Genomic DNA, 56,469 nt, shown 5'->3' with positions numbered 1-56,469 from the left:
GTACGGCGGTACGGGCCTCGGGCTGTCGATCTCGCGGGAGATCGCGCAGCTGCTCGGCGGTGAGATCCACGCGCAGAGCGAGCCGGGCCGCGGCTCCACGTTCACGCTCTACCTGCCGCTGCACCCCAGTGAGCTGCCGCCGCAGGGCTACCAGCAGTCCGTGCCCCAGCTGGAGGCCGGGGACCTGGTCGCCTCGCAGCACCGCGTCCTGGAGCTGTCCGGTGTGGAGATCGAGACGCCGGCCGAGGTGAAGTCGTACCAGGAGACCCAGAACGGCGCCGCCGCGCTCTTCCGGCGCCGGCGCCGGGGGGCTCCGGTGGCCGAGCCGTGGCCGGTGCTGGCCGAGCAGGCGGTGACGTCTGTGCAGCCGCGCCGGGGCATGCGGTTCGGCGGCGAGAAGGTGCTGATCGTCGACGACGACATCCGCAACGTCTTCGCGCTCACCAGCGTCCTGGAGCAGCACGGTCTGTCGGTGCTGTACGCCGAGAACGGCCGGGAGGGCATCGAGGTCCTGGAGCAGCACGACGATGTCGCGGTCGTCCTGATGGACATCATGATGCCCGAGATGGACGGCTATGCGACGACGAGTGCGATCCGTCGGATGCCGCAGTTCGCCGGGCTGCCGATCATCGCGCTCACCGCGAAGGCGATGAAGGGCGACCGGGAGAAGGCCATCGAGTCGGGCGCTTCGGACTACGTCACCAAGCCGGTCGACCCCGATCATCTTCTGGCGGTGATGGAGCAGTGGATGCGCGAGGAGTGACCGGAACGGTCAGGTGTGATGTGAACGTTACGGGAACGTTCCGTGTGCACCGGGAGTTGCTGACTCAGGGTGGCGGAACCCGTGTAGAAGTGCGGGATTGGGGGAACCTTCTGGTCCCCGGCTGCGTTTCTGCTACGTGCACAGTGACATCGCGGTGACAGGGTGTGGCGACAGGCGGGGTGCGGCTACCATGACCGGCACAAGGACGGGCGGCGAAAGGGAGTCGTCCCCTGGGGCGGCGCCCGGTGCACATCCGGGGCGAGGAGGGCGGGCCATGGTGCAGAAGGCCAAGATCCTCCTGGTCGATGACCGGCCGGAGAATCTGCTGGCGCTGGAGGCCATCCTCTCTGCGCTCGATCAGACACTGGTGCGGGCATCGTCCGGGGAGGAAGCGCTCAAGGCACTGCTCACGGACGACTTCGCGGTGATTCTGCTGGACGTCCAGATGCCGGGCATGGATGGTTTCGAGACCGCGGCGCACATTAAGCGACGGGAGCGGACCCGGGACATCCCGATCATCTTCCTGACGGCGATCAACCACGGGCCCCACCACACCTTCCGGGGCTACGCCGCGGGCGCGGTCGACTACATCTCCAAGCCCTTCGACCCATGGGTGCTGCGCGCCAAGGTCTCGGTGTTCGTCGAGCTGTACATGAAGAACTGCCAGCTGCGCGAGCAGGCGGCGCTGCTGCGGCTCCAGTTGGAGGGCGGCGGCAAGGGCGCGGTCGCCGGCAAGGAGTCCGCGGGGCTGCTCGCCGAGCTCTCCGCCCGGCTCGCGGCCGTCGAGGAGCAGGCCGAGGCGCTGTCCAAGCAGCTGGACGACGAGTCCGCGGACGCGGCCGCGGTGGCCACCGCGGCCCACCTGGAGCGCAAACTCACCGGCCTGCGCCGGGCGCTGGACGCCCTCGAACCGGGCACGGGCGGCGCCACGCCGTCGCTCCCGTCGCAGAACTGACCGCGACCGCGGACACCGTTGCCCATGAGCTTCCGTCAGTTCTGCGCCCCGGGAAGGGCGACACGAACGGGTGAAGCTGTGGGCACACGTGTCCCCTGTCGCATCCCCCGGTAACCTCGCACCCATGGCCTCACGTCCCTCGGCAGCCAAGAAGCAGCCCGCGAAGAAGGCCGCTGCCTCGAAGGCTCCGGCGAAGAAGGCCGCCGCGAAGAACGCCCCGGCCAAGAAGGCGGCAGCCAAGAGGACCGCGGCGAAGAAGTCCGCCCCGGCGCCCAGGCCGGCGCCCAGCCCCACCGGGGGCGTCTACCGCCTGGTGCGCGCCCTCTGGCTGGGGGTCGCGCACGCCGTCGGCGCCGTCTTCCGCGGCATAGGACAGGGAGCCAGGAACCTGGACCCCGCGCACCGCAAGGACGGCGTCGCCCTGCTGCTGCTCGGCGCCGCCCTGATCGTCGCCGCCGGCACCTGGGCCGACCTGCGCGGCCCGGTCGGCGACCTGGTCGAGATCCTCGTCACCGGCGCCTTCGGCCGCCTCGACCTGCTGGTGCCGATACTGCTCGCGGTGATCGCCGTACGGTTCATGCGCCACCCCGAGCAGCAGGACGCCAACGGGCGGATCGTGATCGGCCTGTCCGCGTTGGTCATCGGCGTGCTCGGCCAGGTCCACATCGCCTGCGGCTCGCCCGCCCGCAGTGCCGGCATGCAGGGCATAAGGGACGCCGGCGGCCTCATCGGCTGGGCGGCGGCGACCCCGCTGACGTACACCATGACCGAGGTCCTCGCCGTACCCCTGCTGGTGCTGCTCACGGTCTTCGGGCTGCTCGTCGTCACCGCGACCCCGGTGAACGCCGTCCCGCAGCGGCTGCGGGCGCTCGGCGTGCGCCTCGGGCTGCTGCACGACCCCGAGCCCGACGAGTACCCGGAGTACGGCGAGGACGACGAGCGCTACGACGATCAGTGGCGCCAGGCCCTGCCCGCGCGCTCCCGCAGGCGCTCCACCGCCCCCCAGGACTACGACCCCGACAGCGCCGAGCAGGAGGCCCTCGCCAAGCGCCGGGGCCGCCCCCGGCGCTCCGCCGTGCCGCAGCCCGAGCTGGGCCGCCAGATGGACGCCGTGGACGTCGCGGCGGCCGCCGCGGCCGCGCTCGACGGCGCCGTCCTGCACGGCATGCCGCCCTCCCCGCTCGTTGCCGACCTCACCCAGGGCGTCAGCGTCGGCGACCGCGAGGACACCACGCCGACGCCCGTGCCGGCGCCGAGCCCGAGTCCGGTCCCGGCCGCGCGGCCCAAGCAGGAGAAGCTCAAGGTCGAGTCCGTCGTCGCGGACCTGACCAAACCGGCGCCCGAGCAGCCCCGGGACCTGCCCCCGCGCGCCGAGCAGCTCCAGCTCTCCGGCGACATCACCTACTCGCTGCCGTCGCTCGACCTGCTCACCCGCGGCGGCCCCGGCAAGGCGCGCAGCGAGGCCAACGACCGGGTGGTCGCCTCGCTCACCACCGTCTTCTCGGAGTTCAAGGTCGACGCGGCCGTCACCGGTTTCACCCGCGGGCCGACGGTCACCCGCTACGAGGTCGAGCTCGGCCCCGCCGTGAAGGTCGAGCGGATCACCGCGCTCACCAAGAACATCGCGTACGCCGTCGCCAGCCCGGACGTGCGGATCATCAGCCCGATCCCCGGCAAGTCCGCGGTCGGCATCGAGATCCCCAACACCGACCGCGAGATGGTCAACCTCGGAGACGTACTGCGGCTCGCCGAGTCAGCCGAGGACGACGACCCGATGCTGGTCGCGTTCGGCAAGGACGTCGAGGGCGGCTACGTCATGCACTCGCTGGCCAAGATGCCGCACATGCTGGTCGCCGGCGCCACCGGCTCCGGCAAGTCGTCCTGCATCAACTGCCTGATCACCTCGGTCATGATGCGGGCGACCCCGGAGGACGTGCGGATGGTCCTGGTCGACCCCAAGCGCGTCGAGCTGACCGCCTACGAGGGCATCCCGCACCTGATCACCCCGATCATCACCAACCCGAAGCGGGCCGCCGAGGCGCTCCAGTGGGTCGTCCGCGAGATGGACCTGCGCTACGACGACCTGGCCGCGTTCGGCTACCGGCACATCGACGACTTCAACAAGGCCGTCCGCGACGGCAAGCTCAAGACGCCCGAGGGCAGTGAGCGCGAGCTCCAGGCGTACCCGTACCTGCTGGTGATCGTCGACGAGCTCGCCGACCTGATGATGGTCGCCCCGCGCGACGTCGAGGACTCGATCGTGCGCATCACGCAGCTCGCGCGGGCGGCCGGCATCCACCTGGTGCTCGCCACCCAGCGGCCGTCGGTCGACGTGGTCACCGGCCTCATCAAGGCGAACGTGCCCTCCCGGCTCGCCTTCGCCACCTCCTCGCTCGCCGACAGCCGCGTCATCCTCGACCAGCCCGGCGCCGAGAAACTCATCGGCAAGGGCGACGGGCTCTTCCTGCCGATGGGGGCGAACAAGCCGACCCGTATGCAGGGCGCGTTCGTCACCGAGGAGGAGGTCGCGACGATCGTCCAGCACTGCAAGGACCAGATGACGCCGGTCTTCCGGGACGACGTCGTGGTGGGCACCAAGCAGAAGAAGGAGATCGACGAGGACATCGGCGACGACCTCGACCTGCTGTGCCAGGCGGCCGAGCTGGTCGTCTCCACCCAGTTCGGCTCCACGTCCATGCTCCAGCGCAAGCTGCGCGTCGGCTTCGCCAAGGCCGGCCGGCTCATGGACCTCATGGAGTCGCGCGGCGTGGTCGGGCCGAGCGAGGGGTCCAAGGCGCGCGACGTTCTGGTGAAACCCGATGAGCTGGATGGAGTGCTTGCTGTGATCCGTGGGGAGTCCGCGGGGTAGGTGTCCCTCATGGGCACGGGCGCCGGTAGATCGGGTGGAGTCAATGTCGTGATCCACCCGTTAGGGATCGTCGGGCAACCGTTTCCCTTTGACGCACGTCAAGTTGAGCGAGAGGAAAGGTGTGTACTCCATCCTGGGGCGCACACCTGACCCGTCATCGGGATGTCCGGCCATACCGATGGCGTACAAAGTCGTACCGCCCGGTTGCCTCACCCTTTCGCACCCCCCCTAGACTGAACCTCCAGCACAGGTGGCTACACGCTCGAAAGGCGCCCCCGTGTCCATCGGCAGCAACTCCCCTGAAGACGAGCGTCCGTTCCCAGACGTGTCCGAGGAAAACCGCCCCTCCGTAGGCCGAGCCCTCAAACAGGCCCGCATCGCCGCCGGGCTGACCGTCGACGAGATCAGCGGGAGCACCCGGGTCCGTATCGCCATCGTGCACGCCATCGAGGCCGACGACTTCGCCCCCTGCGGCGGCGACGTCTACGCCCGCGGGCACATCCGGACCCTGGCCAAGGCCGTCGGCCTCGACCCCGAACCGCTGCTCGCGCAGTTCGCGGCCGAGCACGGCGGTGGGCGGCCCGCGCCGACGCCCGCCGCACCGCTGTTCGAGGCGGAACGTATCCGCCCCGAGCGGCGCGGACCCAACTGGACGGCGGCCATGGTCGCCGCGATCGTCGTCGTGGTCGGTTTCGTCGGCTTCACCGCCTTCAAGGGCGGCGACGGCGACGACGCCAAGCAGTCGGTCGCCGAGGGCGCCGCCCCCACGACCAGCAAGCCCGCCTCGCCGACCCCGAAGGAAAGCAAGCCCGACAAGACCCCCGCGCCCTCCGACAGCGCGATCGCCGCCGCGCCCCAGGACAAGGTCACCGTCCAGGTCAGCGCGGTCAACGGACGCAGCTGGATCTCGGCCAAGGACCACAACGGCCGGATGCTCTTCGACGGGCTCCTGAAGAAGGGCGACTCCAAGACCTTCCAGGACAGTTCCAAGATCAACCTGATCCTCGGCGACGCCGGAGCCATCCAGCTCTACGTCAACGGCAAGAAGATCGAGGACCAGTTCCGGCCCGGCGCGGTGGAGCGCCTGACCTACACCAAGGGCGACCCGGAAGTCGGATAATCATCGGACAATCGTTCGGATCGAGTACGTACCCAAGGGGTTGGCCATGATCGGCCAGCCCCTTCGACGTGGGCTGTCGGTGAGACAAAGTAGTCTTGAGCCCATGCCTGAACGCCGTACCGTCGCACTCGTCACTCTCGGCTGCGCCCGTAACGAGGTGGACTCGGAGGAGCTCGCAGGCCGTTTGGAGGCGGACGGCTGGCAGCTCGTAGAGGACGCATCGGACGCGGATGTCGCCGTCGTCAACACCTGTGGATTCGTCGAGGCCGCCAAGAAGGACTCGGTCGACGCCCTCCTGGAGGCCAACGACCTCAAGGGGCACGGCAGAACCCAGGCCGTCGTGGCGGTGGGCTGCATGGCCGAGCGGTACGGCAAGGAGCTCGCCGAGGCGCTGCCCGAGGCGGACGGCGTGCTCGGCTTCGACGACTACTCCGACATCTCCGACCGCCTCCAGACCATCCTCAACGGCGGCATCCACGCCTCGCACACCCCGCGCGACCGGCGCAAGCTGCTGCCGATCAGCCCGGCCGAGCGGCAGGAGTCGGCCGCCGCGGTGGCTCTCCCGGGGCACGGCCCGGCCGACCTCCCCGACGGCGTCGCGCCCGCCTCCGGCCCGCGTGCGCCCCTGCGCCGCCGCCTGGACGGCGCCCCGGTCGCCTCGGTCAAGCTCGCCTCCGGCTGCGACCGCCGCTGCTCCTTCTGCGCCATCCCGTCCTTCCGCGGCTCCTTCATCTCCCGCCGCCCCAGCGACGTGCTGAACGAGACCCGCTGGCTGGCCGAGCAGGGCGTGAAGGAGATCATGCTGGTCTCCGAGAACAACACCTCCTACGGCAAGGACCTCGGCGACATCCGGCTCCTTGAGTCCCTGCTGCCGGAGCTGGCCGAGGTCGACGGCGTCGAGCGGGTGCGTGTCAGCTACCTCCAGCCCGCCGAGATGCGCCCCGGCCTGATCGACGTACTGACCTCGACCCCGAAGGTCGTCCCGTACTTCGACCTGTCCTTCCAGCACTCCGCGCCCGGCGTGCTGCGCGCGATGCGCCGCTTCGGTGACACCGACCGCTTCCTGGAGCTCCTCGACACCATCCGCTCCAAGGCCCCGCAGGCCGGCGTGCGCTCCAACTTCATCGTCGGCTTCCCCGGCGAGTCCGAGTCCGACCTGGCCGAGCTGGAACGCTTCCTGAACGGCGCGCGGCTCGACGCCATCGGCGTCTTCGGGTACTCCGACGAGGAGGGCACCGAGGCGGCGACGTACGAGAACAAGCTCGCCGAGGAGGTCGTCGCCGAGCGCCTCGCGCACATCTCCCGGCTCGCCGAGGAGCTGGTCTCGCAGCGGGCCGAGGAGCGCCTCGGCGAGACCGTGCACGTCCTCGTGGAGTCCGTGGACGACGAGGACGGCGTCTACGGCCGGGCGGCCCACCAGGCGCCCGAGACGGACGGACAGGTGCTGCTCACCAGCGGCGCGGAACTGCGCGTGGGCCGTATGGTCGAGGCGAAGGTGGTCGGTACGGAAGGTGTCGACCTGGTGGCCGAGCCGTTGCACGGCTCGCCCGCGTGTAGTGAGGAGGCCGGCAGATGACCGGAGTCCCGGCGTCCGCCGCGGGCGGCTCCTCCGGCGCGCACGGCGCCCCGGGCTCCGCCGCCACCTCCGGTGCCGCCCCGGATTCCGGTCCCCGCGATTCCGGTTCCCACGACTCGGGTTCCCACGACTCCGGCTCCCACGGTGACGATCGGCCCGCGCGCGGTGCGAAGATCGCCGCTGCCGCCGTCAACCAGGCCAGCCTGTGGAACGTCGCCAATCTGCTGACCATGCTCCGGCTGGTCCTGGTGCCCGGCTTCGTCGCCCTGATGCTGGCCGGCGGCGGATACGACCCTGCGTGGCGCTCGCTCGCCTGGGCGGCCTTCGCCATCGCCATGATCACCGACCTGTTCGACGGGCACCTGGCGCGCACCTACAACCTGGTCACCGACTTCGGGAAGATCGCCGACCCCATCGCCGACAAGGCGATCATGGGGGCGGCGCTGATCTGTCTGTCCGCGCTGGGCGATCTGCCCTGGTGGGTGACGATCGTCATCCTCGCCCGGGAACTCGGCATCACGCTCATGCGTTTCGTGGTCATCCGCTACGGCGTGATCCCGGCCAGCCGCGGCGGCAAGCTCAAGACCCTCACCCAGGGCGTGGCCGTGGGGATGTACGTGCTGGCACTGACGGGGTGGCTGGCGACCCTGAGGTTCTGGGTGATGGCCGCGGCAGTCGTCCTGACCGTCGTCACCGGCCTCGACTATGTGAGACAGGCCATTGTGCTGCGCAGGCAGGGAATCGCCGAGCGCGCGGCAGCGTTGGAGGAGTCGGAAGCGTGAATTCCACGGCCGCCGAACTGGTGCGACTACTGACGGTGAGAGGACAGACCCTCGCTGTCGCCGAGTCGCTGACCGGCGGCCTGGTTGCGGCCGAGATCACAACGGTGCCTGGGGCCTCCAAGACGTTCCGGGGTTCCGTCACCGCCTACGCCACCGAGTTGAAGCACGAGCTGCTGGGTGTCGACGCCACCCTGCTGGCCCAGCGCGGGGCGGTGGATCCGCAGGTCGCGGCCCAGATGGCCGCCGGAGTGCGCAAGGCGCTGGGTGCCGACTGGGGTCTCGCGACCACCGGAGTCGCCGGCCCGGAACCGCAGGACGGCCGGCCGGTCGGGACGGTTTTCGTGGCCGTGGACGGACCGTTCGGCTCTGGTTCCGGTTCTGCCGCTGGCGGAAAAGTAGAGGCCCTGCGGTTGAACGGCGACCGCGCGGAAATTCGTAGAGAGAGTGTACGGAGCGTACTCGCACTGCTTCTGAGGGAGCTTGCGAGCGAACAGACCGGGAATGAGCGGACACAGGATACGGAACAGAACGGGGGGTTTTGATGTTTGCAGCCCTGAGTGAACACGACATCGCTCCCCGCACGGCCGCGGCGCTAGGCGGTACGGTGGGGCGTGAAGGATGCGGCTACGCGGTCCGAGGAGGGAGCCACCGATGATTCTGCTCCGTCGCCTGCTGGGTGACGTGCTGCGTCGGCAGCGCCAGCGCCAGGGCCGTACTCTGCGCGAAGTCTCCTCGTCCGCCCGAGTCTCACTCGGCTATCTCTCCGAGGTGGAGCGGGGGCAGAAGGAGGCTTCCTCCGAGCTGCTTTCCGCCATCTGCGACGCGCTGGACGTACGGATGTCCGAGCTCATGCGGGAAGTGAGCGACGAGCTCGCCCTCGCCGAGCTGGCCCAGTCCGCCAGGGCCACCGAGCCTGTGCCCACGTCGGTTCGCCCGATGCTGGGTACCGTCTCGGTGACCGGTGTGCCACCGGAACGGGTGACCATCAAGGCCCCCGCCGAGGCGGTGGACGTGGTCGCCGCGTGACGCCTGCGCGGATGTGACCGACGCGGCGCCGACCCGGCGTCGAAGAGAAGTGTGCGAAGCCCCGGCCGGGGCCTTCCCAGGGCGACCTGGGACGGTGCGGCCGGGGCTTTCGCGTACCCGCGGACTGCGTGCGTCCATTTGCCGGTGTCCGGTGGTCCGGTCATGGTGGAGGGACGTGACAGGGGGCCGACGACCGGAGAGAACGCATGTACGTCGTGAAGAGCCCGCTGTCCGACGCGGACCTGAAGACCGTGGCAGAGGCGTTGCAGGGCGCCCTCGTCGACCTGGTGGATCTGGCACTGGCGGCCAAGCAGATCCACTGGAACGTGGTCGGGCCCCGCTTCCGGACCGTCCACCTCCAGCTCGACGAGGTCGTGGACACGGTCCGGGTGCACTCCGACACGGTCGCGGAGCGGGCGTCGGCGCTGGGCGTCTCACCGGACGGGCGCGCGGCCACCGTGGCCGCCGGCAGCGGCATCGGGTCGGTGCCCGGGGGCTGGGTCAAGGACTCGGACGCGGTGGCGGCCCTGGTGGACGCGCTGAGCGCGGTGATCACCCGGATGCGGGAGCGGGTCACGGCGACCGCGGAGGCCGATCCGGTGACCCAGGACATCTTCATCGGGATCACGGCTGATCTGGAGAAGCATCACTGGATGTTCCAGGCGGAGAACGCGTAGCAGAGGCCGATGTCGGTCCGCGGCCGTTGCATCCGTGAGCCCTCGGTGCGCCTCCCCGGTGGGCCGGGCGGCGTTCTAGCGTCCGGCTGGAGGTGTCGGCCATGGTGGGGCGGATAGTGCGCTGGGGGGTTGCCCTGGGACTCGCGGCGGTGTGGTGGTGGGCCGTGCTGCGGATCACCTTCGCCGACGGTGCCGGGGCGCTGGAGGGGACGGTGGCCGCCGGCGGGTGGGGACTGAGCCTGCTGCCGGTGAACTGCGTGCCGCGGGCCCGGGCGGCGGGAGCCCTGGGGCCGGCGCGGTGGCGGACGGCCTGGCGGACGGGGACGGGGGCTACCAGGGCATCGCCACCCCTCCGTTCGGGCGCAGGATCTGGCCCGTCGTGAACGAGGAGGCGTCCGACGCCAGATAGAGCACGGCGTGCGCGATGTCCGTCGCCTCGCCGACCCGGCCCAGCGGCGACATCCGGGCCATCCGGGCCTCCGTTCGCTCCTGCTCCGCGCTGTCGTCGCGGTCGGTCATGGGGGTGCGGGTCCAGCCCGGGGCGACCGCGTTGACGCGGATGCCCTGCCGGCCGACCTCGTTGGCGAGCGTCCTGGTCAGCTGGACCACGGCCGCCTTGGCCGCGCCGTAGCAGAGCAGCCCGGGGCCGCCGGTGTCGATCGCGCCGGAGGCCATGGTGATGATGCTGCCCCCGGTCCGCCCGGCCAGCATCAGCCGCGCCGCTTCCTGGCAGGCGTACAGCACACCCTTGAAGTTGACGCCGAGCACCCGGTCGAGGTCCTCGTCCCTGGTCTCCAGGACCGGGCTGCGGTGCATGATCCCGGCGATCGCCGCCATGACGTCCAGCCGCCCGCAGGACCGCACGGCCTGTCCGAGCTGTGCCCGGTCGGTGACGTCGAGGGTGTGGGTGCGGGCGGTGCCGCCCCGGTCCTTGACCAGCGTCGCCGTCTCGTGAAGGCCGTCCGCGTCCCGGTCGGCACAGTGCACGGTCGCGCCCGCCTCGGCGAGCAGTACGGCGGACGCCCGGCCGATGCCGCCGGCGGCGCCCGTGACGAATGCGGTGCGTCCGGTGAGGTCGTACGCCTTGAGGGGCATGTAGGGACGGTACGAGCGTTTCTGACGGATCGTCAATTGGTCGTACGGGGGCGGGTTCCAGGGGCGCGCCGGGAACCCGGGGCGGGGGCCGGGCCGGCCTGGCAGGCGGGGCACCAGTAGGTGGGGCGCTCGCGGGAGCCGTCGCCCTGGTCGGCGAGGCGGATCGGGGTGCGGCAGCGCAGGCAGGGGCGAGGCGCGCGCCCGTAGACGAAGAGGTCGTGGTCGCGCAGACCGGTGGTCCGGCGTACCGGGCGGTCGCGGTTGGCCGCCAGGAGGCGCTGGGCGAGGCCGGGGAGCTTCGCGGCGCGGTCGGCGGGGAGCACACCGACCGGGAGCCAGGGGGTCGCGCCGATCAGGAAGCAGAGCTCGCTCTTGTAGATGTTGCCGATCCCGGCGAGGTTGCGCTGGTCGAGGAGGGCCTCGCCGAGCGGGCGGGCCGGGTCCGCGAGGAGGTTGGCGAGGGCGCGGTCGGGGTTCCAGTCGGGGCCCAGCAGGTCGGGGCCGAGGTGGCCCACGGCGCGCTCCTCCTCGTCGGTGCGCAGGAACTCCAGGACCTGGAGGCGGTACCCGACGGCCGTGCGGTCGACGGTGCCCAGAATCGCCCGGATCTGGTGCGCGGGACCGCCCTTCCAGCGCTCGGCACTGCCGTAGACCTTCCACGCGCCCTCCATCCGCAGGTGCGTGTGCAGGGTCAGGCCGCCCTCGAAGCGGGTGAGCAGGTGCTTGCCGCGCGGGGTGGTGCCGAGGACGGTACGGCCGGTGAGGTCGACCGTGGCGTACTTGGGCACCCGGAAGTCGCTGCGGGTCAGCACCTGGCCGGCGAGCGCGTCGTGCAGGCGTCTCGCGGCCTGCCAGACCGTGTCACCTTCGGGCATGGCTCAAGGGTGGCACGAGGAGGGCGAGGGGTGAGGTGCGCACCGTGCTTCACGCCCGCAGGCGCAGACCGCGCGGGGTCGCGATGAAGCCCGCTGCCTCCAGGAGGCTCCCCAGGGGGGAGGTCAGGGCCGAGGCGCCGTTGACCCGCTCCACCGTCACCGTGCCGAGGGTGCCCGCGCGGGCGGACGACGCGAGGGCCTCCGCCGCCGTACGCAGCCGGGTGTCGTCGGCGGTGTCCGTGTCCGGGGCGGTGGGCCAGGCCAGCAGGGTCTTCCCGCCGCGCTCCATGTAGAGCGTCAGCTCGCCGTCCACCAGGACCACCAGCGAGCCCGCCTTGCGGCCCGGTTTGTGCCCGGCTCCGGTCGGGGGTTCGGGCCAGCCGAGGGCGGCGCCGTAGGCGTTCGCCGGGTCGGCGGCGGCGAGGACCACGGCTCTGGGGTCGGGGGCGGCGGGGGTGCGGGTGTGGCGGTTGCCGTAGGTGTAGGGGTTCGGGCTGTACGGGTTCGCGGGGCTGCCGCTTCGGGGGCCGCCGTAGCCCGGGGCGGCGAACGGGTCGGCGGGGGCGAGGTCCTTGGGGGAGACGTAGTCGCCGGGGGCGGTGGGCTGTTCGGGCGGCCAGGTGAAGTCGCCGTCCAGGTCGGGGAAGCCGGCCGCGTCGAAGGGGCCGAGGGGGTCCAGGTGGTCCGGGTGGCCGACGGGCGCGGGGGTGCTGTGGCCGCCGTTCGGGCCGGTGAACGCGGGGGCGCCGGCGGCTCCGGTGCTCCCGAAGCCGGTCCCCGGCAGGGTCTCGCCCCGCTCGCGGGCGTTGGACACCGCCCGCAGCCGGTCGACCGCGCCGTCCATCGCGAACTGGGCCGCGCCCAGGCCCTCGACGACGTAACCCCGGCGTGCCTGGCCGCTCTCCTCGAACGCCGACAGGATCCGGTACACCGCCGAGAAGCCGCCCTCGACGCCCTCCGCCGCGACCGCGCCCCGGGTCACCACACCGTGCCGGTCGAGGAGGGTGCGGGCCAGCGCGTGGGCGCGCACGGTGGGGTCCGGCTCGCGCTGCGGAAGCAGCGACCAGCGCCCGGCCACGGTCGGCGGCCCGGTACGGGAGGCGGGGCGGGCGGCGGCCGTCAGCGAGCCGTAACGGCCGCGCGGGACGGCGCGCTTGGCACGGTGGGCGGTGGAGCCCGCGGTACGGCCCGAGCCCAGCAGGGACCGCATCGGGGCCAGTGTGTCGTTGGTGAGCCGCCCGGACCAGGCCAGGTCCCAGACGGTGTCGGCCAGTTGCGGATCGGTGGCGTCGGGGTGGGTGGTGGCGCGGACCTGGTCGGCGATCTGGCGGAAGAACAGGCCGTAGCCCCCGGAGAGGGCGTCGAGGACGGACTGGTGCAGGGCGGTGAGCTCCAGCGGGTGCGGCGGCGGGAGGAGCACGGGGGCCGCGTCCGCCAGATACAGGGAGACCCAGCCGTCCTTGCCCGGCAGGGCGCCCGCGCCGGCCCACACGATCTCGCCGGCGGCGGTGAGTTCGTCGAGCATCGCGGGCGAGTAGTTCGCCACCCGGGACGGCAGGACCAGCTTCTCCAGGGCCGAGGCCGGCACCGACGCGCCCTGCAACTGCTCCACGGCGCGCACCAGCCCGTCCACGCCGCGCAGCCCATGCCCCTTGCCGATGTGCTGCCACTGCGGCAGGAACTGGGCGAGCGCGGCCGGTGCCACCGGTTCCAGCTCGTGCCTCAGCGCGGCCAGGGAACGACGGCGCAGCCTGCGCAGCACCGCCGCGTCGCACCACTCCTGCCCGATCCCCGCCGGATGGAACTCGCCCTGTACGACCCGCCCGCCCGCGGCGAGCCGCTGCAACGCGCCCTCCGTGACCGCCACTCCGAGCCCGAAGCGGGCGGCCGCGGTGGTCGACGTGAACGGCCCGTGGGTGCGTGCGTACCGCGCCAGGAGGTCGCCGAGCGGGTCCTTCACCGGCTCGGTGAAGGCCTCGGGGACGCCGACGGGCAGCGCCGTGCCGAGGGCGTCGCGCAGCCGCCCCGCGTCCTCGACCGCCGCCCAGTGCTCGGCGCCGGCGATCCGGACCCTGATGGCCCGCCGGGCGCCCGCCAGCTCCGCGGCCCACTGCGGCTCGGCGCCCCGCTCGGCCAACTCGGCGTCGGTGAGCGGCCCGAGCAGCCGCAGCACGTCGGCCACGCCCTCGGGGTCCTTGATCCGGCGGTCCTCGGCCAGCCACTGGAGCTCGCGCTCCAACTCGGTCAGCACCTCCGCGTCGAGCAGCTCGCGCAGCTCCGCCTGGCCCAGCAGCTCGGCCAGCAGCCGGGAGTCCAGGGAGAGCGCGGCCGCACGGCGCTCGGCGAGCGGGGAGTCGCCCTCGTACAGGAACTGGGCGACATAGCCGAAGAGGAGGGAGCGGGCGAACGGGGACGGCTCCGGGGTGGTGACCTCGACCAGTCGGACCTTGCGGGATTCCAGGTCGCCCATCAGCTCGACCAGCCCGGGGACGTCGAAGACGTCCTGGAGGCACTCGCGGACCGCCTCCAGGACGATCGGGAACGACCCGAACTCGCTCGCCACCTGGAGCAGCTGCGCGGCGCGCTGGCGCTGCTGCCACAGCGGGGTGCGCTTGCCGGGGTTGCGACGCGGCAGCAGCAGCGCGCGGGCGGCGCACTCGCGGAAGCGGGCGGCGAACAGGGCCGAGCCGCCGACCTGGTCGGTGACGATCTGGTCGACCTCGCCCTTGTCGAAGGCGACGTCCGCCGCACCGACCGGCGCCTGCTCGGTGTCGTACTCGGTGCCCGCCTTCATGGGTGCCTGGTCGAGCAGGTCAAGCCCCATCAGGTCGGCGTCGGGCAGCCGCAGCACGATGCCGTCGTCGGCGTGCATGACCTGGGCGTCCATGCCGTACCGCTCGGACAGCCGGGCGCCGAGGGCGAGCGCCCAGGGGGCGTGCACCTGGGCACCGAAGGGGGAGTGGACGACCACTCGCCAGTCGCCGAGCTCGTCGCGGAAGCGCTCCACGACGATCGTCCGGTCGTCCGGGACATGACCGCAGGCCTCGCGCTGTTCGTCCAGGTACGACAGCACGTTGTCCGCCGCCCAGGCGTCCAGGCCGGCCGCCAGCAGGCGCAGCCGGGCGTCGTCCTTGGGGAGCGAGCCGACCTCGCGCAGGAACGCGCCGACCGCGCGGCCCAGTTCGAGCGGGCGGCCCAGCTGGTCGCCCTTCCAGAAGGGCAGGCGGCCCGGGACACCGGGGGCGGGGGAGACGAGGACGCGGTCGCGGGTGATGTCCTCGATGCGCCAGGAACTGGTGCCCAGGGTGAAGACATCGCCCACCCGCGACTCGTACACCATCTCCTCGTCCAGCTCGCCGACCCGGCCGCCGCCCTTCTTCGGGTCGGCGCCCGCCAGGAAGACGCCGAAGAGGCCACGGTCGGGGATGGTGCCGCCGGAGGTGACGGCGAGCCGCTGGGCGCCCGGGCGGCCGGTGACCGTCCCCGCGACCCGGTCCCAGACCACCCGCGGGCGCAGCTCCGCGAACGCGTCCGACGGGTAGCGGCCCGCGAGCATGTCCAGGACCGCGGTGAACGCCGACTCCGGGAGCGAGGCGAAGGGCGCCGCGCGGCGGACGGTGGCGAGCAGGTCGTCGACCTGCCAGGTGTCCAGCGAGGTCATCGCGACCAGCTGCTGGGCGAGCACGTCGAGGGGGTTGGAGGGAACCTTCAGGGACTCGATGGAGCCGGTGCGCATCCGCTCGGTGACCACGGCGGCCTGCACCAGGTCGCCCCGGTACTTGGGGAAGACCACGCCGGTGGAGACCGCGCCGACCTGGTGTCCCGCGCGGCCGACGCGCTGGAGCCCGGAGGCGACCGACGGCGGGGACTCGACCTGGACGACCAGGTCCACCGCGCCCATGTCGATGCCCAGTTCGAGACTGGAGGTGGCCACCACGGCGGGCAGCCGGCCGGCCTTCAGGTCCTCCTCGACCAGGGCGCGCTGCTCCTTGGAGACCGAGCCGTGGTGCGCGCGGGCGAGGACCGGCGGGGCGCCCTGGGCCGCGCCCGAGCCGCCCATCAGCTCGGCCGGGGAGTGGTGCTCGTCCAGGGGCTCGCCGGTCGCCCGCTCGTAGGCGATCTCGTTCAGCCGGTTGCACAGCCGCTCCGCCAGGCGGCGCGAGTTCGCGAACACGATCGTGGAGCGGTGGGCCTGCACCAGGTCGGCGATCCGCTCCTCCACATGCGGCCAGATCGACGGCTTCTCCGCGCCCTCACTGCCGTCGGTGGCCGGGGAGCCGCCCAGCTCTCCCATGTCCTCCACCGGGACGACGACGGAGAGGTCGAACTCCTTGCCGGACTTCGGCTGGACGATCTCCACCTTGCGGTGCGGCGAGAGATAGCGGGCCACCTCGTCGACCGGGCGGACGGTCGCCGACAGGCCGATCCGGCGGGCCGGCCTGGGCAGCAGCTCGTCCAGCCGCTCCAGGGAGAGCGCGAGGTGCGCGCCGCGCTTGGTGCCGGCGACCGCGTGCACCTCGTCCAGGATCACCGTCTCGATGCCGGTCAGCGCGTCGCGGGTGGCCGACGTCAGCATCAGGAACAGGGACTCCGGGGTGGTGATCAGGATGTCCGGCGGGCGGGTGGACAGGGCGCGGCGCTCGGCGGCCGGAGTGTCGCCGGAGCGGATGCCCACCTTGACCTCCGGCTCGGGCAGGCCCAGGCGCACGGACTCCTGGCGGATGCCGGTCAGCGGACTGCGCAGGTTCCGCTCGACGTCGACCGCGAGGGCCTTGAGCGGTGACACGTACAGCACACGGCAGCGCTTCTTCGGGTCGGCCGGGGGCGGGGTGGAGGCCAGCTGGTCCAGGGCGGCGAGGAAGGCGGCCAGCGTCTTGCCGGAGCCGGTCGGGGCGACCACCAGCACGTCCGAGCCGGCGCCGATGGCCTGCCACGCGCCTGCCTGGGCCGCGGTGGGCGCGGAAAACGCCCCCGTGAACCAGCCGCGGGTCGCGGGGGAGAAGCCGTCGAGGGCCCGGTGCCCGGATTTCGCCATGGGTCCATCCTGCACCCGGCCACTGACAACTGGGGCTGACCTGCGGAGATGTGGGCGGCCGTGGCCTCGGCTTCGCCTTCGGCCTTGGTGTTCCCATCCGCACCACCCGTGACGGTTTCGTTGTCGGGCGCGGGTGGCCCCTGTGGGGCGGATTCGCCGTCGGCTGCTGCTGCTGGAAGGGCCGGGCGGGGGGAGCGGGCGGTGGCTGCGTGGGGCGGTCGGGCGGGAAGCGGAGGCGGGGGCAGCGGCTGCCGGCGGCTGGGTGGGACGCGGGAGCAGCGGGGCGTGGATGAAGGCGGGCGGACGGGAGGCGGGAGCAGGAGCAGTGGCCGAGGGCGGTCGGGTGGGGCCGGGCGGTCGACAATGGGCGTATGAGCGGAGCGGACGAGCGGGCGCGGCACTGGCGGTACGAGGCGTTGCCCGGTGTCGATCTGCTGCGTGCCCGGTACATCCACAAGACGTTCGTCCGGCACACCCACGAGCACTTCGTGATCGCCGCCATCGCGGACGGCGTCGATGTCTTCCACCACCGGGGCTCCGACGTGTCCGCCGGCGCGGGGGCGCTCGCGCTGGTCAACCCCGACACCCCGCACACCGGGCGGGCCGGGGTGCCCGAGGGCTGGCGTTACGGGGCGGTCTACCCGACGCCGGACCTCGTGGCGGGGATCGCTGCCGAGACCACCGCGATCCGGGGCACCCCCGGCTTCGTCAGTCCCGTGCTCGAGGACCCGTACGGCGTCGCCCTCGTGCACCGGGTGCTGCGCGCCGTCGACGAGGGCAACGCGCTCGCCGCCGACACCTTGCTGCGCGTCGCGGTCACGAGGCTGCTGCGGCTGAACGGCGGCCCGCTGCCGCAGCGGCAGGTCCGCACCGCCGGCGCCCGGCTCGCCGCACGCGCGCGTGCCGTGCTGGAGGAACGGATGGCCGAGCCGCCGACCCTGGAGCGGCTCGCCACCGACCTCGGCACCAGCCCCTTCGCGCTGCTGCGGGCGTTCCGAGATGTCTACGGCATGCCGCCGCACACCTGGCTGACCGATGCCCGGGTGCGCCGCGCCCGGCTGCTGCTGGACGCGGGCACGACGCCCGCCGAGGCGGCCGTCACGGTCGGCTTCACCGACCAGCCGCACCTCAACCGTCACTTCGCCCGGATCGTCGGCGTCCCGCCGGGCGCTTACCAGCGCGAGCGCAAGAACGTACAAGACGCGCGGGACGGCCGCCCGTAGCGTCCTGGGCGTGGCACAACAGACAGCACTCGCAGACATACGCGGCGAAGACGGGCCGAAGCCGGACTCCGCCGTCGTCCGGGACGCCCTCGGGGTCGGGGTCGCCGTAGGACTGTCCGGGTTCGCCTTCGGGGTGACCTCGGCTGGCAGCGGGCTCGGCCTGCTCCAGACCTGCGCGCTCAGCCTCCTGGTGTTCACCGGGGCCTCCCAGTTCGCCCTGGTGGGCGCGCTCGCGGCCGGCGGCAACCCGCTCACCGCGGCGGCCGGCGCCTTCTTCCTGGGCGTGCGCAACGCGTTCTACGGGCTGCGCCTCTCACAGGTGCTGGCCCTCCCGCGCGCGGTGCGGCCGTTCGCCGCCCAGTGGGTGATCGACGAGACCACCGCGGTCACCCTGGCCCAGCCGACGCGGCGCGCCGCCCGGCTCGGCTTCACCGTCACCGGGCTCAGCCTGTACGTGCTGTGGAACCTCACCACCCTGCTCGGCGCGCTCGGCGCCAAGGCCGTCGGGGACACCGACGCCTGGGGTCTGGACGCGGCCGGACCCGCCGTCTTCCTGGCCCTGCTCGCCCCCATGCTGAAGACCACGACCGACCGCGCGGTCGCCGCCCTCGCGGTGCTGCTGGGACTCGGCCTGCTGCCCGTGCTGCCGGCCGGGGTGCCGGTCCTGGTGGCCGCGCTGGCGGCACCGGCCGCCCTGTTCGTCTCCGGCCGCCGGTCAGGCCGCCGGGCCGACCGCGACCGTACCCCCGACGAGGCACCCGAGGAGACCCGGTGAACTTCTGGATCGCGATCGGCGCGACCGCCCTCGGCTGCTACGCCGTCAAGCTCGCCGGACTGCTGGTGCCCGCCGGGGTGCTGGAGCGGCCGGTGGTGCGACGGCTGGCCGCCCTGCTGCCCGTGGCCCTGCTCGCGGCCCTCACGGCCCAGCAGACGTTCGCCGACGGGCACGCGCTCGTGCTGGACGCCCGGGCCGCGGGGCTCGGGGCGGCCGCCGTGGCACTGGTGCTGCGCGCGCCCTTCCTGGTCGTCGTCGCAGTCGCCGTGGCGGTCACGGCGGGGCTGCGCGCCGTCACCGGCTGACACTGCCGCTACCCGACTGCCGCTACCCGACTTCCGATTTCCGGCATCCGATCTCCGTCACCCCACGAAGCGGCCGTACGCCCTGAGCGTGTGCAGGGCCTCGATCGTCACCACGGGACGCGCCTCCAGGGCGGCGGCCGGCGCCCACTGGCGCCAGCGGATCGGCCAGCCGCCGTCCGCCTCCTGCTCGGCGGTGAGGAAGTCGAGCGAGCGGCTCATCTCCTCGTCGGTGAACCACGCGCGCGCGAGCGAGTCCGGAGACCTCGCGAAGTCGTGCGGGAAGTGGTGCTCGCGCGGGGCGTAGCCGGGTGCGACCGGGTAGGCGTCGAGGCGCTCCGGGTCCAGCGCGGCCAGTCGCTGCTCGCGCACCAGGCGGCCCAGCCGGTCGGCGGTCGCCTCCGCGCGCGAGCGGTCGGGCACCGTGTCCAGGAAGGCGACCGCGGCCTCGATCTCGTAGGGGTGCGACTTCTCCAGGTACTCGATCGCCTGCCAGCAGAAGTCGGTGGCCCGGAACAGCCACGCGTGCCAGACCTCGTTGCGGTGCAGCAGGCCCACCACCGGACCGGTGGCGAGGAGCTCGCTGGGAGGGTTGTCGACGACCGGGACGAACGGTGCCGCGGGATAGCCGCGCTGGCTCGGACGGACCGCCGGCAGTGCCCCGTCCGCCGTGGAGACGGCCGTCAGGTAGCGGCACACCCGCTCCACCCGCTGCCCGCCGCACCGCTCGACGGCGTCCAGGACCCGCAGGGCCCGCCCGGTGTGCAGCGGCTGGCTCACCGGGCCACGCAGATCGGGTTCCAGCGCGTGTCCGTAGCCGCCGTCCTCGTTGCGGTAGGCGTCCAGTGCCGTCTCCACCGGATCGGGGCCGCCGTTCAGGAAGTGGTACGAGAAGAGACGCTGTTCCAGCACGCGCGCGGTGAGCCACACGAACTGTTCGGCGCGGGAGAGCGGGGAGTGCGCCGGGGGCGTAGGGGGGAGTGGGGAAGCTCCGGTTTCGGCCATGCGAAAGACCGTAGGGCGGAAAGCGGTCTCGGCAAGCGCTCCCGGGCAGGGCCCACTCTCAGGGGCGGGATACTGGTGTCATGCGGTTGACGGTCTTCTGGCAGCGGATGGCGGAGCACTTCGGTTCCGGGTACGCCGACACCTTCGCGCGCGATCATGTGATGACGGAGCTCGGCGGGCTGACGGTGCACGAGGCGCTGGACTCCGGCTGGGAGGCCAAGGACGTGTGGCGTGTGGTCTGCACGGCCATGAACGTTCCGGGGGAGAGGCGCTGACCGTGCACGAAGACCGGACACCGGCCACGTGTTGTCAGTGGCGTGGGCGAGACTTGCACCGTGGCACTCACTGACGACGACGGGCGGACCGCCCAGGACGCATCCCCGGTCGACACGGTCGACACGACGCCGCGCGCCGGATCCCCGGCCGCCGGCGCCGCGGCACCGGGTGCCCGCATGCCGCGCTGGCTGCCGCGCGCCATGGTGCTGGCGCTCGCCCTCGTCGCCGCCTTCCAGCTGGGCAGCTGGGCCTTCCACCAGCTCACCGGGCTGCTGATCAACGTCCTCATCGCGTTCTTCCTGGCGCTGGCCATCGAGCCCGCGGTGAGCTGGATGGCCTCCCGCGGCATGCGCCGCGGCTTCGCGACCTTCCTGGTCTTCCTCGGCCTGGCGATCGCGGTCGCGGGCTTCGTCACCCTGCTCGGCTCGATGCTGGCCGGGCAGATCAACAAGATCGTCGAAGACTTCCCGGACTACCTGGACTCGGTCATCAACTGGGTCAACGAGACCTTCCACAGCCACGTGAGACGGGTCGACGTCCAGGAGGGCCTGCTGCACTCCGACTGGCTGCGCAAGTACGCGCAGAACAGTGCGGCCGGCGTGCTCGACGTCTCCGGACAGGTGCTCGGCGGCCTGTTCCAGCTGCTGACGATCACCCTGTTCGCCTTCTACTTCGCCGCCGACGGCCCCCGGCTGCGCCGCACCCTGTGCTCCGTACTGCCGCCCGCCCGCCAGGCCGAGGTGCTGCGCGCCTGGGAGATCGCCGTCGACAAGACCGGCGGCTATCTCTACTCGCGCGGTGTGATGGCGCTGATCTCCGGCATCGCCCACTACATCCTGCTGGAGGCCCTGGGTGTGCCGTACGCGCCCGTGCTGGGCGTCTGGGTGGGGCTGGTCTCGCAGTTCATCCCCACCATCGGCACCTATCTCGCGGGCGCGCTGCCGATGCTGATCGCGTTCACCGTCAACCCCCTGTACGCGGTGTGGGTGCTGGTGTTCGTCGTGATCTACCAGCAGTTCGAGAACTACATGCTCCAGCCCAAACTGACCTCCAAGTCGGTCGACATCCACCCGGCGGTCGCCTTCGGCTCGGTCATCGCGGGCACCGCGCTGCTCGGCGCGGTCGGCGCGCTGATCGCCATCCCGGCGGTCGCCACCCTCCAGGCGTTCCTGAGCGCCTATGTGAAGCGCTACGACGTCACGGACGACCCGCGGGTGCACGGGCATCGCCGGCGCGGTGCGGGCGGCCCCGGGCTGCTCACGCGCGCGCGGCGGCTGATATGGCAGCGGCCCGCCGAGGGGCCCGGGGAGGGCTCGGCCTGACGGCCGCCGTGATCAATGACGGTCACGGCCGCCGCTACCGGTAGGCGAGGACCGCCCATGCCCCGGCCACGGCCACCGCGGCCGCGTAGCAGCCCACGGCCACGGCCACGACCCGCCACCGGACCTGTCCGCTCCAGGAGGTGCGGGACAGCAGCCAGGCCAGTGCCGGCAGGACCAGCACCGCGTGCAGGCTGACCCCGTGCAGCGGCTTGAGCGGGGCCGTCGAGTCGTACGCCGCCTCCTGGTGCCCGGTCCGGACGAGCACCACCCCGCGCGCGATCATCGCGGCCCCCGAGGCCAGCGCCACCAGCAGGATCGCGAACCCGGAGCGCACCGCGAGCGCCATGCCCACGGGACCGGCCGGCCGGCTGCGGAAGGACGCCACCGCGAAAACGGTGAGCAGCACCACCAGGACCCCGCCGCCCACCGCGAGCGACATGGAGACCGCCGTGTCGAAGGGCGTCTCCATGTCGAGGTGTGAGGGCACCCGCCGCCACGCCTGGAGGGTGATCCCGCCCACCTCGACCACACAGTCGGCGGCGAACACGAGCAGCAGTACGGTCCGCAGCCGCTCCCCGATCTTCAGATACGAGGTGACCCAGGTGACCGCGATCAGCGTCAGCCCGAAGGAGAGCCCGAACGTGACGGGCTTGCGCCAGGACACCGGCCCGTACCAGGGGCCGCCGTCGACCGCGAACACCACCAGATGCGCCAGACCGGAGAGGACGAGCAGCGCACCGGTCGTGTGACAGAGACGCTCGGCGGAGCGCACCCCGGTCAGCGGGTTCGCCGGTGGCTTCCGTGGCTTCCGTGGCGGCCGGGGCGGACTCTTCAGGGAGGAAGGCATGCGCCCAGCCTCCCGGGGCCCGCCCGCGCGGTCGTCGTCCGGCCGAAGACAGCCGCCGTACGCCGTGCGGAGTAGGGGATGCGGGGGGGATCAGGAGACCGTGGCGGCCGGCGGCGTCCACCGCCGGGTGCGGGGTACGGCGCCCGGGACGCCGTAGTCCTTCCTGAGGTGTTCGGGGATGGCGTAGTGCATCACGCGGCCACGGGTGAGCGAGGACAGCTCCAGGACGGTGGTGAGGTGGCCGAGGCGGTCCAGGGCCCAGGCGCCCAGCGGGGAGCGGTCCTCGATGGTCTCCAGGACGCCGAGGAGGTGCGGCACCGCCTTGACCACGGTGTCCCACGGGGTGCGCGGCACCTCCAGCCAGTCGGCGCAGGTGTCGCCGACCAGGTGGCGGATCAGGGCCGAGACGATCGGGTCGAAGAAGGTGCCGGGGACGACCTCTTCGTAGAGGTCGATGAGCTGCCGGGTGAGGACCACGCCCTCCTCGGAGGGGCCCATGTGCCGGACCATGTACAGATCGAGGAAGGCGCGCGCCTCGTCGAGGGTCTTCGGGACGGCCTCCTGGTCGACGCCCAGCATGGCGCCCACCACCCGCCACGCGTAGTAGTACGCCTCCGCGCCCTCCGTGGACAGATGGACGCCCAGCCGGTGCAGGCTGTCGAGGACCAGCATGGAGAAGAACATCATCTGCCCGCCGATCATGTCCTCCTGGCAGATCGGCGTGCCGAGCGCCTCGGTGTCCCAGCGGCTCTCGCGCTTGAGGTGGTGCCGGATGGAGGCGTGCAGCAGGCGCACCTTCTGGGCGGCCGGGATGAAGCGGCTGCCGGATTCGAAGGCGTCGGGCTGCATGAGATGGACGGTGAACTGACCGGTCTCCGCCATGCGCTTGGACGGGTACCTCAGCCCGTGGGTGGCCGACAGCAGCTTCGCCACGCGCGGGACGACGTAGCAGGCGGGCATGGAGGCGAAGGACAGCGCGGTCGAGATGTGCACGTTGTTGTCGATGAAGAACAGCCGGGCCTTCTCCATCTCGCCCCAGTCCACCCAGGACGGCGGCACCCGTGTGGCCTCCAGGTACTCCCGCGCGACGTCGGGCAGCCCGTCCGGCAGGGGCGCGCCGGCGGTGGAGACGTAGCGCATCAGGGTGTTGAACGTGCCCACCTCCCCGCGCTCGAAGAGTGCGGCGACCGTGGCGTCGGCGAGTTCGTCACCGGCGTTCCGCAGGGTGTCCATCGAGGCCTCGGTGTGGGGCACGGCAGGGCTCCTTGTCATCACGGGTCATCGCAGGTCATCGCGGTTCATCGCTTGTGTCGTCCGGGCCACCCGTGGGTGTCAGGACAGGCGGACCGTGGCCGAGTGGGCCAGCGAGGTCAGGGCGCCGGCGGCGGGGGCCGGCACGTTCAGTCCGTGGAGGGCGTCGAGGGCTTCCGCGACCCGCGCGCCGATCATGTGCTCGATCCGGTCGGGTGCCCCGAGCCGGCACATCACCTCGCGGACCGCGTCCAGGCCGGCCGCGTCCAGGTCACGGCTGCCGAGCAACGCGCCCAGCAGCTCCCGGTCGTCGGCACGGGCGAGGCGCCAGGTCTCCGCGAGCAGGGCGGTGGGCCGGTGGCCGCGCACGTCGTCGGCGTTGGCCTTGCCGGTGTGCTCCGGTGCCCCGAACAGGCCGAGCAGGTCGTCGCGCAGCTGGAAGGCCTCGCCCAGCGGCAGCCCGTACGCGGAGTACCCCGCGCGCAGCCGCTCGCCTGCCCCGGCCAGGGCGCCGCCGATCAGCAGGGGCTGCTCGACGGTGTACTTGGCGGTCTTGTAGCGGATCACCTTCAGCGAGGCCATGGTGTCCGGACCGGCTCCGGTGCGCAGGATCTCCAGGCACTCGCCCGCGATCAGTTCCCGGGCCAGTACCGACCACAGGGGGCGGGCCCGGGCGAGGTAGGCGGCGGGCAGCCCGGAGGTCGCGAACAGCTGACCGGCCAGTGACATCAGCAGATCGCCCACGAGCATGGCCAGCGACCGCGCGGTGTCGTCGGCGTGCGGACGGTCCGCTACGGCAGCACGCAGGGCGAGGTGCGGGGTGGGGCGCCCGTGCCGCAGCGGGCTGTCGTCGATGAGGTCGTCGTGTACGACGGCGGCGGCGTGCACGAGTTCCATGGAGGCCGTCGCCCGCACCAGCGCGTCGCTGTCCGGCTGGCCCACCGCACGCCAGCCCCAGTAGCAGAACGCCGCCCGCAGCCGTTTGCCGTCCGTGACCGCAGCCTCCAGTTGCTCGGCCACCGGGGCCAGGAGCGGGTCGACCGCCGCGAACAGGTCGGCCTCCTGGGCGACGAACCCGCGCAGTACCTCGTCGACGCGGTTCTTGAAGGCGCCCGGATCCCACCGGTCAGTCATCGCGGGCGGTCCGCCGGACGAGGGCGTGCCGGGCGAGGATCTCCAGATGGGCCGGGGGCACGGCCGCGTACCGGTCCAGGACCAGGCGTCCCCGCGCGGTGAGGTCGTGCTCGGCCTCCGCCGCCAGTGCGCCGGCGTCGGAGCGGCGCAGCAGCCCCCGTAACGTGCCGAAGGCGGTGCCCACCGTGCTCACCGCCAGATCGGCCAGTCCCGCGGCCAGCAGTACGGCCTGCTCGTCCAGACCGCGTCGTCCCGTCTGCTGTCCCGTCTCACGTGTCATGCGCTCTCCCACCCACGGCACACAGGGGCGGCGCCGCTTCCCGGCCGCCTCTTCGAGCATCGCGGCACGACGGACGTGGGCATGCGGAAACTCACGATCGGGTGAACGCCTTGCCGGGTGGTGCGGATCGCCGTGCCGCGCTCCCGCTTCCGGCTGCCGCCCCCGGCGCGGTGCGCGCGCCCCCCGCTTCGGCCCGACGCGCCGCCCGGAGTCCAAGGGCGAGCGGCGGGTGAGCGGTGGGTGAGCACCCTGCGGGGAAGTGGCGGGAGTACTGCGTGGTGCGCTTGACACAAAAATCGAACATCCATTCTTATGGGAGCTCCGGAACGATTCGCGGCGGGGATCCCAGCGGCAGTTCGACACGGTTTCGGTGGAGAGATCCCCGAGTTATCCACAGGCCGAACCGGCGTCGGGGCGCATTGTCAGTGGCAGGCGTTAGCGTCTTTGACGTGAAGCGATCGACTCAAGCAAACCGGGTGGAACCCATGGCAGGAACCGACCGCGAGAAGGCGCTCGACGCCGCGCTCGCACAGATTGAACGGCAATTCGGCAAGGGCGCGGTCATGCGCATGGGTGACCGGACGAAGGAGCCCATCGAGGTCATCTCGACCGGGTCGACCGCGCTCGACGTCGCCCTGGGTGTCGGTGGCCTGCCGCGCGGCCGGGTCGTGGAGATCTACGGACCGGAGTCCTCCGGCAAGACGACCCTGACCCTGCACGCCGTGGCCAACGCGCAGAAGGCGGGCGGCCAGGTCGCGTTCGTGGACGCGGAGCACGCCCTCGACCCCGAGTACGCGCAGAAGCTCGGCGTCGACATCGACAACCTGATCCTCTCCCAGCCGGACAACGGCGAGCAGGCCCTGGAGATCGTGGACATGCTGGTCCGCTCCGGTGCCCTCGACCTCATCGTCATCGACTCCGTCGCCGCGCTCGTCCCGCGCGCGGAGATCGAGGGCGAGATGGGCGACAGCCACGTCGGTCTGCAGGCCCGCCTGATGAGCCAGGCGCTGCGGAAGATCACCAGCGCGCTCAACCAGTCCAAGACCACCGCGATCTTCATCAACCAGCTCCGCGAGAAGATCGGCGTGATGTTCGGCTCCCCGGAGACCACGACCGGCGGCCGCGCGCTGAAGTTCTACGCCTCGGTGCGACTCGACATCCGCCGCATCGAGACCCTGAAGGACGGCACCGAGGCGGTCGGCAACCGCACCCGGGTCAAGGTCGTCAAGAACAAGGTCGCGCCGCCCTTCAAGCAGGCCGAATTCGACATCCTCTACGGCCACGGCATCAGCCGCGAGGGCGGCCTGATCGACATGGGCGTGGAGAACGGCTTCGTCCGCAAGGCCGGCGCCTGGTACACGTACGAGGGCGACCAGCTCGGCCAGGGCAAGGAGAACGCGCGCAACTTCCTCAAGGACAACCCCGACCTGGCCAACGAGATCGAGAAGAAGATCAAGGAGAAGCTGGGCGTCGGCGTCCGCCCGGAGGAGCCCGCCGCCGAGCCGGGCGCGGACGCGGCGGTCACCACCGCGGCCGCGGACGACGCGGCGAAGACGGTGCCCGCCCCGGCTGCCGCCAAGGTCACCAAGCCCAAGGCTGCCACCGCCAAGAGCTGACGCCGTGACACGACGAACCGACTGGGCCGACCACGAGTACACGTCCCCCGGTGCCCCACGGGGGAGGGGCACCGGGGGCGACCCGGGCTCCACCGGGGGCGGCGACGAGGCCTACGGCACGGGCGGCGGCAACCACGGGGGCGACGGCGCGTACGACGACGGTACGCACGGCGGCCCGGGCGGGCGCCGCGGGCACGGATCACCCGGCCGTGGCTCGCGGAAGCCCGGGACGCGCCGTCGGCGTGGCTTCGGCGAGCCGTCCGGTGAGGACGGGGGTTCCTCCTCCTCGTCGAGGGCCGAGCAGGAGGAACCTCCAGCGGACCCGGCTGAGCGGGCGCGGGCGATCTGCCTGCGCCTGCTCACCGGGACCCCGCGCACCCGGAAACAGCTCGCGGACGCCCTGCGCAAGCGGGAGATCCCGGACGACGTCGCCGAGGAGGTGCTGTCGAGGTTCGAGGAGGTCGGGCTGATCAACGACGGCGCGTTCGCCGACGCCTGGGTGGAGTCCCGGCACCACGGGCGGGGACTGGCCCGGCGGGCACTCGCCCAGGAACTGCGCACCAAGGGCGTCGACGCGGCGCTCGTCGACGAGGCCGTCGCCCAGCTCGACTCCGACCAGGAGGAGGAGACGGCCCGCGAACTCGTCGCCCGCAAGCTCCGCGCCACCCGGGGCCTGGACCGCGACAAGCGGATCCGCCGCCTCGCCGGCATGCTCGCCCGCAAGGGGTACTCCGAGGGCATGGCCCTGCGGATCGTCCGGCGCGCGCTGGAGGAGGAGGGCGAGGACACGGAGTTCCTCGCGGACGGGGACTTCTGACGGGGCGGCAGCCTCGAAGGGGGTGGGGTTAACCCCCCGCGAAGACGCCGGACCACCGCAGTGCCCGGGGACCCCCGCGTCCACGACGGTGTACGCCATGATGCTGCGCTACGCCCTCAAGACCGTCCGCGCCCGCAAGGCCGGCTTCCTCGGCGCCTTCCTCGCCCTGCTCTGCGCGGCCGCCCTGATCTCCGCCTGCGGCACCCTCCTGGACACCGGCCTGCGCGGCACGATCCGTACCGAGCGCTACGCGGCGACCCCGGTCGTGGTCTCCGCCGACCAGTACGTCCACCGGACCACCGTCAAGCACAAGAAGGGCAGGACCAAGGTCAAGCACAAGGCGAAACCCATCGCCGAGCGCGCCTGGCTGCCGGCCGGCCTGGAGGCCGGGCTCGCCCGTACGCCCGGCGTCGCCCGGGTGGTGCCCGAACTGACCTTCCTCGCCCAGCCGTCGACCCCGGCCGGCACCGGCGGCCGTACCGCCTACGGGCACGCCTGGGAGTCCGCCGCGCTCACCCCGTACCGGCTCGTCACCGGCACCGCGCCCCAGGCGGCCACCGATCTGGTCGTCGACCGCGACCTCGCCGCACGCGCCCGGCTACGGCCCGGCGACACACTCACCGTGCAGTCGACGCAGGCCCCGCGTGCCTACCGGATCACCGGGATCGCCGCCCCGGCCACGGACGTACGCCACCAGACGGCCCTCTTCTTCTCCGCCGCCGAGGCCCGCAGGCTGGCCGCGCACCCCGGGCAGGTCACCGCGTTCGGTGTGCTGCCGGCGCACGGTACCGACCCGGAGCGGCTGAAGCAGGCCCTGGCGCGGACGCTGCGCGGCACCACCGCCCAGGTCTCCACTGGAGACGCCCGTGGTCCTGTCGAGTTCCTGGACGCGGCCGCCGCCCGGGTCCGGCTGGTCAGCATGGGCGGCGCCATGGGAGGGACCTCGCTGCTCGTGGCGGTCCTGGTGGTCGTCGGCACCTTCGCGCTCACCGTCCAGCAGCGCCACCGCGAACTCGCCCTGCTGCGCGCCATCGCCGCCACACCGGGACAGATCCGCCGCCTGCTCGGCCGCGAGGCCCTGATCATCGGCGCCGTCGCCGGCACGCTCGGCGCACTCCTCGGCCTGCCGCTGGGCGCTTGGCTGCACACCAGGTTCGTCGCGCTCGGCGCCGTACCCGCCGCGCTTCAGCACACCACCGGTGTCGTCCCGCCCTTCGCCGCGCTCGCCGCGACCCTGGCAGGTGCCTGGACGGCCGCCCGTATCGCCTCCCGCCGCATCACCCGGATCCGACCGACCGAGGCGCTGGCCGAGTCCCGCGTCGAGCCGGCCCGGCCAGCCCGGGGCAGGATCGCCGCCGGTCTGCTGCTGCTCGCCGGTGGGGTCGTCCTCGTCGTGCTGCTCACCTCCCTGCGTACCGAACCCGCCTCGACCCCTGTCACCTTCCTCGCCGTCGTGGTCCTCGCCACCTCCGTCGCGCTCCTCGGCCCGCTGCTGGTCAGGGCGGCCGCGCTGCTGCTCGCCGGTCCGCTGCGGCTCACCGGGCACGGCGGCCGGCTCGCCACCGCCAACCTGCGTGGCAACGCCGCCCGGATGGCCTCTGTCGTCACCCCTCTCACCCTGCTCATCGGCATGACCTGCACCGTGCTGTTCGTCCAGTCCACCCTCGGCGACGCCGCCCGCGCCCAGGCCCGCGCCGGGGTCACCGCCGACTGGGTCGTGGCCGCCCGGGGACCGGGCGTACCGGCCGAAGCGGCCCGGCGGTTGCGGACGGACCACGACGCCGTCACCGAAGTGGTCCGCACCACCGTCCGTATCGGACTCGACAAGTACCCGGCCCAGGGCGTCACCCCCGAGGGCCTCACCCGCACCTGGGACCCCGAGGTCACCGCCGGCTCCCTCGACCGGCTCACCGACCGCACCGTCGCCGTCAGCGAACTCGCCGCCGGTCAGCACCACCTGAGGCCCGGCAGCACCCTGGCCCTCACCCTCGGGGACGGCACGCCCGCCACGCTCACCGTCGCCGCCGTCTACGCCCGGGGTCTCGGCTTCGGCGACCTCACCTTCGCCCATGACCTCGTCTCGCACCACGTGGACAACCCGCTCGCCTCCTCCGTCCTCGTCAGCACCGCCCGTACACAAGCACAACTCGCGACTACCCTCCGTGAGTTCCCGGGGCTCCGGATTCTCTCGCCGGCCGCCGCCGACTCCCTCCAGGCCGACCGGCAGCAGGACAACGCCGAGGTCAACTACCTGGCCATGGGGCTGGTCCTGGCCTTCACCGCCATCGCCGTCGTCAACACGCTCGCCATGTCGGTCGCCGACCGTGTGAGGGAGTTCGCGCTGCTCAGGCTGGCCGGGGCCACCCGTCGCCAGGTGCTGCGGATGCTGCGCACCGAGGTGCTGTCCGTCCTGACGCTCGCCACGGCGCTCGGCAGCGGCATCACGTTGGCCGTACTGACCGCGTTCAGCATCGGCATGACGGGCCGGGCCGCGCCGACGGTCACGCCGTTGCTGTACGTGACCGTCGTGGCGACCGCCGCGCTGCTCGCGCTGGTGGCCGCGGCACTTCCCGGACGGGTGGCGCTGCGGGTGCTGGCGGTGACGGCAGCGACGGCGAGGGACTAGGTGCCCCGTCTCCGAAGGACAGGACCGGACCCCGGCCTCCAAAAGGACAGGGGCCAGACCCCGGCTTCCGAAAGGACAAGGGCCGGACCCCGGCTTCCGAAAGGACAGGGCCCCGGATGGCTGCGGCGTGTGCACTCTTAGCGTGCGCGCGCGGGCGGGTTCGTTCTGTTTGGGGTGGCGGTAGCTTCGCCCGGTCCCGCCACTCGCCGGGATCCCCGTGCGTCGGCAACTCCCCTGAGGAGTCGGCGAGTTCGTGCGCCCGAAAGGCGGCCCCCCATGCCCGGAACTGCTCGTACCCGAAGAGCCCTGGTCGCCTTCGGACTCGTGGCCGGGCTGGGGCTGGGCGGCTGTGCGTTCGACTCGACCGAGACGAGCGGTGACGACGGCCCGCTGGTGATCGGCTTCGTGAACGGCGGGTCCACCCAGTTCCACACCTGCCTGCAGCGGGCCGTGGTGAAGACGGCCAGGGACAACTTCGCCAGGATCATCACGGCCGACTCGCATCAGGACGCGGCACAGGAACTGTCCAACATCGAGGACATGATCGCGCGCAAGGTGGGCGTGATCATCATCCAGACGGTCAGTACCGACGCCCTGGGGAAGGACATCGCGAAGGCCCGGAGCGCACACATCCCCGTCTTCCTGACCTCGGTCGACGCCGATCCCTCCGACATCCTCGGGGCGGTCGTCGTGGATCTGAAGGAGGTGGGGAGGCTGGACGCGGAATGGGTCGCCGACGCCGCGGGCGGACGCCAGGTGCGGGTCGGAGTGGTCGCCGGGGCGCCCGGTGCCGCCTCCGACCTGCTCGTCGGCGGCTTCACCGAGGCGCTGCCCGCCAATGCGAAGGTGGTCGCCGACCAGCCGGGCATGTTCGACGCGGCCAAGGCGAAGAGTGTCGCCGCGAGCATGATCAAGGCCCATCCCGACCTGGACTACGCGTTCGTCGCCAACGAGGAGATGGCCTTCGGCGTGCGCAAGGCGTTCGACGCGGCCGGAGGCACGGGGGTGAAGATCGTCAGCGTCAACGGCACGGACGAGGGGCTGGCGGCCCTCAAGGACGGACGGTTCGCCGCCACGGTCTCCAACTCGGCCGCCGACATGGGCCAGTTGGCGGTGGAGAACACGATCGCCCTGCTGCGTGACGAGAAGACGGACAAGATCGCCAAGGCGCGGATCAGACTGGTCACCAAGGACGACGCGGACATCGCCCCGGTGTACTGCCCCACGGACGACTAGGACGTGACCGGCAGCCCCGCTGCCTTCCATGCCTGGAAGCCGCCGATCAGGTCCGTCGCGCGGTGCAGGCCCAGCTGGTGCAGGGAGGCGGCGGCCAGGCTGGAGGCGTAGCCCTCGTTGCAGATCACGACGACCTGGATGCCGTGGCCGGTGGCCTCCGGGGTCTTGTGGCTGCCCTGGGGATCCAGCCGCCACTCCAGCTCGTTGCGCTCTATGACGAGGGCGCCGGGTATCACCCCGTCCCGCTCGCGCAGCGCCGCGTACCGGATGTCCACGAGCAGGGCATCGCCGGTGCGCGCCGCGTCGTACGCCTCCTGCGCCTCGATGCGCCGGTAGCCCGCGCGTACCCGCTCCAGCAGCTCGTCGATGCCCACCGGGGGCGGCTCCACCGGTTCCGTGCCGCTCACTGCCAGTCCTCCGGGCGCTCGACCTGCTCCAGGCGCAGCACCGGGCCGCTGCGGCTGTAGCGGCGGATCCGGGGCAGCGGGGGGTAGTAGGCGTGGACGGAGACCGCGTGGTGCTCGGTGGACTCGTTGAGCACCTCGTGGACGTGGTGGCGGCCGAAGGCGCGGCCCTTGCCCGTCGGCAGCCGGCGTTCGCGGTCGACGTCCTCGGAGAGTTCCAGGGTCTTCCAGCCGTCGGTGGGCAGCCGCGCTGCCAGCGAGTTCTCCTTGAGCTCGCCGGACGCGGTGAGGAAGGCGCCGACCGACTCGGCGTGGTCGTGCCAGCCGGTGCCGGAGCCGGGCGGCCAGCCGATCAGCCAGGCCTCGCTGCCGGCGGGGCCGTCGAGCCGCACCCAGGTGCGGCCCTCGGGGTCGAGCGGGAGCGAGGCGATCAGCTCGGCGTCGGCGGCCGTACGCCGGACGAAGTCGAGGAGGTCCGCCTGGGTGGGCGCGGCGCCGGGCGCAGCGGAGGTGGAGGGAACGGAGGAAGCAGAGAGGGAGGCAGACACGTGCACCGATCCTGACGAGGGTTCGCAGAAGCGGGCGCAGACGGCGCCCGGAGAGGAGAGAAGTGCGAAATCAGCAGGACGGAAGACACACGCAGCCCGCATAGCGGACCAGGTCCACATGGACCTTCCGCCACAGGCGCACAGTCGTGTCGTTCACGATCCGGAGTACACCATGCTGGTGCGGGCCGGTCAACTCACCGTCAGAATGTGGACCACGGGTGGCCCCGGTCACCGCGCGGGGTAACCGGCCTCCGCCCCGGCCTCCGCCTTCTGCTCCGACTCCTCGGCCTCCTCGGTCCGGCCGGTCTTCTCCTGGTCCTTGCCGCCCAGTGTCGCCTCGGCCGCCGCGTACAGATCGGCGGGGCGGACCCCGTTCAGGGCGGTGACCAGATGGCCGTCGGGGCGCACGAGCAGCACGGTGTGCGCCGGTGCGCCGGGGTAGGCCTCGGCGACCAGCAGCTCGGCATGGTGGGGCAGCGCGGTCACGGCCGCCGCGAGCCGGGGCATGATCCCGGCGGAGACCCAGTGCTTGCGGTCCCACACCCCCGTACCGGGCGCGACGAGGACGACGAGCAGCGCGCCGCGGCCCAGCCGTGAGCGCAGCTGTACGAAGGTGCCGTCCTCCGCGGTGACCCGGACATCGGTGACCGGGGTGCCCGGCGGGGTGTCGACCGGGATCTCGTGCTCCAGGTGCCGGGGTGCGAGGGGCGAGTCGGCGTACGCCCCCGGCGCGCCGAGCGGGCCGTGCCCCAAGTGACCGTCCGTGAGGAGCGCGTCGTGCCCCCGGGACGTGCCGGGGACGAACCCGCGCAGCCCGCCACCGCCGCGCAGCACCGGCAGTACCTGGTCGGCGGCGCGCAGCCGGGCGGCGACCGCCGCGCGCCGCTCGGTCTGGTAGCTGTCGAGCAGCGCCTCGTGCGGGCCGTGGTGCCAGGCCGGGGCCAGCTTCCAGGCGAGGTTGTCGACGTCCCGCAGCCCCTCGTCGAGGCCGTGCGTCCCGAGCGCGCCGAGCAGGTGGGCGGCGTCCCCGGCAACGAACACCCGGCCCACCCGCCACCTGCGGGCGAGACGGTGGTGCACGGTGTGGACTCCGGTGTCGAGCAGGTCGTACGGCGGGGTGGTGCCGCCGGTCCAGCCCGCGAGGGTCTCGCGGATCCGGGTCACGAGCAGCTCGGGCGTGACCAGGTCCTTGCCGGGCGGGAGCAGCCAGTCCAGGCGCCACACGCCGTCCGGGAGGGGGCGGGCGGTCACCTCCCCGGCCGAGGGCCCGGACATCCGCCACGGCGGTGTCCGATGGAGCAACGCCTGACCGGGCCACGGAAGTTCCGTGCGCAGCGCGGCGACCGCGTGCCGTTCCACCGCCGTACGGCCAGGGAACCGGATGTCCAGGAGCTTGCGTACGGTCGAGCGGGGGCCGTCGCAGCCCACCAGGTAGCTGCCGCGCCACCAGGTGCCCCTGGGGCCGCGGGTGTGCGCGGTGACCCCGGAGCGCTCCTGTTCGACGGTGTCCAGACGGCTGTCGGTGACGACCCTGACCAGCGGTTCGTCGGCGATCGCGGCGCGCAGGGCGTCGGTCAGCACATGCTGCTCGATGTGCAGCGGGGACGGCTCGCCGGCATCGTCGAAGACCACCTCGCGCATCACCTGCCGGCGCCGCATCGACCGCCAGCCGGTCCAGCGCAGGCCCAGGTCGTCCAGGGGCGCGCCGCTCAGCCTCGTCACCAGGGCCGCGGTGTCCTCGCGGAGCACCACCGTGCGCGCCGGGCGCGGCTCGTCCTTGCCCGGGCCCTCGTCCAGGACGACGGACGGCACCTCCTGGCGGGCCAGCGCCAGGGCGAGCGTGAGCCCGACGGGCCCCGCTCCGACGATGATCACCGGGTCCACGGCGCGGCGCCCCCTGCCCGTACGCAAGTCCCGACGGACATGGATGAACAAGTGGTTGGAGCAGGGTGCACGATCACAGAACGTATGCAACAGACTGGGCGCCACCCGGTCAAGCGGCGCACCCGGGGACACGTCAGCATGGCGGGCGCGCGGAGCCCGTCAGGCCGCTGGAAACGCGGCGGAGGCGGCGACCGTGCGGCCGCCGCCTCCCTGCCCGGTGCGCGGGTTGACTCCGGGTCAGGCGGAGGCTCCCGAGCCGTAGGCGCCGGCCACCTCGGCCGCGTTCAGGTCCTGGACGTCCTCGGCGCCGAGGACCGCGCCCGTACCCCGCTTGCTGCGCCGCAGCCGGCGCTCCAGCCAGGAGGCGAACGTGGTGAGCGCGAGGTTGAGCACGATGAAGATCACCGCGACGACGACGAAGCTGGGGATGACGTTGGCGTAGTTGGCGGCGAGTGTGCCGCGCGCCGTGAGCAGTTCCGTGAACTGCAGCATCACACCGCCCAGCGCGGTGTCCTTCACCACCACCACGAGCTGGCTGACGATGGCCGGCAGCATCACGGTGACCGCCTGCGGCAGCAGGATGCCCGTCATCGTCTGCCCCTTGCGCAGCCCGATGGCGTACGCCGCCTCCGTCTGCCCCTTGGGAAGCGCGAGGACGCCGGCCCGTACGACCTCGGCGAGCACCGAGGCGTTGTAGAGCACCAGGCCGGTGACGACCGCGTACAGCGGCCGTTCGTCGCTGCCGACGTCGGTGGAGCGGACGTAGAACTCCTGGGCGAACAGCATCAGCAGCAGGACCGGGATCGAGCGGAAGAACTCCACGATCCAGGCCGCCGGGATCCGCACCCAGGCGTGGTCGGACATGCGGGCTATCCCGAAGACCGCGCCCAGCGGAAGGGCGATCACCATGGCGAGCGCGGCCGCCTTGAGGGTGTTGCCGAGGCCCGGCAGCAGATACGTGGTCCACGCCTCGGAAGTGGTGAACGGCTGCCACAGGTCCCACTTCAGCTGGCCCTTGTCGTCCAGCTTCCGCCAGACCCACCAGGCCAGCAGGGCGAGCAGCAGCACGAAGACGACGGAGAGGACCACATTGCGCCGTCTGGCGCGGGGCCCGGGGGCGTCGTACAGGACGGAGCTCATCGCTTCACCGCCAGGCGCTTGGCGAGTCGGCCGAGGAACAGGCCGGTCGGGAGGGTCAGGACCACGAAGCCGAAGGCGAAGACCGCGCCGATGGACAGCGTCTGGGCCTCGTTCTCGATCATCGTCTTCATCAGGGCGGCGGCCTCGGCCACGCTGATCGCGGCCGCCACGGTGGTGTTCTTGGTCAGCGCGATCAGGACGTTGGCCAGCGGGCCGATCACCGCGCGGAAGGCCTGCGGCAGCACGATCAGCCGGAGGGTCTGCGAGAAGTTCAGCCCGATCGCGCGGGCCGCCTCGGCCTGTCCGACGGGCACGGTGTTGATGCCGGAGCGGATCGCCTCGCAGACGAAGGCCGCGGTGTAGGCGGTCAGGCCGAGTACCGCGAGGCGGAAGCCCTGCACCTTGAAGTCGGAGGCACCGAGCGTCACCCCGAAGATGTCGGCGAGGCCGAGCGAGGTGAAGATGATGATGACCGTCAGGGGGATGTTCCGGACGATGTTGACGTAGGCGGTGCCGAACCCGCGCATCAGCGGGACCGGGCTGACCCGCATCGCGGCCAGCAGGGTGCCCCAGACCAGGGAGCCGACGGCGGAGAGGACGGTCAGCTTCACCGTCGTCCAGAACGCCCCTAGGACGTCGTAGCCTTGAAGAAAGTCGAACACGATCTCCCGCGCTTCCGGGTGTGTGGCGTACGTGGAGGGCAGGGCGCGCCGCCGCCGGGGAAGCGGTGGCGGACGGCGCGTCCGAGTGGGTCCCCTGGAGAACCGCGCCTTACTTGACGATCACGCCGACCTTCGGGGCGGGCTCGTTCTTGTAGTCCGCCGGGCCGAAGTTCTTGTCGACGGCCTTCTGCCAGGACCCGTCGCCGACCATCTTCTCCAGCGCCTTGTTGATCTTGTCGATGGTCGCGGTGTCGCCCTTCTTGACGCCGATGCCGTAGTTCTCGTTGCTCAGCTTCAGGCCGGCGAGCTTGAACTGGCCCTTGTACTTGTCCTGTGCGGCGAAGCCCGCGAGGATCGAGTCGTCCGTGGTCACCGCGTCGACGGAGCCGCTCTGCAGGCCGGCGATGCACTCCGAGTAGGTGCTGACCTCCTTGAGGTTGGCCTTCGGGGCGATCGTCTGCTGGATGTTCTGCGCCGAGGTCGAACCCGTCACGGAACACAGCTTCTTGCCGTTGAGGTCCGCGCCCTTGGCGATCGTCGAGTCCTTCTTGACCAGCAGGTCCTGGTGGGCCAGCAGGTACGGGCCGGCGAAGTCCACCTTCGCCTTGCGCTCGTCGGTGATCGAGTAGGTGGCCGCGATGAACTTCACGTCACCGCGCGCGAGGGCGCTCTCCCGGTCGGCGCTCTTGGTCTGCACGAACTCGATCTGGCTCGGCGTGTAACCGAGCTGCCCGGCGACATAGGTGGCCACGTCCACGTCGAAGCCCGAGAAGGAACCGTCGGGCTCCTGGAGGCCGAGACCGGGCTGGTCGTACTTGATGCCGACCTTGATCTTGCCGCCGCCCGAGGAACCGCTGTCGTCCTTGTCGCCGCTGCCGCACGCCGTGGCGGACAGGGCGAGCGCGAGCACGGCGGCAGAGGCGGCGGTGACCTTGCGGAGCTGCATGATGAACATCCCTCGTTGTGGTGAAGACGTCTGTGAAGGCGCCCGGGAAAAGCAAGCGGGTTCTGCCGCGCTCAGTGGTGCAGGATCTTCGACAGGAAGTCCTTGGCCCGGTCGCTGCTCGGATTGCTGAAGAACTGGTCCGGCGTGGCCTGTTCGACGATCCGGCCGTCGGCCATGAAGACCACCCGGTTCGCGGCCGACCGCGCGAAGCCCATCTCGTGGGTGACGACGATCATCGTCATGCCGTCCCGGGCCAGCTGCTGCATGACCTCCAGGACCTCGTTGATCATCTCCGGGTCGAGGGCCGAGGTCGGCTCGTCGAAGAGCATGACCTTCGGGTCCATCGCCAGCGCCCGGGCGATGGCCACGCGCTGCTGCTGGCCGCCGGAGAGCTGCGCGGGGTACTTGTCGGCCTGGGTGCCCACACCGACCCGGTCGAGCAGGGCGCGGGCCTTCTCCTCGGCCTGCTTCCGGTCCGCCTTGCGGACCTTGACCTGCCCGAGCATCACGTTCTCGAGCACGGTCTTGTGGGCGAAGAGATTGAAGGACTGGAAGACCATGCCGACGTCGGCGCGCAGCCGGGCCAGCTCCTTGCCCTCCTGGGGCAGCGGCCTGCCGTCGATGGTGATCGTGCCGGAGTCGATGGTCTCCAGGCGGTTGATGGTGCGGCACAGAGTGGACTTGCCGGACCCGGAGGGCCCGATCACCACGACGACCTCACCGCGGGCGATCGTCAGGTCGATGTCCTGGAGCACATGCAGGGCGCCGAAGTGCTTGTTGACGCTCTTCAGGGTGACCAGTTCGCCGGTCGCGGCCACGTCTTGCTTGGTCACCGATACTTCGGTCATCGCTTTCGGGCTCCGTCCTCCTCGGTTTCGGAGGAATGTAGTTTTCGCCGATGACCAGCGTCATTACATCTGAGGGAGATCTGAGCATCACGATCCGATAGCAATCGGGCACGTGTTGTAGCAGCATGGGCGGTTCGCGTATCGGCCGCGTAACGGAACCCGCGCGCCGCCGGAACCCACTTGACGCCGTCGGCGTCCATCAGCGTGACTGCCCTGTGCACGCGCGCGTGCGCGCGTTTTCTACAATGCGCGGGTTTTCCAGAGACAAGCCGACGACGAACCACGACCGTACGACCGCTGAACCGGAGGGGGCCGGAATGAGACTGCTGCTCGTCGAGGATGACAACCACGTCGCCGCCGCACTCTCCGCGGTGCTGGCCCGGCACGGGTTCTCCGTCACCCACGCCCGCAGCGGCGAGGAGGCTCTCAAGGCCCTCGTCCCCGACAGCGACGGCTACGACGTCGTCCTTCTCGACCTCGGCCTGCCCGACCAGGACGGCTACGAGGTCTGCGGCAAGATCCGCAAACGCACCAGCACCCCGGTGATCATGGTGACGGCCCGCTCCGACGTCCGCTCCCGCATCCACGGCCTCAACCTCGGCGCCGACGACTACGTGGTGAAGCCGTACGACACCGGGGAACTGCTCGCCCGGATCCACGCCGTCAGCCGGCGCACCCACCACGAGGACGGCTCGGGCGACGGCGACAGCGCGCTGCTGCTCGGCGCCGTCCGGATCGAACTGCCCACCCGCCAGGTCAGCGTGGACGGCAAGGCCGTCCAGCTCACCCGCAAGGAGTTCGACCTGCTGGCGCTGCTCGCCCAGCGGCCCGGCGTGGTCTTCCGCCGGGAGCAGATCATCAGCGAGGTCTGGCGCACCAGTTGGGAGGGGACCGGCCGCACCCTGGAGGTGCATGTCGCGTCCCTGCGCGCCAAGCTGCGCATGCCCGCGCTGATCGAGACCGTACGCGGCGTGGGCTACCGGCTCGTCGCCCCTGCCGGGTAGCGGGGACGGGTGCGCACACGTCTCCTTCCGCTGCTCATCGTCCTGCTGGCGGCCGTCCTGCTCGCGCTCGGCGTTCCGCTCGCCGTCAGCACGGCCGCCGCGCAGCAGCAGAAGGTCGTCGTCGACCGTATCGACGACACCGCGCGGTTCGCGGCCCTCGCCCAGTTCGTGACCGACACGCCCACCACCGCGCGCCCCATGAGCACGGACGACCGCCTGGAGACCCTCCGCCGCGAACTGGCCAGCTACTACGGCGTCTACGGCATCCGCGCGGGCGTCTTCTACCGGAACGCCTCCTCCATGGCCAACGCGCCCGACGACTGGGTGCTCCCGGCCACCGGCGAGGTCCGGGAGGCCTTCGGCGAGGCCCTGCTCAGCCGCCGCAGCCACGACCCCGCGCAGGTGTGGCCCTGGCAGCGCAGCCGGCTCGTCGTGGCCTCGCCGGTGATCCGGGACGGGGACGTGGTCGCCGTGGTGGTCACCGACTCGCCCACCGGCCCGATGCGTTCGCGCACCCTGCGCGACTGGCTGGTCATCGGCGCCGGCGAGGTCGCGGCGATGCTGCTCGCCGTCGGCGCGGCGCTGCGGCTGACCGGGTGGGTGCTGCGGCCGGTACGGGTGCTCGACGCCACCACGCACGCGATCGCCAGCGGCCGGCTCAAGTCCCGGGTGGCGGCGGCCGGCGGTCCGCCGGAACTCAGACGGCTGGCCCGGGCGTTCAACGAGATGGCGGACAACGTCGAGGACGTGCTGGAGCAGCAGCGGGCCTTCGTCGCCGACGCCTCCCACCAGCTGCGCAACCCCCTCTCCGCACTGCTGCTGCGCATCGAACTGCTCGCGCTCGAACTCCCCGAGGGCAACGAGGAGATCGCCTCGGTCCGCACCGAGGGCAAGCGGCTCGCGCAGGTGCTGGACGACCTGCTCGACCTGGCGCTGGCCGAGCACGCCGACGCGGACCTGATGCTGACCGACATCGGGCGGCTGGCGGAGGAGCGGATCGCCGCGTGGGCGCCGGCCGCCGCGGCGAAGGGGGTCCGGCTGACCGGGGTGTGCACGCCGACCACCGGGTGGGCCGACCCGGTCACGCTGTCCAGCGCGCTGGACGCGGTGATCGACAACGCGGTGAAGTTCACGCCGGAGGGGGGTGCGGTGGAGGTGACCGTGAGCGCCGACGGTGACGTGTCGACGGTCGTGGTGACCGACACCGGGCCGGGGCTGACGGACGAGGAACTCGCGCGCGTGGGGGACCGGTTCTGGCGCAGCGGACGGCATCAGAACGTGAAGGGGTCGGGGCTGGGGCTGTCGATCACGCGGGCGTTGCTGGCGACGGGCGGGGGTTCGCTGTCGTGCGAGCACGGTGAGCCGCGGGGGTTGCGGGTGACGGTTTCGGTGCCGCGGAGCGGGTGAGGGAGGGAGGGGTGGGTGGGTGCGGTGGTGGATCGGGTGCGGGCCGGTGGGGGCTTGTCGCGCCCACGCGGCGGAGCCGCACGGTGATACCGCCCCGCGCCCCTTTCGGGGCGCTTCCGCTGAGGCTGCTCAAAAGGCTCCGCCTGCTACGGGTCGTTCCCCTCAACCTTCCTTCAGGGCTTGACCGAGCGGTAGTACCGCCTGGCCCCCTCCTGCAGCGGCAGCGGGTCTGTGTAGATCGCTGTGCGCAGGTCCACCAGTTGGGCCGAGTGGACGTGGTTGCCGATGTCGTCGCGGCTCTTGATGACCGTGCGGGTCACCCATTCGGTGAGGCGTGGGTCGACGTCCTTGCGGGTCATGAGGACGTTGGACACCGCGATCGTGGGCACCGTCATGCCCTGCTGGACGGACGGGTAGGCCGACTCCGGCATGTTGGTCGCCCGGTAGTAGAGCGCGGCCTCGCCCTCGGTGTGCAGCCTGGTGACGAGGTTCCCGCCGATCGGCACGAACGTGAAGCTGAACTTCTTCGCGAGGTCCAGCAGTCCCTTCGTCGGCAGCCCGCCCGACCAGAAGAACGCGTCGATCTTGCCCCGCCGCAGCTGGTCCGGGCCGGTGTCTATGCCCTCGGACACCGGTGTGATGTCCTTCACCGGGTCCACCCCGGCGGCCTTGAGCACCCGGTTGGCGATCAGCCGCACCCCCGAGTCGGGCAGCCCGACCGCCACACGCTTGTGCCGCAGCTGCGCGACGCTGGTGACGGCCGAGTCCCGGGGCACGACGAGCTGGACGTAGTCGTCGTAGAGGCGTGCCACCCCGCGCAGTTGTCCGGCACCCTGCCCGTCGTTCAGTTCGTACGTCTCCACCGCGTCGGCCGCCGCGATGGTGAAGTCGGCCCGGCCGGTCGCCACCCGCTGCACGTTCTCGTACGACCCGTTGCTCTGCACCAGCTTCACCTTCAGCCCCGGCATGTCCTTGCCCAGCTCGGTGCGCAGCCGTTCGCCGTACTCCTGGTAGACGCCGCGCAGCGTCCCGGTGCTGAAGGTGATCGTCCCGGTCGGCGGCTTCTCGCCCAGCGGCAGCAGCCACCACAGCAGCAGGCCGGACGCGACGAAGCAGGCGGCCGCGCCCTGGAGCGCGCGGCGCCTGCCGATACCGGGAAAGAGCTTGGGCATGCGCGCGATCCTGCCAGCAGGCCACGGTCCTGACCAGGGCCGGGGGCCCGGCGGCGGACCCGGACTGTCAGTGGCGGCCGCTACAGTCGTTCGCATGACCAGTTCCGTCCCCGGTGCCCCGACCGGCACCTCGCCCGCCCGCCTCGTCCGGGAGTTCCACCAGGCCTTCGGCCTGGACGCCCGCACCACGCCGACCGAGGTCTCCCCCGAACTGGCCGCGCACCGGGGGGAGCTGCTCGCCGAGGAGGCCGCGGAGGTCGCCGAGGTCGCGGTCGACGGGCCCCTCGACCGGCTCGCGCACGAGCTGGCGGACGTGGTCTACGTGGCATACGGCACCGCGCTGGTGCACGGGATCGACCTGGACGCGGTGCTCGCCGAGATCCACCGGTCCAACATGAGCAAGCTGGGGCCCGACGGGCAGGTGGCCCGCCGGGCCGACGGCAAGGTGCTCAAGGGCGAGCACTACCGGGCGCCGGACGTCTCGGCGGTGCTGCGCGGCCAGGGCTGGATACCGGGCGGCACCGCCTGACCCGGGGGCAGAGGGTGCCGCCCGCCGCCGCCCGTCAGCCCTGCTGCTGCGCCGCCGCCCGGCGCTGCCGCTTGCCGAGGGGCGCCTGGGAGAGGTCCTCCGCGCTGGACCTGAGGTTCTTGTAGCCGTAGCCGCGCTCGGTCAGCCACGCCCTGGCCGCCTCCTCGGCGCGCTCGGTCGCCTCCAGGATGTCCTCCTCTTCCTCCCCGGTGTCCTGGAAGCGGAAGGTGAAGGCCGGGCGGGCGGCGATGTCGTAGCTGAGGTGGCCCTCGGGCGTGAAGGCCGCGCGCAGCACGTCGTGCTCGGCGGCCCGGGAGAGCAGTTCGGCGCGTTGTCCGGCGCTGAGGCCGTCGAAGACGCCGCGGACGGTGACGCGGAAGGTGCGGGTGGTCATGGCGCGACCCTAGGCAGGACGGGGCGCACCGCTCCACCGCATTTCCGGCGCTCCACCGGACACCCGCTAGCCGCCGACCTGGCCGAGCCGCAGGTTCCAGCGCCCGGGTCCGCCCGTGATCTCCGTCGCCGACAGCGACGGCACGTCCACCCGCCAGAACGCGGCCTCGGGCGCCCCGAGCACATGCAGCACCATGGCCCGCACCACCTCCGGCTCCACCACGGCGACCGTCCTGCCGATGGTCAGGCCCGTCCGGTCCAGCCACCCGGTGACCCGCGCGCACAACTCCCGTACCGACTCGCCGCCGTGCGGTGCGGCGCCCGCGTCGGTCAGCCACTGGAGCAGCGCGTCGGGTTCGGCGGTGCCGACCTCCTCCAGCGTCCGGCCCCGCCAACGTCCCGCGTCCAGGCCCGACAGCTCGGGCTCCGCCGAGGCGTCCAGGCCCAGCGCGGCCGCCGTCTCCCGGCAGCGCACGCTGGGGGAGTGGACCTCCGCGCCCGCGGCCGGCAGGGACAGCGTCACCGCCCCGGGCTTCTCGATCGAGTCACCGTCGTCGAAGCGGGCCCGCCGCAACGAGGGGGTCATGGCCGGGGCTATGAGGATGACTCGGCAGGTCACGGGGCGGTTCCTCCATGGTCGTCCGTCGCATGCCGGCGGCAGCGGTGGGGGCGGATGCCGGCCGCGCACGACAGTACGCCGTCCGGCACCCGCACCAGGACCCGGTTACAGCTCCGCGCGCACCGCCTGGGCCGCCGCGACCAGGTTCTCCAGGGCGGCCCGGACCTCCGGCCAGCCGCGGGTCTTCAGTCCGCAGTCGGGGTTGACCCAGAGCCGCTCGGCCGGGATGGCCCGCAGACCGGTCCGCACCAGGTCGGCGGCCTCCTCGGCGCTCGGCACCCGGGGCGAGTGGATGTCGTAGACCCCGGGGCCGGCCTCGCGCGGATAGCCGTGCGCGGCGAGTTCGCGGGCGACCTGCATGTGCGAGCGGGCCGCCTCCAGGCTGATGACGTCCGCGTCGAGGTCGTCGATGGCCCGGACGATGTCGCCGAACTCGGCGTAGCACATGTGCGTGTGGATCTGGGTGTCCGGACGGACTCCGGCGGTGGTGAGCCGGAACGCCTCGGTCGCCCAGGCCAGGTAGCCGGCCCGGTCGGCGGCCCGCAGCGGGAGGGTCTCGCGTAGTGCGGGTTCGTCGACCTGGATGACCGAAGTGCCTTCCGCCTCCAGGTCGTTCACCTCGTCGCGCAGGGCGAGGGCGACCTGGCGGGCGGTGTCGCCGAGCGGCTGGTCGTCACGGACGAACGACCAGGCCAGCATGGTCACCGGCCCGGTGAGCATGCCCTTGACCGGGCGGTCGGTGAGGGACTGGGCGTACGACGTCCAGCGGACCGTCATCGGCTCGGGACGGGAGACGTCACCGGCCAGGACCGGCGGGCGCACGTACCGGGTGCCGTACGACTGGACCCAGCCGTGCCGGGTGGCCAGGTATCCCGTCAGCTGTTCGGCGAAGTACTGGACCATGTCGTTGCGTTCGGGTTCGCCGTGCACCAGGACGTCCAGGCCGGTCTTCTCCTGGAAGGCGACCACCTCCTGGATCTCGGCCCGCACCCGCTCCTCGTAACCGGCCGTGTCGATCCGGCCCGCCCGCAGGTCCGCCCGCGCGGTGCGCAGTTCGTCGGTCTGCGGGAACGAGCCGATGGTCGTCGTCGGCAGCAACGGCAACCGGAGATGGGCGCGTTGGGCGGCGGCACGCTGCCGGTACGGAGAGGAGCGGCGGGCGTCGAAAGCGGTCACGGCGGCCGCACGGGCCCGGACGCCGGGGGCGTGGGTGATCGGTGAAGCCGCCCGGGAGGCCAGGTCGGCGCGGTTGGCGGCGAGTTCGGCGGCGATGGTGTGGGGGCCCTGGGCGAGGCCCTTGGCGAGGGTGACGATCTCGGCCGTCTTCTGCCTGGCGAAGGCCAGCCAGCGCAGGATCTGCGGTTCGATGTCCCGCTCGGCCGCCGTGTCCAGCGGCACGTGCAGGAGGGAGCAGGAGGCGGCCACGTCGACCCGGTCGGCGAGGCCGAGCAGGGTGCCGAGGGTGCTGAGGGATGCCGACAGGTCGTTGACCCAGATGTTGCGGCCGTCGACGACACCGGCGACCAGCCGCTTGCCGGGCAGCCCGCCGACGGCGGCCAGGGCGTCCAGGTTGGCGGCCGCCGCCCCGGTGAAGTCCAGGGCGAGCCCCTCGACCGGGGCCTTGGCCAGCACGGGCAGGGCCTCGCCGAGCCGGTCGAAGTAGGAGGCGACGAGCAGCTTCGGCCGGTCGGGCCGGGCACCCGGATCCCGATAGGCACGGGCGACGGCGTTCAGCTCGGCCGGGGTGCGGTCCTGGACCAGGGCGGGTTCGTCGAGCTGCACCCACTCGGCGCCGGCCGCCCGCAGGTCGGCGAGCACCTCGGCGTAGACCGGGAGCAGCCGGTCGAGGAGGGTGAGCGGGTCGAAGCCGGCGGGCACCCCGGGCGCCGGCTTGGCGAGCAGCAGGTAGGAGACCGGGCCGACCAGCACCGGCCGGGAGGCGAGCCCGAGGGCCAGCGCCTCCCGCAACTCGCCCACCTGCTTGGCGGAGTTCGCGGCGAAGACGGTGTCCGGGCCCAACTCCGGCACCAGGTAGTGGTAGTTGGTGTCGAACCACTTCGTCATCTCCAGCGGCGCGCTGTCCTGGGTGCCGCGGGCCATGGCGAAGTAGCCGTCCAGGGCGTCGGCGTCGACGGCGGCGCGGTGCCGCGCGGGGACGGCGCCGACCATCACGGTGGTGTCGAGGACATGGTCGTAGTACGAGAAGTCGCCGGTCGGCACCTCGTGGACGCCGGCCCCGGCGAGCTGCCGCCAGGTGGACCGGCGCAGTTCGGCGGCGGTGGCCCGCAGGGCGTCGGCGGTGGACCGGCCCTTCCAGTAGCTCTCGATCGCCTTCTTCAGTTCCCGGGCCGGCCCCTGGCGGGGGTAGCCGTACACGGTGGCCCGGGCTGCCGCGGCTGCGGACTTGGCTGTCACGGAGATCTCCTTCGCGAGACGATTCCCTGAGATCCCGGTGACGGGACGAGAGCGCGAAGGGATGACGGACCGGACGGCGACGGTCGTACCCGACCGCTCCTCCGATGTGCACGCCGACCCGCCCACGAGGTCACCGGGATGTCCGCGCACGAGTGGTTCGCACACGGGCAGTTGGCAGGTCTTCGGACTCGCGGGCACGTCCCGTCGTACAAAGCCGACGAGACTCCTACTGGCCGTCGCTTCCCGGATCCGGTGGACCCAGTGCGTATGACGGCGGTCGTTCCCACTCACCGCTGCGGGGCAGTCCCGGATTCCCACCGGGTTCCCTCTTACGACATCCCATCTGGCGAACAGGACGAACCAGCTGCGGGGTCCACCTTACGACCCACGTGAGGGAAGCGCCCCGAAAGGGGCGCGGGGCGTTGTCGATATGCGGCTCCGCCGCGTGGGCGCGATCAACCACAGACAACCCGCACCCGCCGTCCTCAGAGCCCCCCGTCCCCGTAGGCGAACGTCCACGTCCCCCAACAGGTCACCGACCCGAGCGCAACGCCCGCGACAACCCCAACGCAGCGGTCCGCACCGCAGGCGCCAGCTGAGCCGGCCGAAACCGCCCGCACGGCACGGCCACCGACAGCGCCGCCACCGCCGTCGGCCCGTCGAAAACCGGCGCCGCGATACAGCTGACCCCCTCCGCGGCCTCTTCCTCCTCGTACGCCAGCCCCGCCACCTGCGCCTGCTCCACGGCCGTACGCAGCCGCGCAGGCTCCGTCACCGAACGGGCCGTCAGCCGCGGCAGCGGCCCCGCCAGCACCTCCTCGACCAGCTCGGCGCCCGAGAACGCCAGCAGGGCCTTGCCCACCCCGGTGCAGGTCAGCGGGAGCCGGCCGCCGATCCGGGACGGCAGCCGCAGCGCGTCGTGGCCGTGGATGCGCTCGACGTAGACCACCTCGTGGCCCTCCCGCACCCCGAGGTGCACGGTCTCGTGGGTGGCCTCGAAGAGGTCCTGGAGGAACGGCAGCGCGGCCTCCCGCAGATCGTGCCGGCGCGGCACCAGCGACCCCAGCTCGAAGAGCGCCCCGCCGAGCCGGTAGGTCTCCGCGTCCCGTTCCAGCAGGCCGAGCCGGACCAGCTCGGCGCAGAGCCGGAACACGGTGGTCTTGGGCAGCTTCGACCGCTCGGCCAGTTCCGTGAGGCGGAACGCGCCGCCGTCCGGGCGGAAGCAGTCCAGGACCGCGACCGCCTTGTCGAGCATGTTTCCCTGAGTGCTGTTCCGTGTCACGGAACATATTTTGCCTCGTCTCCCGGCGTCCGCCTATACCTGTCGGCATGAGCTCTGACCTCGTCACCAAGGTGGCCGACGTCCTCGACGAAGCCACCCGCACCGGCACCCCCTGCGCCCCCGTCCGTGCCCTTCTCCCCGAGGGCGACATCGAGACCGCGTACGCCGTGCAGCGGCTGCACGTGGAGCGGGGCGTGGCCGCCGGCCGCCGGCTGGTGGGCCGCAAGATCGGGCTGACCTCGCCCGCCGTGCAGCGGCAGCTCGGGGTCGGACAGCCCGACTTCGGGGCCCTCTTCGCGGACATGGCGGTGAGCGAGGGCGAGCCGGTCGCGGCCGGCCGGCTGCTCCAGCCCAAGGTCGAGGCCGAGGTCGCCCTGGTCCTGGGCGCCGACCTGCCGCACCGCGACCCGACCGTCGCCGACCTGCTGCGGGCCACCGCCTTCGCGCTGCCCGCGCTGGAGATCGTGGACAGCCGGATCGCGGGCTGGGACATCACGATCGTCGACACCGTCGCCGACAACGCCTCCAGCGGCCTGTTCGTCCTCGGCGGCACCCCGGTCCCGCTGGACCGGGTCGACCTGCGGGGCGTCCGGATGACCCTGGGCAAGAACGGCGAGACCGTCTCGCAGGGCACCGGCGCCGACTGCCTGGGCAGCCCGCTCACCGCCGCCCGCTGGCTCGCCGCCACCCTCGCCGGGCTCGGCGACCCGCTGCGGGCCGGCGACATCGTGCTCACCGGCGCGCTCGGCCCGATGGCGGTAGCCGCCGAGGGCGACGAGTTCACCGCACGCATCGAAGGCCTCGGCACGGTCGGGGTCGCCTTCGCCACCGAGGGAACCGAGGGAGCAGCATGACCACGAAGGTCGCCGTCATCGGGTCCGGGAACATCGGCACCGATCTGATGATCAAGATCCTGCGGCTCTCCGAGTCGCTGGAGATCGCCGCCATGGCCGGTATCGACCCGGAGTCGGACGGCCTGGCCCGCGCCCGGCGCCTGAAGGTGGCCACCACCCACGAGGGCGTCGACGGCCTGGTCGGCCTGGACGAGTTCGAGGACGTCTCGCTCGTCTTCGACGCCACCTCCGCGGGCGCCCACCGCCGGCACGACGAGGTGCTGCGCGCCCTCGGCCGTACGGTCGTCGACCTCACCCCGGCCGCGCTCGGTCCGTACGTCGTCCCGCCCGTCAACGGCGACGCCCACCTGGACGCCCCGAACGTCAACATGGTCACCTGCGGCGGCCAGGCCACCATCCCGGTCGTCGCCGCGGTCAACGCCGTGACACCCGTCCACTACGGCGAGATCGTCGCCTCGATCTCCTCCCGCTCGGCCGGTCCCGGCACCCGCGCCAACATCGACGAGTTCACCGAGACCACCTCCGCCGCCATCGCGAAGGTCGGCGGCGCGGCCCGCGGCAAGGCGATCATCGTGCTCAACCCGGCCGAACCGCCCCTGATCATGCGGGACACCGTGCACTGCCTGGTCGGCGAGTGCGACGACGCGGCGGTGACGGCGTCGGTCGAGGAGATGGTCGCCCGGGTCCAGACGTACGTCCCCGGCTACCGGCTCAAGCAGAAGGTGCAGTTCGAGCGGGTGGCCGCCGACGACCCGCTGCGCACCCTCGCCCCCGGCGACGCGGTGAAGGTGTCCGTCTTCCTGGAGGTGGAGGGCGCGGCCCACTACCTGCCCGCCTACGCAGGCAACCTCGACATCATGACCTCGGCCGCGCTGCGCACCGCGGAGCGCATGGCCGCATACCGAGCCCCGGAGGTGGCGTCCCGATGACCGGTACCCGTCTGTACGTCCAGGACGTCACCCTGCGGGACGGCATGCACGCCGTCCGCCACCGCTACACCGTCGACCAGGCCCGCACCATCGCCGCCGCCCTCGACACCGCCGGAGTCCGTGCCATCGAGGTCGCCCACGGCGACGGCCTCTCCGGCTCCAGCATCACCTACGGCATCGGCGCGCACACCGACTGGGAGTGGATCGAGGCGGTCGTGGGCGCCGTGCACCAATCCATCCCCACCACCCTCCTCCTCCCCGGCATCGGCACGCTCCACGACCTCAAGCAGGCCCACTCCCTGGGCATCCGCTCGGTCCGCGTCGCCACCCACTGCACCGAGGCCGACATCTCCGCCCAGCACATCGCCGCCGCCCGCGAACTGGGCATGGACGTGGCCGGGTTCCTGATGATGTCCCACCTCGCCGAACCCGCCGAACTGGCCCGCCAGGCCAAGCTGATGGAGTCCTACGGCGCGCACTGCGTGTACGTCACCGACTCCGGCGGCCGCCTGACCATGGACGGCGTCCGCGACCGCTTCCGCGCCTACCGGGACGTCCTCGACCCGGCCACCGAACTCGGCATCCACGCCCACCACAACCTCGGCCTGGGCGTGGCCAACTCGGTCGTCGCCGTCGAGAACGGCGTCACCCGCGTCGACGCCTCCCTCGCCGGACAGGGCGCCGGGGCCGGGAACTGCCCCCTGGAGGCGTTCATCGCGGTCGCCGACCTGATGGGCTGGGAGCACGGCTGCGAGCTGTTCCCGCTGATGGACGCGGCCGACGACGTGGTACGACCGATGCAGGACCGCGAAGTCCGGGTGGACCGCGAGACGCTCACCCTCGGCTACGCCGGCGTCTACTCCAGCTTCCTGCGGCACGCCGAGGCCGCCGCCCGCCGGCACGGCCTCGACACCCGCGCGATCCTGGTCGAGGTCGGCCGCCGCAAGCTGGTCGGCGGCCAGGAGGACATGATCACCGACATCGCCCTGGACCTCGCCGGGAGCCGCTGACGCCCGATTGTCAGTGGCGGCTGACAGACTCGGCGGCGTGGACACTCAACGCCGAGAACGGGCCGTACGTTTCGTCGAGTCGCACCGGGAAGGCTGCTTCCTGCTCCCCAACGCGTGGGACGCGGGAAGCGCCCGCGTCCTGGAGTCGGCCGGCTTCCCGGCCGTGGCCACCACCAGCGCGGGCATCGCCTTCTCCCTGGGCCGCGCGGACCACGACTACGGCGGCGGCCGGGTCGACCGCGCCACGATGCTGGACCGGATCCGGGAGATCGCCGCCGAGGTACGGATCCCGGTGAGCGCGGACCTGGAGGACGGGTTCGGGGAGTCCCCCGAGACCGTGGCCGAGACGATCACGATGACGCTCGGCGCCGGAGCCGCGGGCGGCAACATCGAGGACTTCACGGGCGACCGCGCCCGGCCGCTGTACGACCCGGAGCTCGCGGTCGACCGGATCCGCGCCGCGCGCGAGACGATCGACGCGGCCGGCGAGCCGTTCGTCCTGGTCGGCCGGACCGACGTGCTGCTGACCGGCGGCCCGCTCGACGAGGCGGTCCGGCGGGCCAACGCGTATCTGGCGGCGGGCGCCGACTGCGCGTTCGTGCCCGGCGCGGCGGACGCGGCCACGATCGGCACGCTGGTGCGCGAGCTGGACGGCCCGCTGAACGTGGTGATGGGCCTGACCGGCGGCGCCCTGTCCCTGGCCGACCTCCGCGAACTCGGCGTGCGCCGGGTCACGGTGGGCGGCAGCATCGCACGGGCGATGTACGCACAGCTGCTGGGTGCGGCGAAGGAGCTGGCGGAGCGCGGGACCTTCTCGTACGCCGAGAACCAGATCTCGCACACGGACCTGAACGAGCTCTTCCGCAGATGACGGGAAGGGCGGGCCGGATCGCTCCGGCCCGCCCCGCAGTGCTGCCGTTACGACAGCTTGATCAGCGAGTAGTCGTCGCAGTAACCGGCCGCCGAACCGGAGTTCTTGTAGCAGTAGACACCGGCGGAGGTGGTGGAGACGCCCGTGGTGAAGAAGACGGGCTGCTGGGCGTAGGACGTGGTCGAGCTCCGCAGATACGTCTCCGTACCGCCGAAGCTCTTCACGCCGACCGCGACCTCCTCACCGGCGGTGGCCACCTTGGCCCAGCCCACCAGCAGATAGGTGCCGCCGGCGGCGAGGCCGCTCACCGTCTGGATGGCACCGCTGGCACTGACCCCGGTCTGGAGCGCGTAGCTGCCGGAGCGGGCGTTGGAGGCGACCACGCCGGACGCCGTACCGGTCGACTGGGCCCAGGGGGTCAGGGCACCGGTCTCGTAGCCGGGGTTGGTGACGGCGTTGGCGGCGGAGGACAGGGGCTCCACCGCGAGGTCGTCGCAGTAGCCCGCGCCGCTGCCACCGGCGTTCTTCCAGCAGTAGACCGTCGCCGTGGTGCTCGACGACCCCGTGGTGAACAGCACGGCCGCCTGGCTGTAGGACGTGGTGGCGATGTTGGTGTACGTCTCGGTCCCGCCGAAGTTCTTCACGCCGATCGCGAGGGTCTCGCCCGCGGTGGCGACCTTGGCCCAGCCGGTCAGCAGGTAGGTGGTGCTGGGGCTGAGGCCGGTCAGGGCCTGGTTGGCGCCGCTGCCGCTCGCGGTCGTGGTGAGCGCGTAGCTTCCGGTGCGGGCGTTGGCCGCGGTGACGGCGGAGGCGTTGCCGCTGGCCTGGGTCCACGGGCTCAGCGCGCCGGTCTCGAAGCCGGCGTTGGAGAGCAGGTTGCCGCCGGTGCCGTTGTAGGCGCCGATGTTGGGGGCGGCCGTCGCGGAGACGGCGTTGCCGAAGGCGTCGTAGCCGCCGTTGGAGCTGATCACCGTGCCGGCCCGGATCACCGGGGAGGACCCGTGCACCTGGTAGGCGTTCTTGCCGGTGTACGAGGACGAGGTGTTGGCGTTGCCCGGGTTGCGGAACTCGGGGTCGGCGGTCACCTTCGCGGCATCGGCGGGCTCACGGGAGGGGTGGTTGCCGTAGAAGAGGTTGTTGGAGTAGGTCGACGTGCCGGTGGTGGTGAAGTAGTTGCCGGAGCCGTAGTTGAAGACGGCGTTGTTCCGGAAGGACAGGGCGCCGCTGATGGACGTGCCGGAGCGGGAGTACAGGATCGGGGTGCTCAGGCCGTCCCGGACGGAGAAGGTGTTGTTGTAGAAGAGCGGGACGGCGGACGAACTGCCGCTCTGGTTGGGGACGCCGCCCACGAAGTGCAGGACTCCGGCGCCGTGGGTCTGGGTGCCGGAGGTGGGGCAGCCGGAGTTGCTGCCGTCGTTCTCGCTGATGTTGTAGCGGACCACCGTGCCGTCGCTGGGCACCGTCGAGGTGGGCTCGTTGGCGATGGTGAAGGGCGGCATCACCAGCAGGAAGCCGCCGAGGTTCTGGTGGCTGTAGTTGTACTGGAACGTGGTGTTGTGGTTGCCCCAGTCCACGTCGAAGCCGGTGCCGTCGGCGCCGTTGACGTGGCAGTAGACCTCGTTGTTCTGGACGACGGTGTTGCTGCTGCCGGACATCCAGATACCGGCGGACGCGCCGTTGCAGTACTGGCCGGACGGCGGGCAGGTGGACTTGGCGCCGCCGTAGCCCGCCTTGTTGCCGTCGATCAGGGCGCCGTCGTTCTTCACGACGAGGATGTCGTCGGCGCCGTCGTAGGTCATCGTGTTGCCCCGGATGACGGTGTTCGTGGTCAGGCCGGTGCCCTGGCCGTCCCCGTCCGGGGTGACCGCGACGGCTATGCGGTCGACGTGGTCGAAGGTGTTGTTCTCGACGACGACGTCGTCCCAGGTCGAGACCGGGGTGGTGTGGTCGGTCTGGACGCCTACGCCCGCGTTGGTGGAGTACCAGCCGCCGCCGTAGCCGGCGATGTTGTGGATGTACATGTCGTGCACGCGGATGTGGTGCAGGACGCCGCCGGAGCTGTTCTCGGCGAGGACGCCCGAGCGGTAGGCGGGCGAGGAGGCGTTGTCGATCAGCTCCAGGCCGCCGATGTCCCAGTACTGCTGGTTGAGCAGGTGGATGACCGCGCCGGTGGCCCCGGCCGCGTCGATGACCGGCTTGGCGCCGGAGCCGTACGAGCTGATCGAGATGTTGCTGCCGGAGGCTCCCGAGCCGCCCGGGGAGAGCTGGCCGGTGCAGGTGGTGCCGGCCTTGAACAGGATGCTGTCGCCTGCGGCGAAGGTGGTGCTGTTGACGCTGCCGACCGCGTTCCAGGGGCTGGCCTGGGTCCCGGTGCCGTTGCCGGAGGCCGAGCAGTCGACGTAGTAGGCGGTGCCGGCCGCGTGTGCGGCGGTGGCCGGGACGAGCAGGGCTCCGGCGAGGGTGGCCAGAAGAGTCAGCACGCGGGCTGTTCGACTGGCCGTACCTGAGGTTGATCTGCGACGCTTCATTGCGACGCTCCTTGGTGAGAGTGAGTGTCCTCCGAAAGCCGGGCGGGTCCGTTGCCGCGGACCCGTCCGGAACTTGTGGGGTGCGGACCGTTCGCGGGTGCCGGTGCGTTGTGGCTGGTCGCGCCCACGCGGCGGAGCCGCAAACCGATACAGCCCCGCGCCCCTTCAGGTAGGACCAGTGGGCCCACCTTCTTGGGGGCGCGGGGAACTGCGCGACCAGCCCCCACCGGCCCGCGGCCGAACCGCTACCAGGACGCCAGCGAACCGTCCCTGTTCCGCCACACCGGGTTGCGCCAGCGGTGCCCCTTCTCCGCGGCCTCCCGGATGACGGCCTCGTCGATCTCGATGCCGAGGCCCGGCCCGGTGAGCCGGTCGATGTAGCCGTCCGTCACCGTGAACGGCGAGGAATCGGCCAGATAGCCGAGCAGCCCGCTGCTGTCGCCGTACCCGATGCCCAGTGACTGTTCCTGGATCAGGAAGTTCGGGATGGCGAAGTCGAGTTGGAGGCTCGCGGCGAGGGCGATGGGGCCGAGGGGGCAGTGCGGGGCGACCAGGACGTCGTAGGTCTCCGCCAGCGCAGCGATCCGGCGGGTCTCCGAGATGCCGCCCGCGTGGCTGATGTCGGGCTGGGCCACCGCGATCCCGTCGCCGAGGACGTCCCGGAAGTCCCAGCGGGAGAAGAGGCGTTCGCCGGTGGCGATGGGGATGGACGTGGCGCGCACGACCTCGCCGAGGTCGCGCGTGAACTCCGGCAGCACCGGCTCTTCCACGAACATCGGGAGCAGCGGCTCCAGGTACGGAAGGACCCGCCGCGACATCGCCCCGCTGAACCGGCCGTGGAAGTCCAGCGCCAGGTCGCGGTCGGGGCCGATCGCCTCGCGGACCGCCGTCACCCGGTCCACGATCGCCGCGATCGCGGCCGGTGTCGCCAGCGGCTCCAACTGGGCGCACGGGTTCATCTTCACGGCCGTCAGGCCCTTGGCCACCTGGCCCGCCGCCGACTCGGCGAGTTCCTCGGGCGTCTCGCCGTACAGCCAGCCGTAGATGCGGACACGGTCGCGGACATGGCCGCCCAGGAGCTGGTGCACGGGGACGCCGTGGGTCTTGCCGGCGATGTCCCACAGGGCCTGGTCGATGCCGGCGAGGGCGCTGCTGAGCACCGGGCCGCCCCGGTAGAAGCCGCCCTTGGCGAGCATCTGCCAGTGCTCCTCGATACGGGCCGGGTCCTGGCCGATGAGATAGTCGAACATCTCCTCGACCGCCTTGGCGGTGGTGTGCGCCTTGCCCTCGACGATGGGCTCTCCCCAGCCGGACAGGCCCTCGTCGGTGTCGACGCGCAGGAACAGCCAGCGCGGCTCGACGAAGAACAGCTCGTATCCGGTGATTTTCATGGTGCGGGACCTCCGGGTCCGCGGGCACGACGGCCCGGGGCGGTGATGTGAGAGGGGAGGGAGATGCGCGTTACTCGTGGGCGCTGATGCTGCGGCCGCCGTCCACCACCAGGTTCTGGCCGGTGATGAAGTCCGCGTCCGCGGAGCCGAGGAAGGCCACGGCGGCGGCGATGTCCTCGGGTTCACCGATCCGGCCGACCGGGGTGCGGGCGGCCGTCCGGTCGCGGTAGTCGGCCGGGGCGTTCACCCACAGGCCGGTGTCGACGGCCCCGGGGACGACCGCGTTGACGCGGATCCGGCCGCCGTACTCCACCGCCAACTGCCGTACCAGCGCGGTGGCTCCGCCCTTGGCGGCGGCGTAGGCGGGGAAGCCGCTGAAGCCGAGGACCGCGTGCACCGACGAGGTGACCACGATCGCGCCGCGGGCGGCGGAGAGCAGGGGCACGGCCGCGCGGCAGCCGTAGAAGACCGAGTCGAGGGCGAGGCGGAGATGGCTGTGCCAGGACGCGTCGTCGAGTTCGTGGATCGCGCCGGGCAGGTTGCGGCCGGCGTTGAGGTGGAGGAGGTCCAGGCGGCCGGTCCACTCCTCGGCGGCCCGGACCGCGTGCGGCCAGGCCTCGGGGTCGGTCACGTCGAGGGCGCGGTGGCGGGCGTCGCCGCCCTTGGCGCGGACCTCCTCCGCGACCCGGGCGGCGCCCTCCTCGTCCACGTCGGTGACCAGGACGGACGCGCCCTCGCCGGCCAGCCGGTGGGCGGTGGCGGCGCCGATGCCGGAGGCGGCGGCGGTGAGCAGGGCGGTGCGCCCGGCGAAGCGGGTGTGGATGGTGCGGCTCATGGGATTCCTCTCGGTGCGACCGGCGGCTCGGTCATCCCGTTAGGTCAGGTTCTGTCTTCCGGCCGGGCCGGGGGAGCGGTGGAGCCGCGCCGGACCAGCCGCGGCTCGGTGGGGACGATCACGTCCCCGGGGGACTTGCCCTCGATCTCGGCGACCAGGGCGTCGACGGCGGCGGTGCCCAGGTCGTGCAGGGGCATCGCGACCGTGGTGAGCGGCGGGGTGAGGTAGCCGGCGACCGGCAGGTCGTCGTTGCCGACCAGCGAGACGTCCTGCGGCACCCGCAGGCCGAGTTCGCCGATCGCGTGCAGGGCGCCGATCGCCTGGGCCAGCGAGCTGGTGTACAGCGCGGTGACCCGGGGGCGGGTGTCGGTGGGGGCGAGCAGGGCGCGGGCGGCCGCGGCGCCGCCCTCCTCGGTGAAGTCACCGGAGGCGACCGGCACGGCGAGCAGTCCCAGCTCGCCGGCCCGGTCCAGGAACGCCCGTTTGCGGTCCTCGCTCGGGGTGATGCCCGGCGGGCCCGCGACATGGCCCACCACGCGATGGCCGAGCTCGTACAGGTGGTCGAGCGCGGTGACGCTGGAACGGGCCACGTCCATGGTGACGTTGCGTCCCGAGCCCTCGACCGCGCGGTTGAGGAACACATGCGGGACGGGGCTGCGGCGCAGCGTCTCCAGGAGCGGATGGCCGGGGCGGGCGGAGGCGATCAGCAGCCCGTCCACGCGGCCTTCCTTGACCAGGTCGTTGAAGGTCTCGTCGGCCTCCTGCCCGTCGAAGTCCTCGGCGAGCAGGGAGAGGTAGCCCAGCTCACGGGCGCGCTGGTAGGCGCCGCGGGAGATGGTGACGTAGGTGGGGTTGCCGAGGGAGGGGACCAGCAGGGCCAGGGCGTGGGTGCTCGCGCCGGCCAGGGCCCGGGCGCCGGAGTGCGGGCGGTAGCCGAGGGCCTCGGCCACCTCGTGGATGCGCGCTCTGGTCTCGGGGCGGACGGACAGGTCCTGTCGTCCGTTGAGCACCTTGGACACGGTCGCCTTGGAGACGCCTGCTTCTCTGGCGACGTCCACCAGCCTGGCCCGTACTGGCTGATCGGGCACTGAGGTTCCTCCCAGCGGTCGGTTGTGTTTGGCCTCTTGACACCTTCTGGCGCCGCAACCTAGCGTTCGCCGAAGTCTTGGTCAACCGGTTTCCTCAAGTGGATATCAGTGATATATCCATGCAGACCCGACCGAAACGGCAGGGCAGAAACTCGCCATCGGCGACCGGTTCGAAACCCCGACCGGCCCGACCTTCCGGACCGTGCGAAACCCGACAGGTCCGACCG

Annotated in this window: 48 protein-coding genes, 1 pseudogene and 1 riboswitch (1 of these 50 cut by a window edge); of the genes and pseudogenes, 25 read left to right on the top strand and 24 right to left on the bottom strand. The window is 72.1% G+C overall.

Annotated elements, in window-relative coordinates; genetic code table 11:
- The 9 genes from ACWGKQ_RS23795 to ACWGKQ_RS23755 all read left to right on the top strand — a co-directional run.
- Nucleotides 1-763, top strand: the end of a protein-coding gene (locus ACWGKQ_RS23795; protein WP_453293953.1) for a HAMP domain-containing protein. It extends 4,694 nt beyond the left edge of the window; only the last 763 of its 5,457 coding nucleotides appear in the window; its start codon lies beyond the left edge, outside the window; its stop codon occupies nt 761-763.
- Nucleotides 764-1,037: 274 nt separating this feature from the next.
- Nucleotides 1,038-1,718: a response regulator gene (locus ACWGKQ_RS23790; protein ID WP_189262252.1), complete on the top strand. Its 681-nt coding sequence runs from the start codon at nt 1,038-1,040 to the stop codon at nt 1,716-1,718.
- 124 nt (nt 1,719-1,842) lie between these two features.
- The gene (locus ACWGKQ_RS23785; protein WP_453293952.1) at nt 1,843-4,587 is read left to right on the top strand and encodes a DNA translocase FtsK; all 2,745 of its coding nucleotides are present in this window, start codon (nt 1,843-1,845) and stop codon (nt 4,585-4,587) included.
- Nucleotides 4,588-4,864: 277 nt separating this feature from the next.
- Nucleotides 4,865-5,707 (top strand): helix-turn-helix domain-containing protein, encoded by an 843-nt coding sequence (locus ACWGKQ_RS23780; RefSeq protein ID WP_453293951.1) that lies wholly within the window; start codon nt 4,865-4,867, stop codon nt 5,705-5,707.
- 103 nt (nt 5,708-5,810) lie between these two features.
- Complete coding sequence (gene rimO, locus ACWGKQ_RS23775; protein ID WP_453293950.1) at nt 5,811-7,283, top strand: 30S ribosomal protein S12 methylthiotransferase RimO; 1,473 nt, start codon at nt 5,811-5,813, stop codon at nt 7,281-7,283.
- Entirely contained in the window at nt 7,280-8,065 is a 786-nt protein-coding gene (gene pgsA, locus ACWGKQ_RS23770) for a CDP-diacylglycerol--glycerol-3-phosphate 3-phosphatidyltransferase (RefSeq protein ID WP_453293949.1), read from the top strand. Before rimO ends, pgsA begins: the two co-directional genes overlap by 4 nt.
- Nucleotides 8,062-8,607, top strand: coding sequence for a CinA family protein (locus ACWGKQ_RS23765; protein WP_453293948.1), 546 nt, complete (start codon nt 8,062-8,064; stop codon nt 8,605-8,607). Before pgsA ends, ACWGKQ_RS23765 begins: the two co-directional genes overlap by 4 nt.
- Before the next feature lie 109 nt (nt 8,608-8,716).
- A complete protein-coding gene (locus ACWGKQ_RS23760; RefSeq protein WP_383718383.1) occupies nt 8,717-9,091 on the top strand; it encodes a helix-turn-helix domain-containing protein in 375 nt (124 codons plus the stop codon).
- A 206-nt stretch (nt 9,092-9,297) separates the two neighbouring features.
- On the top strand, nt 9,298-9,768 hold the full coding sequence (locus ACWGKQ_RS23755) for a Dps family protein (protein WP_453293947.1): 471 nt from the start codon (nt 9,298-9,300) through the stop codon (nt 9,766-9,768).
- Nucleotides 9,769-10,098: 330 nt separating this feature from the next.
- On the opposite strand, the gene ACWGKQ_RS23750 is transcribed toward ACWGKQ_RS23755, so the two are convergent.
- Genes ACWGKQ_RS23750 through ACWGKQ_RS23740 form a run of 3 tightly spaced genes read right to left on the bottom strand, consistent with a single transcriptional unit; the run spans nt 10,099 to nt 16,773 of the window.
- Nucleotides 10,099-10,863, bottom strand: a complete 765-nt coding sequence (locus tag ACWGKQ_RS23750; RefSeq protein WP_453293946.1) for an SDR family NAD(P)-dependent oxidoreductase — start codon at nt 10,861-10,863, stop codon at nt 10,099-10,101.
- Between the two features lie 32 nt (nt 10,864-10,895).
- Nucleotides 10,896-11,738, bottom strand: a complete 843-nt coding sequence (locus tag ACWGKQ_RS23745) for an Fpg/Nei family DNA glycosylase (protein ID WP_453293945.1) — start codon at nt 11,736-11,738, stop codon at nt 10,896-10,898.
- Nucleotides 11,739-11,787: 49 nt separating this feature from the next.
- Nucleotides 11,788-16,773 (bottom strand): ATP-dependent helicase, encoded by a 4,986-nt coding sequence (locus ACWGKQ_RS23740; RefSeq protein ID WP_453293944.1) that lies wholly within the window; start codon nt 16,771-16,773, stop codon nt 11,788-11,790.
- A 371-nt stretch (nt 16,774-17,144) separates the two neighbouring features.
- Between ACWGKQ_RS23740 and ACWGKQ_RS23735 the strand changes: the two are divergent.
- The 3 genes and pseudogenes from ACWGKQ_RS23735 (at nt 17,145) to ACWGKQ_RS23725 (ending at nt 19,076) form a co-directional block, all read left to right on the top strand.
- Nucleotides 17,145-18,106 (top strand): annotated as a pseudogene (locus ACWGKQ_RS23735) (AraC family transcriptional regulator).
- Nucleotides 18,007-18,771 (top strand): AzlC family ABC transporter permease, encoded by a 765-nt coding sequence (locus tag ACWGKQ_RS23730; RefSeq protein WP_453293943.1) that lies wholly within the window; start codon nt 18,007-18,009, stop codon nt 18,769-18,771. The pseudogene ACWGKQ_RS23735 and the gene ACWGKQ_RS23730 overlap by 100 nt, the downstream one beginning before the upstream one ends.
- The gene (locus ACWGKQ_RS23725) at nt 18,768-19,076 is read left to right on the top strand and encodes an AzlD domain-containing protein (RefSeq protein WP_453293942.1); all 309 of its coding nucleotides are present in this window, start codon (nt 18,768-18,770) and stop codon (nt 19,074-19,076) included. The genes ACWGKQ_RS23730 and ACWGKQ_RS23725 overlap by 4 nt, the downstream gene beginning before the upstream one ends.
- A 57-nt stretch (nt 19,077-19,133) precedes the next feature.
- On the opposite strand, the gene ACWGKQ_RS23720 is transcribed toward ACWGKQ_RS23725, so the two are convergent.
- Complete coding sequence (locus ACWGKQ_RS23720) at nt 19,134-20,078, bottom strand: hypothetical protein (protein WP_453293941.1); 945 nt, start codon at nt 20,076-20,078, stop codon at nt 19,134-19,136.
- 80 nt (nt 20,079-20,158) lie between these two features.
- On the opposite strand from ACWGKQ_RS23720, the gene ACWGKQ_RS23715 reads away from it, so the two are divergent.
- On the top strand, nt 20,159-20,353 hold the full coding sequence (locus ACWGKQ_RS23715; RefSeq protein ID WP_453293940.1) for a DUF3046 domain-containing protein: 195 nt from the start codon (nt 20,159-20,161) through the stop codon (nt 20,351-20,353).
- A gap of 60 nt (nt 20,354-20,413) precedes the next feature.
- Entirely contained in the window at nt 20,414-21,676 is a 1,263-nt protein-coding gene (locus tag ACWGKQ_RS23710) for an AI-2E family transporter (RefSeq protein ID WP_453293939.1), read from the top strand.
- Between the two features lie 34 nt (nt 21,677-21,710).
- Here the strand turns inward: ACWGKQ_RS23710 and ACWGKQ_RS23705 are convergent, their stop codons facing one another.
- From ACWGKQ_RS23705 to ACWGKQ_RS23690, 4 genes are all read right to left on the bottom strand, one after another.
- Nucleotides 21,711-22,523, bottom strand: a complete 813-nt coding sequence (locus ACWGKQ_RS23705) for a hypothetical protein (RefSeq protein ID WP_453293938.1) — start codon at nt 22,521-22,523, stop codon at nt 21,711-21,713.
- A gap of 90 nt (nt 22,524-22,613) precedes the next feature.
- Nucleotides 22,614-23,777: an oxygenase MpaB family protein gene (locus ACWGKQ_RS23700; RefSeq protein ID WP_453293937.1), complete on the bottom strand. Its 1,164-nt coding sequence runs from the start codon at nt 23,775-23,777 to the stop codon at nt 22,614-22,616.
- A gap of 78 nt (nt 23,778-23,855) precedes the next feature.
- Nucleotides 23,856-24,908, bottom strand: coding sequence for a polyprenyl synthetase family protein (locus ACWGKQ_RS23695; RefSeq protein WP_453293936.1), 1,053 nt, complete (start codon nt 24,906-24,908; stop codon nt 23,856-23,858).
- Nucleotides 24,901-25,188, bottom strand: a complete 288-nt coding sequence (locus tag ACWGKQ_RS23690; protein ID WP_453293935.1) for a polyprenyl synthetase — start codon at nt 25,186-25,188, stop codon at nt 24,901-24,903. The genes ACWGKQ_RS23695 and ACWGKQ_RS23690 overlap by 8 nt, the downstream gene beginning before the upstream one ends.
- A 485-nt stretch (nt 25,189-25,673) precedes the next feature.
- Between ACWGKQ_RS23690 and recA the strand changes: the two genes are divergently transcribed.
- The 4 genes from recA (at nt 25,674) to ACWGKQ_RS23670 (ending at nt 31,483) form a co-directional block, all read left to right on the top strand.
- Nucleotides 25,674-26,804 (top strand): recombinase RecA, encoded by a 1,131-nt coding sequence (gene recA, locus ACWGKQ_RS23685; RefSeq protein ID WP_453293934.1) that lies wholly within the window; start codon nt 25,674-25,676, stop codon nt 26,802-26,804.
- A gap of 4 nt (nt 26,805-26,808) precedes the next feature.
- Nucleotides 26,809-27,621 (top strand): recombination regulator RecX, encoded by an 813-nt coding sequence (recX, locus tag ACWGKQ_RS23680; protein WP_453293933.1) that lies wholly within the window; start codon nt 26,809-26,811, stop codon nt 27,619-27,621.
- A 97-nt stretch (nt 27,622-27,718) separates the two neighbouring features.
- A complete protein-coding gene (locus tag ACWGKQ_RS23675) occupies nt 27,719-30,247 on the top strand; it encodes an ABC transporter permease (RefSeq protein WP_453293932.1) in 2,529 nt (842 codons plus the stop codon).
- 276 nt (nt 30,248-30,523) lie between these two features.
- A complete protein-coding gene (locus ACWGKQ_RS23670; RefSeq protein WP_453293931.1) occupies nt 30,524-31,483 on the top strand; it encodes a sugar ABC transporter substrate-binding protein in 960 nt (319 codons plus the stop codon).
- Here the strand turns inward: ACWGKQ_RS23670 and ACWGKQ_RS23665 are convergent.
- From ACWGKQ_RS23665 to ACWGKQ_RS23635, 7 genes are all read right to left on the bottom strand, one after another.
- Entirely contained in the window at nt 31,480-31,890 is a 411-nt protein-coding gene (locus tag ACWGKQ_RS23665) for a rhodanese-like domain-containing protein (protein ID WP_453293930.1), read from the bottom strand. The genes ACWGKQ_RS23670 and ACWGKQ_RS23665 overlap by 4 nt on opposite strands.
- On the bottom strand, nt 31,887-32,435 hold the full coding sequence (locus ACWGKQ_RS23660; RefSeq protein ID WP_453293929.1) for a cysteine dioxygenase: 549 nt from the start codon (nt 32,433-32,435) through the stop codon (nt 31,887-31,889). The genes ACWGKQ_RS23665 and ACWGKQ_RS23660 overlap by 4 nt, the downstream gene beginning before the upstream one ends.
- Nucleotides 32,436-32,663: 228 nt before the next feature.
- Complete coding sequence (locus ACWGKQ_RS23655; protein WP_453293928.1) at nt 32,664-34,319, bottom strand: FAD-dependent monooxygenase; 1,656 nt, start codon at nt 34,317-34,319, stop codon at nt 32,664-32,666.
- Between the two features lie 237 nt (nt 34,320-34,556).
- Complete coding sequence (locus ACWGKQ_RS23650) at nt 34,557-35,459, bottom strand: amino acid ABC transporter permease (RefSeq protein WP_453293927.1); 903 nt, start codon at nt 35,457-35,459, stop codon at nt 34,557-34,559.
- The gene (locus ACWGKQ_RS23645) at nt 35,456-36,121 is read right to left on the bottom strand and encodes an amino acid ABC transporter permease (RefSeq protein ID WP_453293926.1); all 666 of its coding nucleotides are present in this window, start codon (nt 36,119-36,121) and stop codon (nt 35,456-35,458) included. Before ACWGKQ_RS23645 ends, ACWGKQ_RS23650 begins: the two co-directional genes overlap by 4 nt.
- A gap of 109 nt (nt 36,122-36,230) precedes the next feature.
- Nucleotides 36,231-37,067: a glutamate ABC transporter substrate-binding protein gene (locus ACWGKQ_RS23640; protein WP_453293925.1), complete on the bottom strand. Its 837-nt coding sequence runs from the start codon at nt 37,065-37,067 to the stop codon at nt 36,231-36,233.
- A 71-nt stretch (nt 37,068-37,138) separates the two neighbouring features.
- Nucleotides 37,139-37,915, bottom strand: a complete 777-nt coding sequence (locus ACWGKQ_RS23635) for an amino acid ABC transporter ATP-binding protein (protein ID WP_453293924.1) — start codon at nt 37,913-37,915, stop codon at nt 37,139-37,141.
- 317 nt (nt 37,916-38,232) lie between these two features.
- On the opposite strand from ACWGKQ_RS23635, the gene ACWGKQ_RS23630 reads away from it, so the two are divergent.
- Together ACWGKQ_RS23630 and ACWGKQ_RS23625 are read left to right on the top strand one after the other, a co-directional pair.
- A complete protein-coding gene (locus ACWGKQ_RS23630; protein ID WP_453293923.1) occupies nt 38,233-38,919 on the top strand; it encodes a response regulator transcription factor in 687 nt (228 codons plus the stop codon).
- A gap of 9 nt (nt 38,920-38,928) precedes the next feature.
- Nucleotides 38,929-40,326 carry an ATP-binding protein gene (locus ACWGKQ_RS23625; protein WP_453293922.1) on the top strand — a complete coding sequence of 466 codons (1,398 nt, stop codon included), beginning with the start codon at nt 38,929-38,931 and terminating at the stop codon, nt 40,324-40,326.
- A gap of 173 nt (nt 40,327-40,499) precedes the next feature.
- Here ACWGKQ_RS23625 and ACWGKQ_RS23620 read toward each other — a convergent pair whose 3' ends face one another.
- Nucleotides 40,500-41,498 carry a TAXI family TRAP transporter solute-binding subunit gene (locus tag ACWGKQ_RS23620; protein WP_453293921.1) on the bottom strand — a complete coding sequence of 333 codons (999 nt, stop codon included), beginning with the start codon at nt 41,496-41,498 and terminating at the stop codon, nt 40,500-40,502.
- Between the two features lie 94 nt (nt 41,499-41,592).
- Between ACWGKQ_RS23620 and ACWGKQ_RS23615 the strand changes: the two genes are divergently transcribed.
- Nucleotides 41,593-42,027 (top strand): pyrophosphohydrolase domain-containing protein, encoded by a 435-nt coding sequence (locus ACWGKQ_RS23615; protein WP_453293920.1) that lies wholly within the window; start codon nt 41,593-41,595, stop codon nt 42,025-42,027.
- Nucleotides 42,028-42,061: 34 nt separating this feature from the next.
- On the opposite strand, the gene ACWGKQ_RS23610 is transcribed toward ACWGKQ_RS23615, so the two are convergent.
- The 4 genes from ACWGKQ_RS23610 to ACWGKQ_RS23595 all read right to left on the bottom strand — a co-directional run bounded on the left by ACWGKQ_RS23610 (nt 42,062) and on the right by ACWGKQ_RS23595 (nt 46,709).
- Nucleotides 42,062-42,421, bottom strand: a complete 360-nt coding sequence (locus tag ACWGKQ_RS23610; RefSeq protein WP_453293919.1) for a DUF6204 family protein — start codon at nt 42,419-42,421, stop codon at nt 42,062-42,064.
- A 66-nt stretch (nt 42,422-42,487) separates the two neighbouring features.
- A complete protein-coding gene (locus ACWGKQ_RS23605) occupies nt 42,488-43,039 on the bottom strand; it encodes a histidine phosphatase family protein (protein ID WP_453293918.1) in 552 nt (183 codons plus the stop codon).
- Nucleotides 43,040-43,144: 105 nt separating this feature from the next.
- Nucleotides 43,145-45,454 carry a 5-methyltetrahydropteroyltriglutamate--homocysteine S-methyltransferase gene (gene metE, locus ACWGKQ_RS23600; protein ID WP_453293917.1) on the bottom strand — a complete coding sequence of 770 codons (2,310 nt, stop codon included), beginning with the start codon at nt 45,452-45,454 and terminating at the stop codon, nt 43,145-43,147.
- 156 nt (nt 45,455-45,610) lie between these two features.
- Nucleotides 45,611-45,834: riboswitch (cobalamin riboswitch) on the bottom strand.
- A gap of 152 nt (nt 45,835-45,986) precedes the next feature.
- The gene (locus tag ACWGKQ_RS23595; protein ID WP_453293957.1) at nt 45,987-46,709 is read right to left on the bottom strand and encodes an IclR family transcriptional regulator; all 723 of its coding nucleotides are present in this window, start codon (nt 46,707-46,709) and stop codon (nt 45,987-45,989) included.
- A 74-nt stretch (nt 46,710-46,783) separates the two neighbouring features.
- Between ACWGKQ_RS23595 and ACWGKQ_RS23590 the strand changes: the two genes are divergently transcribed.
- Genes ACWGKQ_RS23590 through ACWGKQ_RS23575 form a run of 4 tightly spaced genes read left to right on the top strand, consistent with a single transcriptional unit; the run spans nt 46,784 to nt 50,400 of the window.
- A complete protein-coding gene (locus ACWGKQ_RS23590; protein WP_453293916.1) occupies nt 46,784-47,590 on the top strand; it encodes a 2-keto-4-pentenoate hydratase in 807 nt (268 codons plus the stop codon).
- Nucleotides 47,587-48,519 carry an acetaldehyde dehydrogenase (acetylating) gene (locus ACWGKQ_RS23585; protein ID WP_453293915.1) on the top strand — a complete coding sequence of 311 codons (933 nt, stop codon included), beginning with the start codon at nt 47,587-47,589 and terminating at the stop codon, nt 48,517-48,519. The genes ACWGKQ_RS23590 and ACWGKQ_RS23585 overlap by 4 nt, the downstream gene beginning before the upstream one ends.
- Nucleotides 48,516-49,529, top strand: coding sequence for a 4-hydroxy-2-oxovalerate aldolase (gene dmpG / locus ACWGKQ_RS23580; protein ID WP_453293914.1), 1,014 nt, complete (start codon nt 48,516-48,518; stop codon nt 49,527-49,529). Before ACWGKQ_RS23585 ends, dmpG begins: the two co-directional genes overlap by 4 nt.
- Before the next feature lie 37 nt (nt 49,530-49,566).
- Nucleotides 49,567-50,400, top strand: a complete 834-nt coding sequence (locus ACWGKQ_RS23575; RefSeq protein ID WP_453293913.1) for an isocitrate lyase/PEP mutase family protein — start codon at nt 49,567-49,569, stop codon at nt 50,398-50,400.
- 47 nt (nt 50,401-50,447) lie between these two features.
- Here the strand turns inward: ACWGKQ_RS23575 and ACWGKQ_RS23570 are convergent, their stop codons facing one another.
- From ACWGKQ_RS23570 to ACWGKQ_RS23555, 4 genes are all read right to left on the bottom strand, one after another.
- Nucleotides 50,448-52,880 (bottom strand): carbohydrate binding domain-containing protein, encoded by a 2,433-nt coding sequence (locus tag ACWGKQ_RS23570; protein WP_453293912.1) that lies wholly within the window; start codon nt 52,878-52,880, stop codon nt 50,448-50,450.
- Nucleotides 52,881-53,173: 293 nt separating this feature from the next.
- The gene (gene dgoD, locus ACWGKQ_RS23565; RefSeq protein ID WP_453293911.1) at nt 53,174-54,319 is read right to left on the bottom strand and encodes a galactonate dehydratase; all 1,146 of its coding nucleotides are present in this window, start codon (nt 54,317-54,319) and stop codon (nt 53,174-53,176) included.
- Nucleotides 54,320-54,389: 70 nt separating this feature from the next.
- Nucleotides 54,390-55,154, bottom strand: coding sequence for an SDR family NAD(P)-dependent oxidoreductase (locus tag ACWGKQ_RS23560; RefSeq protein ID WP_453293910.1), 765 nt, complete (start codon nt 55,152-55,154; stop codon nt 54,390-54,392).
- Nucleotides 55,155-55,198: 44 nt separating this feature from the next.
- Nucleotides 55,199-56,242 (bottom strand): LacI family DNA-binding transcriptional regulator, encoded by a 1,044-nt coding sequence (locus ACWGKQ_RS23555; protein WP_453293909.1) that lies wholly within the window; start codon nt 56,240-56,242, stop codon nt 55,199-55,201.
- Between the last annotated feature and the right edge of the window lie 227 nt (nt 56,243-56,469).

The organism is Streptomyces sp. NPDC054770, from assembly GCF_053611985.1.
The sequence above is the reverse complement of the archived record's forward strand: the minus strand, read 5'-3'. Positions and strand labels throughout refer to the sequence as shown.

Excerpts from the sequence above, each read along its gene's own strand:
- ACWGKQ_RS23790 (WP_189262252.1), top strand. The coding sequence starts at position 1,038 with ATGGTGCAGAAGGCCAAGATCCTCCTGGTCGATGACCGGCCGGAGAAT.
- ACWGKQ_RS23785 (WP_453293952.1), top strand. The coding sequence starts at position 1,843 with ATGGCCTCACGTCCCTCGGCAGCCAAGAAGCAGCCCGCGAAGAAGGCC.
- rimO (WP_453293950.1), top strand. The coding sequence starts at position 5,811 with ATGCCTGAACGCCGTACCGTCGCACTCGTCACTCTCGGCTGCGCCCGT.
- pgsA (WP_453293949.1), top strand. The coding sequence starts at position 7,280 with ATGACCGGAGTCCCGGCGTCCGCCGCGGGCGGCTCCTCCGGCGCGCAC.
- ACWGKQ_RS23760 (WP_383718383.1), top strand. The coding sequence starts at position 8,717 with ATGATTCTGCTCCGTCGCCTGCTGGGTGACGTGCTGCGTCGGCAGCGC.
- ACWGKQ_RS23755 (WP_453293947.1), top strand. The coding sequence starts at position 9,298 with ATGTACGTCGTGAAGAGCCCGCTGTCCGACGCGGACCTGAAGACCGTG.
- ACWGKQ_RS23750 (WP_453293946.1), bottom strand. The coding sequence starts at position 10,863 with ATGCCCCTCAAGGCGTACGACCTCACCGGACGCACCGCATTCGTCACG.
- ACWGKQ_RS23745 (WP_453293945.1), bottom strand. The coding sequence starts at position 11,738 with ATGCCCGAAGGTGACACGGTCTGGCAGGCCGCGAGACGCCTGCACGAC.
- ACWGKQ_RS23740 (WP_453293944.1), bottom strand. The coding sequence starts at position 16,773 with ATGGCGAAATCCGGGCACCGGGCCCTCGACGGCTTCTCCCCCGCGACC.
- ACWGKQ_RS23720 (WP_453293941.1), bottom strand. The coding sequence starts at position 20,078 with ATGGCCGAAACCGGAGCTTCCCCACTCCCCCCTACGCCCCCGGCGCAC.
- ACWGKQ_RS23715 (WP_453293940.1), top strand. The coding sequence starts at position 20,159 with ATGCGGTTGACGGTCTTCTGGCAGCGGATGGCGGAGCACTTCGGTTCC.
- ACWGKQ_RS23705 (WP_453293938.1), bottom strand. The coding sequence starts at position 22,523 with ATGCCTTCCTCCCTGAAGAGTCCGCCCCGGCCGCCACGGAAGCCACGG.
- ACWGKQ_RS23695 (WP_453293936.1), bottom strand. The coding sequence starts at position 24,908 with ATGACTGACCGGTGGGATCCGGGCGCCTTCAAGAACCGCGTCGACGAG.
- ACWGKQ_RS23690 (WP_453293935.1), bottom strand. The coding sequence starts at position 25,188 with ATGACACGTGAGACGGGACAGCAGACGGGACGACGCGGTCTGGACGAG.
- recA (WP_453293934.1), top strand. The coding sequence starts at position 25,674 with ATGGCAGGAACCGACCGCGAGAAGGCGCTCGACGCCGCGCTCGCACAG.
- ACWGKQ_RS23675 (WP_453293932.1), top strand. The coding sequence starts at position 27,719 with ATGATGCTGCGCTACGCCCTCAAGACCGTCCGCGCCCGCAAGGCCGGC.
- ACWGKQ_RS23670 (WP_453293931.1), top strand. The coding sequence starts at position 30,524 with ATGCCCGGAACTGCTCGTACCCGAAGAGCCCTGGTCGCCTTCGGACTC.
- ACWGKQ_RS23650 (WP_453293927.1), bottom strand. The coding sequence starts at position 35,459 with ATGAGCTCCGTCCTGTACGACGCCCCCGGGCCCCGCGCCAGACGGCGC.
- ACWGKQ_RS23640 (WP_453293925.1), bottom strand. The coding sequence starts at position 37,067 with ATGCAGCTCCGCAAGGTCACCGCCGCCTCTGCCGCCGTGCTCGCGCTC.
- ACWGKQ_RS23635 (WP_453293924.1), bottom strand. The coding sequence starts at position 37,915 with ATGACCGAAGTATCGGTGACCAAGCAAGACGTGGCCGCGACCGGCGAA.
- ACWGKQ_RS23630 (WP_453293923.1), top strand. The coding sequence starts at position 38,233 with ATGAGACTGCTGCTCGTCGAGGATGACAACCACGTCGCCGCCGCACTC.
- ACWGKQ_RS23620 (WP_453293921.1), bottom strand. The coding sequence starts at position 41,498 with ATGCCCAAGCTCTTTCCCGGTATCGGCAGGCGCCGCGCGCTCCAGGGC.
- ACWGKQ_RS23615 (WP_453293920.1), top strand. The coding sequence starts at position 41,593 with ATGACCAGTTCCGTCCCCGGTGCCCCGACCGGCACCTCGCCCGCCCGC.
- ACWGKQ_RS23610 (WP_453293919.1), bottom strand. The coding sequence starts at position 42,421 with ATGACCACCCGCACCTTCCGCGTCACCGTCCGCGGCGTCTTCGACGGC.
- ACWGKQ_RS23595 (WP_453293957.1), bottom strand. The coding sequence starts at position 46,709 with ATGCTCGACAAGGCGGTCGCGGTCCTGGACTGCTTCCGCCCGGACGGC.
- ACWGKQ_RS23590 (WP_453293916.1), top strand. The coding sequence starts at position 46,784 with ATGAGCTCTGACCTCGTCACCAAGGTGGCCGACGTCCTCGACGAAGCC.
- ACWGKQ_RS23585 (WP_453293915.1), top strand. The coding sequence starts at position 47,587 with ATGACCACGAAGGTCGCCGTCATCGGGTCCGGGAACATCGGCACCGAT.
- dmpG (WP_453293914.1), top strand. The coding sequence starts at position 48,516 with ATGACCGGTACCCGTCTGTACGTCCAGGACGTCACCCTGCGGGACGGC.
- dgoD (WP_453293911.1), bottom strand. The coding sequence starts at position 54,319 with ATGAAAATCACCGGATACGAGCTGTTCTTCGTCGAGCCGCGCTGGCTG.
- ACWGKQ_RS23560 (WP_453293910.1), bottom strand. The coding sequence starts at position 55,154 with ATGAGCCGCACCATCCACACCCGCTTCGCCGGGCGCACCGCCCTGCTC.